The organism is Streptomyces sp. NPDC052721 (assembly GCF_040678315.1).
In the GTDB taxonomy this organism is placed as follows: domain Bacteria; phylum Actinomycetota; class Actinomycetes; order Streptomycetales; family Streptomycetaceae; genus Streptomyces.
In genome coordinates this window covers 42,564-99,286 of the sequence record NZ_JBFATL010000010.1, presented here as the reverse complement: position 1 = coordinate 99,286, position 56,723 = coordinate 42,564, and the positions used below count along the sequence as shown (strand labels likewise).

Genomic DNA, 56,723 nt, shown 5'->3' with positions numbered 1-56,723 from the left:
TGCAAGCAGAGTTCTCGCAATACAGACGTCGCACCGTCAGTTCGATCACGACTGGCCGATCACCGACTGGCGTGTCCTCAAGGCGCCTTGCGTACACGCTGTGGACTCGATCACCGTGGCGAAACCTTGTAGATCGGTCTCAGGGAATGTGTGCCAGAGCCTTCAGGCGAGAGCACTTGTTGGTGGGTTTCGACAGCACGCGTTGACTGATGAGACGCTGTTCGCGGCCGTCATCTACGCACTGGTCAGCGGGTGCGCCTGGTGGGCTCTGCCGCCCTGCTTCGGTATGCCGAAGTCGACCTGGAGATCGCTGAGCTGCGCGGACGGTGTCCGAGGTCCGCGCCTCTACGATTGGGTGGCCGAGCCCATTCGGCCCCTGCGCTGTTCCGCCTGGGATCACTGGCTGCTGGCTCGCCGTAGCCGGTCGAAGCCCTCGGAGATCGCTTACTACATCTGTTTCGCCCCCGAGGGCACCGCCTTCGAGGATTTCATCCGCGTCGCCGGCTCCCGCTGGTCGGTGGAGGGATGTCCAGACCGCGAAGAACGAGACCGGGCTGGACCATTACCAGGTCCGCGGCTATGAAGCTTGGTACCGACACATCACCCTGTCCATGACCGCCGCTGCTTTCCTCGTCATCCTCCGCCGCGCTTCCCGAAAGGGGGCTCCGAATCCGGCGAAAGACCGGGGAGTCCGGAAGATCTGGAACCGTATCGTCCAGGTGCCGAAGACTTCCCCGAAACGGGCAGAGAACTGGTCGGCCTGGCGACGAAGGAGGAGCCTGAGGGCCCGCATCAGCCTCCCCCGAAGACGCGGCCATCACGAAGTGTCGTTGTCGTGTTATCAATTCGCCCACAGGCAGCCCTCCTGCCTCGGGAGAACACCAAGGTGCTGCTTGAGGATTGCCTCGACAGGCGTGAGACGTCGGTCGCATGCGTGACCCATCACGGTGAGACCACCGTGTGGCTGTCACCCGCAAGACTGTCAGCGACCCGGGCTCTTCGCGGAACTCGCCCACTCGGTCGGCATCGCCGATCTCCTGCTCGACCAAGGGAGTGTCTTTCCGATCACCCGATCGCTGAACTGGTCGTAGGGATGGAGAGATGTTCGACACCACATGGGCGGCGGTCGAGCCGCTGCTGGCCGCCGATAAGCCGTGCCCTGCAAGCCCTGACCGGGGGCATGCGAGCGCTTCATGCTTCGTGAACCCTCATCGCTCGACGACTGCCTACCACGAAGTCGACGTGTCGTCAGGACTCGTTACCGAGCAACTGTGCGCACGCAGCCGACTTTTCAGATGGGCTTCGGAGTGCTGGGGCAGCCGCTCATGGTCGCGTGCGTTGCGTCGAGGCTCGTTGACGTGACGTACACCGAGGCTCAGTTCCAAGACGCTCCGACGGACGCTCTGCACGTCGCGCTGACCCGGGCGGTGACAGATCTGATCGTGATCCATCCGATGCCTGGCCCCGAGCAGTTGTCCCGACCGGTGGCGGCCCGGGACCGGGCCAGTTCTCCGCCGAGCGCACAGGAAACCGACTGATTAAAGTGGGTCGAGGGGGGGGCCGCACCTGAGTACAGGTCAGCGCGGCTGGTGGCAGGTCGGAGAAGACCGGCCGGTCGTGCCCCGCAGCGGTGATACACCGCTGTTCAACAGTTGAAGTCAGCATCAGCACTAACTCCGACACTCGAAGGAGGCGGAGTCATGGTGAGCAGTATCAAGCGCCGCAGCGCCTCAACCGTCGCAACGGCTCTGCTGGCTGCAGGAGCCATCATTGCGCCGACCGCGGCGGAGGCGGCGCCCGCGCCGTCCTCCGGCACCGCAGCCCTCGCACCCGGGAGTCCCGCCGTCCTACCGACGCAGGTCCACATGGGCAAGAACGTGACCTTCGGCGGCGGTGTCCCGGTGGGCGGCTGGTACTCGCTGAGCGTCTACCCCAGCGGGTCCTACAGCTACTCCGGCCACATGCACGACTCCGGCGCGCCCAGCTACAACTTCGCGGGTGTGTGCGTCGTGCGCTTCTCCGACGGCACGGCCTTCGTGTTCCAGACGTCAGGCCGGATGCACGGGACTTTCGAGTCGGGATCCCGTGACTACAACTGGAGCAGAAGCGCCTCACGGAAGTCCATCCGTGACGCCTGGCGAGCCTCGGGCGGCGGCTGGAGTGCGCGCTGCACCAACAAGGTGAACGCAGACATCGGCGCTCTGGTCGACTCGACGATCCAGGCGGTCGGATACGCCGCGAAGGTCATCGCGATCGTGGCCTGAACTGAGCGAACGGGTCACACCACTGTCACCGGTCAACTCCCCGGGCCGGCCCGGCGATCCTCGCGGGGCCGGTCCGGCCGACCGCCACCCGGCAGACCTTACAGCGGCTAACAGAATGCCTTGAGTTGCCGGTGGTGACCAGACAGCAGGCGAGTCCGAGGAACGCTTCGTGCATGTCTGCTCGTCGTCCCCAGCGCACGCGCAGTCGACGGAAACCATGGAGCCAGGCAAAGGTCCGCTCGACCACCCACCGCTAGGCGCCGAGGCCGGAGCCGTGCAAGGTGCCGCGCCGTACGATGGCGGGCAGCCGCGGGCGCGGAGGTGGCTGCGGTAGCAGTCGTGGTCGTAGCCGCGGTCCGCGTAGACCGTCACCGCTCCGAGCGTCACCGCTCTACGGCGCGGTCGGCCGACCCGACCGCGGACGGGCGGGACGGCGAACAGCTTCCCGATGCCGCCCTTGACCGTGACCTTGATCGCGGACAGGTGTGCCGCTCCGTCGCCGCCAGGAGGCCGGGCCCGTCGGCGTGAACGGCGAGGGCAGGCGCGGGTCCAGCTCCACATGGGAAAGGTCTGCCAGCCAGGAGCATGTCCGGCTACAGCGGCGACGCCGTCGACGTGTCGCGCGTTGGCAAGGACCTGAACGTTGTCCTGTTCGACAAGAGCGACGTGCGGTACGCCGCCAGCGTCGGCTTCGTCGCAGGGCTCCAGTTCAAGCTTCGGGAGAGCGTGAAAGTCTTTGGTAGCCGCCCTTGTACCTCTGATACAAGGTCGAAGCCGTTGGCGTTGAGGTTGTGGATCACGTCCCGGACCCGGTCCGCGCTGGTGAACGTCACCTTGGCAATCTCGCCACGGACATGCCTGCGCGGATGACAGCACTGTCTGCGCCCGCCGCCGGGTCACCACCGACCCCGTACCTCTGCGGACGGTCCGCAGCAGGCGCCGCATGCGGGCATCCCGTGCGGCGCGATGCGGTCTCGATCCTCTGACTCCCGGATTGTGGCGCCCGCCGACGGGAGGCAGGGTGGTCTTGAGACCGTTGAGGCGAAGGCAGAAGGCACACGCCTGTCACGGCTGCGGGCTGTGGCTTTCCTCATCGCGAGCGAGTTGTGTGAGCCGGGAACCGACGACCTTGGTCACCGCCGAACGAGTGGTCGTACACCGTCCGGAATACGGTGACCGACGCAAGATCGTCCATTCCGGGCAGGCTTACGGAGGTGTGGTACATGTCAGAGAAGAACCCGGAGCACGGGACCGCCCGCGAGGGCTCCTTGCCGTCCGAAGTCAAGTTGCTGCAGGAAGTCACTCCGCCGTTCTTTCCCGAAGGTGGTTCGGGAATGACCATCCTCGTCGAGTGGCCTCCCGGTCACCCCGGGCTCCCTCCGCATCGCCACTCGGGCCCGTCGTTCGGCTACGTGATGGAGGGCGCGCTCCGGTTCGAACTCGAGGGTGAGCCGGAGCGTGTGATCGAGGCCGGTGGGACCTTCTGGGAGCCGGGCGGTGACGTGATCCACTACCAGGACGGCAACGCCCTGTCTGATGCACCGACCAAGTTCGTGGTGACCATGGTGTGCGCGCCGGGTCAGCCGATGCTCACGTTGGTCGACGAGAAGGAGCTGAAGGAACGGGCGCACCTGCGTGCCCAGCGTCCCTCCGAAGGCTGACCCGCGAGATCGACAATCGACAAGGGTGCGGAGTCCGGAACACCGATCACGGTGCCGGGCTTTGCAGCACGCAGCACCCTCTGGCCTCCATCGTCATCGATTTCACGAACCCGCACACGTTCTGCCACCCGGACCGACTGATGGTGACGCCTGTGCCGGCACCCGAGCGGCGCGCCACATTACAACAGGGCCACCTTTTCCTGATGAGACATCTCAGGGGGCTAACAACGGTTAACACAAGATTCCGCACAGCACCTGCCGGTCCGGCAACGGCTTACGGCCCGGGCGGAACCTGACCGAGGCCGAAAAGGAGGCAGGTGTCCGCCACCACGTGGTGCTCTCCATCGTCGGTGTCGACCAGGTGCCCGACCACGGCTACCGCCGGGCCAAGGTCGCCCAGGAGGAAGCTGTGCGGAACAGCGGCGTTCCCTACAGCATCGTGCGCGCCACCCAGTTCTTCGAGTTCATCGCCCCGGTGATGGACATGACCACCGAGGGCACCGACGTGCACCTGCCGTCCCTGCGGCTGCGCCCGGTGGCCTCCGCCGACGTCGCCGCCGCCGTCGCCGTCGCCGACGCGGCGGTGGGCGAGCCGTCGTACGGCGTCCGCGACATCGCGGGCCCCGAGGTCGAGCGGGCTCGACCGGCTCGGTGAGATCACCCTGGCGGCGAGGCCGGACGGCCGCTCCATCGTCACCGACGAGGCCGCGAGCCCGTTCGCGGGCATGCCCGACGGGGTTCTCGTCGGCGACGACACGGCCCGCCTCGCGTGCACCCGCTACGAGGACTGGCTGAAGAGCTGACCGGTCCCCCCGTCGTCAGAGCGACTACGGGCGCCCCCTGGATCTGCGAGCCGACCGGTCGTAGGCCCGCAGCTTGTCGGGCGCCAGGAGCCAGTACAGCCCGTCGATGCCGTCCGGTCCCACGGTGACGCTCACCAGAGCGACCGTGACCCCATCCTGAACGAGCAGCAGGCTGGGCAGGCCGTTCACCTCGGCCATGCCGTACTCGGCCCCGGGGAAGAACTTCTTGGCGAAGGCGCTGACCCTGGCCACGCGCTCGGCTCCCACGATCGCCACCCGTGCCACGCCGCGCATGCCGTTCCCGTCCGCGTAGGCGACGACGTCCGCCGACAGCACGCTCTCGAGCGCTGCGACGTCACCGTGCTGCGCGGCGGCGACGAAGGCCTCGACCAGCCGTCGGTGCTGGTCCGCCTCGACGGGTCTCCGGCACTCGGCGGACAGGCGCTTGCGGGCCCTGCTGAGGATCTGCCGCGTATTGGCCTGGCTCAGCTGGAGCATGCCCGCGATCTCCTCGTACGCGTAGCCGAACGCCTCCCGCAGCACGTAGGCAGCCCGCTCCACGGGGTTCAGCTTCTGAAGGACCAGCAGTACGGCCAACTCCAGCGCCTCGCCTCGCTCCGCACCGACCTGCGGATCCACACTGGTGTCCACGGGCTCCGGCAGCCACGGCCCCACGTACGCCTCACGGCGAACCCGAGCCGACTGAGCCACGTTGATCGCCAGACGCGTGGTGATCTGCGCAAGGAACGCCCCGGGATCCCGCACCGCGCTCCGGTCGGCGCCCTGCCAGCGCGGCCACACGTCCTGCACCACATCCTCAGCCTCGGACACGCTGCCCAGAATGCGGTAGGCAATACCGAACAGCCGTGGACGCAGTCGCTCGAACGCGTTCACCGCCTCGTCAAGGGACTCTTCGGTGAGCTGCTGTCGCTCGTCCATGGTGCCGATGCCTCCGCAGCGAACTTCGACTTCTGAGCGTGGTCATCAGGGCCGGGTAACCCGTAGGTGTCGTCGTTCGGCCAGTTCCTCCGCGCCGACCACGGTCAGAACCGGCGTACCCGGCGGCGCGAACATGGTCACCACCAGCTGTGACTGCGCGTCCGGAAGGTTGTTGGCGCCCTGGTAGTGGATCACGTCGCCCCCAGGCTCGAACAGGGCCTCACCGGCTTTGAGCACCCGGGGCGGCTGCCCCTCCAGTTCGAAGAGGATCTCGCCCTGGGTCACGTAGCCGAAGACCGGCCCGGGGTGCCGGTGCGGCGGCGCGCCGGGGTCACCGGGTGCCAGGGTGACCCGGATGGTCCTGGCCTCGGCGCCGGCCGGGATCCGGGCCGCCGCTTCCGGCAGGGCCGCGATCACCTCAACGCCGGGGGGCAGGTGTGCGTGCTCAGGGCTCATGTTCTCCTCCAAACAGGGACTGTCCTCAGGAAGGACAAGACGGCCTCCCCGTTTGTGACAGCCCGACCCGGCGAACGCGGAGATGCAACCGCCGTAGGATCGCAGCGGGCGGGCCGTCCTCGCTCCGGAGGTACGCCAGCCCGGGGGCACGACCTGGAGGCGCGGCGCTCGCGCAGCTGTCCGCGACACCGGGCCGGACGGCGAGCTGGTTGTGTGGGAGCGGGGCCGGCCGGCGTTCGAGCGGCTTCAGCGGCGTCTCGCCCGGCGCGGGGCCGGTGCGGCCGGGGCGGCGCGCCGATGGCCTGCGCGCTCTGTGGCCTTCGACCTGGTTCGCGCGGGCGCGGATCTGGCCGACTGGTCGTACGAGCGGCGGCGTGCCGCCTCGGAGGCGCTGTTCCGACCACAAAGGCGCCGCTGACGCTGTGCCCGTCGACCACCGCCCGGCTGTGGCAAGGGGGTGGCTGGAGTGGGCGGCGGCCGGGGTGGAGGGCTGTGCTTCAAGCGGCTGGGCGGCTCCTGGACGACGCCTACCACGAAGCCGCCCACGGCACAGCCTTACTGCCGATCGCCAGCCCTGTAACCGCGACCGCAAGCCTAGAAATCCGCATCACCTCCCCGCCCGCCGGCCACACCGGCCCCGACACCGCCATGACGACCTTCAGCAAGGTGCTCACCGAGGACCGCACCATCGAAGACAGCCGCGCTCGCCTCCTGCACGAACCCGCCGAACAGAACCCACAGACAGGCCGGGAACGGTGCCGGCCGACGGCCGCGATCACCGCCGCCCTGCGACAGCGCAAACTCCCCCAGGCATACATCCCAGCCCTCGGAGGAACGTGACCCATGCGGGCTGCCACTGGGCTCCACTCGGTGTAGTGGATGCCGGGCATCGTCGGCGTGCATCGGATGCACTCAGTGAGCTTCCGCCAACCTGAAGCCGCTGGTCAAAGGGCTGGCGTGACGGGCCTCCGGGTGCTCACGCTGGTCATGGGCGGCAGTCTGAGGAGTAGATCGTTTGTCAGCGGTTGACTTCGAGCCAGGATGCGGTCGTGGCGGGCGGCCGTGTTGTCGTGGGTGCGGCCGGGCCGCGCGGCGGATCTTTAGATCAGGCGGCCTCCCTCGTCGGTCAGGGCGAGGAAGTGCAGGCCGTGATGGTGATGTTTGCAGAGTAGTTGCGCCAGTCGGCTTTTCCGGTGCGGCGCTGGGTGGCGATGAGGGTGCCGTCGATCAGGACCACCTCCTTGCCCTGGTTGGCGATCTTCTTCAGGGCGCGGTCCAGGCGCGGTGCCTGCGCGGCGAGCAGGGTGATCAGCTCGTCGCGCCAGCGGCGGACTGTGGACTCGGACACGTTGTTGCCGCCGGCCATGTCGGCCAGGCGCTGGTCGTGGCGCAGAACGGCCAGGACGATCACCGCAATCTTCCCGGGCGGCAGGATCCGCCACCTGGAACGGATCGCCTTCAGGTGACGCCGTAACGGGTCGGCGAGGTGGTTGACGGTCCGCGTAGACAGTGGCAGGCGGCACTGGTAGACAAGCGGGCAGGTGCCCACGGCGTGCTTTTTGGTTTTCGTCACACAATTCCAACGGCCGCCGGGGGACCCCGGTTACGTCTCCATCGCGCTGCCGCAGGCGGCGGGGCAAGTCACAGGCGGGTGGTGACCCGGCCGTCGGGCAGTTTGCGCAGCCAGCCGCGATCAGCGAGTCTGACCAGCTTGCCGCGCAGCGGTTCCAGCTTCGACCGAACGCTGACATCGATTCCCAGCGAGTCACAGACCTGCCGGGCCATGACAGGCCCTGCTGCCTGCCGCACGGCGGCGAGAATGCGCTGGTAGTCCGGCGGGAGCATGGCCTCGTTCACGTCCTGCGTACGCGGCGGGATCAGCATCACCGCACGCCCGCCCACCTGTCCGGGCGCCGGCGCGGCAGAGGCGCGTTCGTCCGCGAGCTGCCCGCTCACCCTCTCAAGGACCCGCTCGGCGACGGCGAGCTCGTCCCGCTCGGCCCGCACCTCCGCCAACTTCTTGGCCAGCCGTTCTTCGGCTTCGTCCAGCTCCGCGCGCCGCGCGGTAATCCGTTCCAGCAGCTCGGGATCCGAGCATGCACGGGATCGTAGAAGCCGACCCGGCCGCAGTGGACGGGAATGGTGAACCGACCTGCACGCGCGGCGGGCAGCGTGCTACGCCCAACGAGTCAGGTCGTAGACCGTGTCACAGTTCGGGTCGTATGCGTCCGGCACCTGGTGCGCGGCGAGAGTGGTTGGCTCGTCAGGAGTGAGGATGGCGTTGAGCTTGGCCGAGGCCCACCACCCTGTCGAACGCGGCTCGCCCGCTTCGTCATCGACAACAGCCAAGTCCACGCCGATCGTGCGCCCGGAGTAGGGAATTTCCAGGTACACCCGGATGCGGTCTTCCGTCATAAGGTCGAACCCGATGAGCTGGTACAGCTCGGGAGCGGGACTGTGCTTACTGTGCCAGGCAGGGTCAGCGAGGAGATCTCCGATTACGTAGTCCAGACTGTCGTCCGCGGTCGTTTCGGTTGCAGCGGGAATCACTCCTTCTGCGATCAGAGTTTCGCCGTCGAATACCTGCGCCTCATGCCCTTCGGGGGACAGCCGGCCGGTGGTCTCGGCCCATCGCGCGGCATGGCGGAGGGCGCCTACATACCACCAAGTAGGCATCGGCACTGCCTCATTGGGCTGGAGCACGGGCAGGGTGAGCACCAGCTGGCGGCGTTCTGGGTCTGCCAGACGCAATCGCAGAATGTCGCCTGACCTGACGAATCCACGCAGGCGTAGACGGGTGTCCGGAACAGGGACGCCGATGAAGCGCCGCAGCGCCAGCAGAACGTCGGTGGTGTGAATGTCCTTCACAGCTACTCCTACCCTCGAATGCTGGCGCTGCGGGCTTGGGTCAGATCGCCCGCCGCAGCGTTGCCCGCCCGCAGGAGATCTCCTGCTACATCGCCTACTGCCCAGCCAGACCACGTTGGATGACCTGATCCGCGTCGGCGGGCAGCCGGTGGGGCTTCGAGGAATGCTTCCAGAGCGCCAAGCAGGAAGGCGGCCTGGACGACTACCAGGTCCGCCGCTACCCCGGCTGGAACCGCCACATGATCCTGGCCATGGCCGCCCACGCCTGCCTGACCGTCCCGCGAGCCCGGGAACTGGACGCCGGGAAAGAAGAAACGGATCCTCCCAGCTCATCCACCTCAGCCTCGCCGAGAGACGACGGCTGATCACTCGCCTCACCGACCGCCGACCCACACCCGTCGAGCGCATCCTGCACTGGTCGACCTGGCGCCTAACGTCGACAACGCCGGGCCCGCACCAGACACTACAGACGACGCGGACACAGTCCCTGACCTGGCCATCAGTCACGGCAAACACCGTTGCAGTACTAAAGTGCCCTAGGCATGCAGCTTCGGCTCATGCCCGTGGAGGGGAAGCGGTGGGCAAGGATCGTCACTTCTCGTCCGGCCGACTGGGCAGGCCGGCCGTCGGTCTCCCCCCGCTCGGCAAGGTTGGCAGAGGTCGGCTCCAGGCCGGGGCGTGGAGAGTCAGGCGAAGTCTCTCGGTCGGTGCCCCGGCCCGTCTCTCCAGGGGTTACTTGGGCCCGGTGAACGAGTAGGTGGCAGTGCCCTTGAACCGTGTTCCGTCATCGAGTTTGCCAAGCTCGAACTCGTACGTTCCGGCCGGGTTCCTGCCTACGTCGAAGGTCGCCCTCTGATTGGCACGGCACTTGATGGTCTCCGTACCCACGTCATAGTTGAAGCCGTCGGTGCGCCGCAGCAGCACCGTCATGTCTTTCGTGGGCCGGTCGCACGCCTTGACGGTGAAGTGAATAGGGCCACCTGCCGTTTCGAACTCGGGCGTCAACCATAGGTGCGTGTAGTCGAAGTGCACCGTCCGGCTTGCCGCGTACGCAGGTGTTGCCTGCGTGGCAGCGAGAGCAGCGGCACAGCAGACGGTCAGAGCGAGACGTGTCCGGAGAAGGCTGGCCATATAGTCCTCTCTCTTTTCGGGGACCCATCGTTTCGAACCGGAGCCGAGCAGGGCTATCGCGCATGCAGGTGACGACGCCATTTCCGCGTTGACTGCGATGCTGGCGCGCCGCGCGAGCACCTGTGGGACCGTCCCGAGCATTGATGGCAGATTGAGGTTGCGCCATCAGCTCCCCGGTCAGGCGCCGCCCCGAGCCCAGTTGCCGTCCTGCGGGACAGCGAAGGAGCAGCTGAAGACGGTGCCACGGGTCGAGCGGGCGCCGAAGAGGCTGGCCGCCGCGTTCCAGATCATGTCGACACCATCAGCAAGCGGGCCGACACCGACTGAGGGGCACGACGTTTACGTATCTGGCCGGTGCGTGGCGCGCGACCAGTCGATGTCGACCGCTGGGCCGCCGGTGGTGACGGCGGCATCGTGCCCCGTGTACCAGGTGTGAGTAGTTGAGGTGGAGAAATCCCGGTGAGATTGACCGTGCTGGGATTCCCTGTGCGCGGGCTGGATCTGATTCGGGCCTGGGCCGGCGTTCCCCTCGTCGGTCTCCGCGGCTTCGGACTGGCGGCTGAATGGTCCGGCACTCCCGGAGCCGTGGCCCCGATGCCGCCTGCCCCTTTCGTGCGGTGCGGCGACATGGGGAACGGCTAGTCAGAGGCGGATGCGGTAGACGCGCCGGGTGTCCGGGTGTTCAGCGAGGCCCCACAGGGACCCTCCCCTGGCCTGCGGCTGGTAGCTGAGGTCTTCCGGCCCCAGGCTGAGCTTGCCTCGGGGCGCGTTCATCTTTTCACCCCGGGGCCACTGCAGCCACAGATTTCCCTGCTTCGGCTCGTCGGTGATGGCCTCCACGGCGGGGTTGGCCGAGTAGTAGGTCTGGTCACCGACGCAGACCGCGCCCTGCACCCTGGGGATCTGCAGAGGCCAGGCGGAGGTAGCCCGCTCGGCGGCGATGAAGCCGGCTCTGTTCAGGCTCCAACGCACGGCCACGCCGTCGGAGCTCTTCTCGAAGTACTCGCTGACGACGAGCGAGTGCGTGGCCCCCTGGGTACGGTCCACGGACACCTGGGAGTACTCCAGCTTCGCCGACCAGCTGGCCGGCCGGTACACATGATGAAGGGGCATGACGTACCGGTAGCCGTGCGCGTAGTACTTGTTGTCTCCGCCGTGATAGCCGCACCAGTTCCTGGCGCGCTCCCGGGTTTCCTCCGTCGACCCGCGTGACACCTTGAGCGTCCTGGTGGTGTCAAAGACATACAGGCCATGGATCCTGTCCGCCACGTACAGCCACTTCCCCACCCATGCGATACCGCCCGCGTGGAGTTCGGTGACGTTGAAGTCGTAGGGCTCACCCGACTCCTTGGTAGGCACGACCAGGAGGACATGGTCGTACCGAGGGCGGCTGGACGAGCCAGTGCGGGTGACGTCGATGACGGACACCCTGGCGCCCTGGTTTCCGCCCGCCCGCTTGTCGTACCAGGAGACGAGGGCGACCTTCCTGCCTCCACTCCTTGGCACGGGGCCGCCGTAGGCGTCGTAGCTCGTGGTGATGCCCTGGGGATACCACCGCTTGCCGCTGGCGTCCTCGCTGTATTTGGGCCTCGCGTCCCATCCGAAAGCGAAGTCGAATCGGTCGGGCTTAGGGGCCGTACCCGGACCGTCCCGCCAGTCACCGGGCGCTGAAGCGCGCCGCTCGGCCCTGCTGAGCACGTCGTCGACGAGGTCGGCCACGGCAAGCCTCTGCCTCGAGATCAGCCCCTGGGTGGCGGCTTCCCACGTCGTGCCTGTCGGTGAGCCGTCACGGTCATACATCCTCAGGCCGTACTCCGGCTCTGCCGCCCGTGCCACGGACGCTACGGGCAACCCGCCGGCGGTCAACGCGAGGGGAACAGCCGCGGCGCCCTTCAGTAACGCTCTGCGTGTGGTGTCCATGCTGAGCGAGGGTAAGGGCGAACCAGCCGTTCCAACCGGCCTTTGCCGGCCATGTCGGGGACACGTTCCGGACATGGAAACCCGGATAGCGGTACCTGGACGGTCGACGGAATCCAACTCGGCGTTCTTCTTGACCCTGACCGCGGAGCGGGCCAGATTCCGAACCGACTTCTGGTTGGCAAACCCCTCCAGCAGCACGTCGAGGAACTGCTCCATCCGTCGCGCAAGCCACCAGCCCTGGACACAACAGCGCGACTTCGCCCACAGATGAAGCCGGGACTTCACGACTGCCACGGCACGGGCGACCCGCAGACCCACACTGCCGCGCGCATCATGCTCACCGACACGCGGTCGGCCACCTGCTCGTCGTCGTGGTCCACTCGACGCTCTCTCAGCCCTCGGCGTACCGCAGCACGTTGGACAGCGTCTCGTGGTCGGCGACGCCGCGCGGGTCCTCGAAGAAAGCTCCTCGATCGCCCAGCGGGCTCCGGCGGCGCGGACGAGTTCCGGCAGTGGGGTGCCAGCGGGCGCGTGGGTGAGGTAGTAGGTGCGCTCACCGTCGGTCAGGGATCGGCGGATGAGCACGCAGTCTGCGAAGCCGTCATCACCGCTGCCGGGCAGCGCAATCAGCGCCCAGGCGTATGCGCGCAGGCCGTGAGCGCCGTCGGCGGCCGAGCGGATCTCCTAGGACCTGTCCGGCCGATCATGGCCGCCACCTCGAAACACGTTAACGAGACAGCTTTCTGCGTGCCATGATCAGCGCATGAGCGAGCACTCCTGGCCTTTGGAGAACGGCAGGTGTCAAGCAGCCGGTGCCGCCGCGGCCTGGCCTGAGACGGTTCGCTCGCTGCCTTTCGGTACCTCGATCACCGGTGAGGTCATCGGTAGACAGCCCTTCGGGTGTCTTCCTCTCCATTGACGGCCAGCCTGAAGCCGTAGGCCTGACCGGAGTCGACAGGATGCCCAGATGCATGGAACTGCCGAGCGTAGGACAGCTCGTCACCGGCGAGGTGGTCCGGCATGCCGAGCACAATCACCAGGTAGGCATCGTGCTCCTGAGTGGGTGGAGCACGAGGACTTGCTGCCTCGGTTCGTGGAGTGTGCCGGTCATGCTGTCACCGGACGTGTCACGAAGATCGCGCCGATCGGATTCTTCGTGCGCATCGCCGACTGCGTAGAAGGTCTCGTTCCGGTCGCCGAGCCGGTCGCGGACATGGCGAAGAGTGTCCGCGAGGGCCAGGAAATATCGGTGCGGATAGTCGCCGTCGACCTGGAACGGTCCCGTGTCGTCCTGGCAGCCGAAGGCTTCGCCTAGAACCTTCCCCAACCCATCAGGGTGCGGAGCCAGATGGTCAGGGCCGAGACCATGGCGGTGCCGAGGTAGACGTAGCGGCGTTTGCGTCGTAGCGAGTGGCCACGGTCCGGGCCTGCCTGAGCTTGTTGATCGCCAGTTGGCGGTGTTGCGTTTCTTGTACCGCACCTCATGAAGCCCGCGGGCCGTCCGCCGTGTGAACCCTTGCGCCGGCGGGCGGCCTGGCTGTCGGCCTTCTCCGGGATGGTGTGCCGGATGCCCCGACAGCGCAGGTAGCGGCGGCACGAGCCGTTGCTGTACGCCTTGTCCGCGGCCAGACTGTCCGGCTTGCTGCGCGGTCGGCCCGGCCCTGGGCGAGGCACGCGAACCTTCTAGAGAACCGGCTCGAACTGGGTGCAGGCCGCCCGCTGCCGACCGGTGACGACCAGGGACAGCGGGCGCCAGCGCCCGTCGGCGCTCAGGTGGAGCTTGCTGGTGAACCCGCCGCGCGAGCGGCCCAGGCCTTCGCCTCCCGCACCACCTCCACCAGCCGGTCCACGAGGCTCTGCCACGGTGTTCCGGCCCGGTGTGCCGCTGCTTCGGCCCCCATTGACGCCGGGCGCGGCGGTGGATCGGTGCGGGCGCCGGCCGCGTGCTGATGCGCGCGCACAATCGTGGATGCGACGATGTCCTCACCTACGTCACGACACTGCACGGTCACCAGCGGCGTGACCAACTCGTCGCCCTACGCTCGCTGTTCACCTGGGCCAAACGGCACGGGCTGATCTTCCTCGACCCCACCAGCCGCATCAAGGTCGGGCAGAACGAGTACAACGTGCTCCAACCGCTCCTTCCGGAGCCGGTCGAGAGCTCGGAAGTGGCGGCCACCACCCCGGCGGCACGGCTCGTCCTCGCGCTCGCGGCGGTTCACGCCGCCCGGGTCGCCCAGATCGCCACCCTCACGCTCGACGACGTCGACCTCGGAAACCGCCGGCTGACCATCGCCGGGCGCCCGGCCTCTCGACGACCTCACCCTGAAGCTCGTGACAGACTGGCTGGGCCACCGGCGGCGCCGGTGGCCCAGCACGGCCAATCTCCACCTGCTGATCAACAACCAGACCGCCAACACCACCAGCCGGGCCAGCAACCACTGGATCAGCGCGCCGATGCGCGGACAGGACGCCACCCTGGAGCGGCTCCGCGTCGACCGGCAGCTTGAAGAGGCCTTGGTCCACGGCCCTGACCCACTCCACCTTGCCGAGGTCTTCGGCCTCGACGAGAAGGCCGCGATGCGCTACGCGGACTCCGCACGGGCTCTCCTGGAACAGGCAGCCGAGCACTCGACAGGGCCCTCGGCAAAAGAACTTGGCCCGGGGCGGAGAGCCTTGGAGAATGATGGCCATGCGGATTCGACAGGCAGGGCCTGATGACGCCTCGGCGGTCGCTGGTGTCTACGTGAGCTCCTGGCAGGCGGCCTTTGCCGGTCTTGTTCCGCAGCACTACCTCGACGCCATGGACCCAAGCCACGAAGAGTCCAACTGGAAGTCACGTATCGCAGAGACACGGTGGCCATCGTCGGGAGTGCTGGTAGCCGAAACCGAGGCGGGGATCGTCGGGTTCGCAAGTTTCAGCCCGTCTGAGGACAGCTCTGCCACCGCGGAAATCGGCACGCTCTACGCGATGCCCGAGGTCTGGGGCACCGGGATCGGAAAGCAGTTGATGGCGGCAGCCTTGGCGACTCTCGGACAGGCTGACTACGCACAGGCCGTCTTGTGGGTACTCGAAGACAACGAACGGGCCCGGCGCTTCTACGAGGCCGCCGGTTGGCGTCCCGACGGCACGGCCGTGGTGGACACCACCGGCGGGGCCGCTCTCAACAAGTTGCGTTACGGCCACCCCCTCGGTTAACCCGCTTACCCTCTCGGCCGCCCAGCGAGCCAGGAAGCGGCATGGTCGTGAGTTGGAGTCGAACTCGTGGAACCAGCACCGTGAAGCACGGCGCCCGGACCCTTGGGTTCCCACCAAGAACCCTTCAGTTTGCGTGAACCCGCGGGACTCACGCGTCGGTAGGGACATCGGTACAGCGGCTGTCGGTGAGAACGATCAGGGTAGTCCAGCATTGTGATCCACTTCGCCGCTGGGGTCGTTGTGGCGCAGCTCGTTCAGCCGGCGGGGTAGTGGACGCAACGCCAAGCAGATGTGGACTCTCTGCTAGCGACACGCCGTAGTCCGTCCGACAGGCTGAGTTCAACGCCGATACGGGAATACCGGCGTCGAAGTGAGTGGCGACTACCGCTGCGGCGGAAAGCCGTTCACCGGCCGACATTCCCGTGCTCATGGCGCGTGCCCGCGTCCGTTCGGCAGTCACCGCACGATCCACACGTCAAGGAGTTGTGTCATTAAGCGCGCTCTTACCGCACTTGGCCTCGTCGTCGGCACGGTCTCGTTGGTCCCCGCCCTGGCCTCTGGAGCCTCGGCCAACTCATCGTCCGCCGGCGTTTCGACGCCCTCGGCCATCACGGCCCCCCGGCCGGCCACGGGGCCCGCGGCGAGTCCCGCCGCCGACCAGGTCTGCGCCACAGCAAGCGGCGCGGAGGGGTGTTTCGTTAAGTACGGTGACAAGTTCACCGTTGCGGACACGAAGTCGGACGGTTACTCAGCCGCCGTGTCGTGGGACAACTACCTCTGGGACGGCTCACGTTGGCGGCTTTACCGTTCGGGAGGGTGCTACAACAGTGCCGGCGCGGGCACCACGGGCTTCTGCAATTACGACTTCTACGAGAACACCAGCACGAACGCCTACGGCGCCAAGGGAAGTAAGCTGGTCTTCCAGGCGTGCACCTACAACTCCCCCACGGATACCGTCATAAGTTGCGGAGCCGAGACTACAGCGGTCAACGACGGCTGATCCGCACCCGGCCCAGCTTGTTCTCAGGGCAGTCGGTCCGGTGGTGGTCGGCGCCGTCGGGAAAGGTGCACCGGTGCGGCACGTTTCTGCCGTACTCCGGCCGACCTCCCACAGCGGCGGCCACTCATCGGCCCGGCTCCGCAGTCAGTGGGGGCTCGTAGGTCATCACGGCAAGGCCCCGAACCGCGATCTACCCAAGCGGCCGACGTGTCCAACGAACCCGTGCTATCCGGGGTCCGTGGCGGCATGAATCCATCGGATCCGTTGGTGATCGATGACCGGGTTCGACGACAGGTAGGGTCCGATCCCCCGCAGGGAAGGGGCCCTGTGGGGGCCCGCCTGGTCTACGAGCGGGTCTCGACCGACCAGCAGTCACCGCCCGGCAGAACCTTGTGCCGGACGAGTCCTGGATCGGGAACTCGTCCCGGACGAGGCCTGGATCGGGGACCCGGTCGCCTCCGAGGAGAAACCGGGCACCTCCAGCCGCCTCCACCCGCTCCAGCGGGCCGGAGTTCCTCGCTCTCCTCGACTACGCGCGGCCGGGCGACACCGTGCACCTCTTCGGAATGTCCCGCCTCGCGCGCGGCACCGGGCACGTCCTCGGTGTCCTCGACATCCTTCACCGTGACCAAGTGGCGCTGCGTATCCACGACGGCGCGTTCTCCGCGATGGACCTCACCGCCAGGCGCCCGCGCACCGGGAGATGGTGTCCACCAGCAGGCCAGCACGTCGTGCGTGGGGGCGTGGCGGAGATGCACGAGCGTGGCGAGGAGCCGGTCGACGAACATCAGGCGTTGCTTTGCGCCGGCGCCCACTGCCCCCGCTGCCCCCGCTGCCGCGACCTGGACACGAGTTCGGCGTGGTGTCGGGCGTGCCACAACGGGCCCGCCTCGGCGACGAGTTCAGCGATCACCTCCGCCGGCAGGCCCGTGTCCGTGTCGGCGACACCCCCGCCTGGCACCAAACGGGCAGGGCCCCGGCATGGGCCGGACGGCCCCCGGGCAGCGCGCGGACGCAGTAGGTGACGGAAGCAACCGAGGGTCCGCGCAACTGGCGCTGGCCCTCGGTGTGCGCGAGACGGGGTCGGCTGCCGGTCGATGAAGTCCCTCCTCGTCGCCGTCAAGCGTACGCAAGGTCCGGTCGGAGGGGCGGATCAGCGCAGTCCGGCAAAGAGATCGTTCTCGGGTATGGCCGCGCCGGTGGCGTCCTGGACACGTACGAAGGTCTCCATGCCCATCAACTCGCCGAACCGCTCCTTTCCCATCTTGAGAAAGAAGATGTTCTCGCCCTGACTGGCGTGCGCGGCCAACGCGTCAAACTTCTGACCGCTGAACCGGGTTGTGTCCACCCACGTGGTGATCTCATCGTCGGGAAGGCCGATCTCGGCCATCGCGGCAGCTTCGGCAGGATCCGGCTCCGGCATGTCCTCATGAAACTCGCGCATGATTTCGCCGAACCGCTGCATCATCGAACGAGGCATCGTGGTCCAGTACACCTTCGGTGCCAGCGCGGTCATCTCCAGCGCCGCCATCGTGATGCGGTGGGCCTGGATGTGGTCGGGGTGGCCGTAGAAGCCGTTCTCGTCGTAGGTGACGACCACATCAGGTCGGTAGTGCCGCATGAGTTCCGCGAGCCGGGCCGCGCCTTCCTGCACGGGGGTCCGCCAGAAGGATCCGGGGGCGTCGTTGCTCGGCCAGCCCATCATCCCGGAGTCGGCATAGTCCAACATCTCCAGATCGCTGACCCCAAGGACGGCACAGCTCGCTGCGAGTTCTTGACGGCGCATCAAGGCGACCGCCGCCGGATCGTGCCCGGGATCGCCCGGCTTGACACCTCCTGGTCCGTCACCGCAACCGCCGTCGGTACACGTCACGAGAACCGTGCGGATGCCTTCTGCCGCGTACCGCGCGAGGACCCCTCCGGTTCCGGTGGCCTCGTCGTCGGGGTGGGCGTGCACTGCCATGAGCGTCAAGGGCCGGTCAGTCATGAAGCGATCCTCCTACGGAAATACGTCTTGGTCTGAGTGTGCGGCGGGTGTCACCGCAATCTTGGGGCCCGGATCCTGGTACGGCGCCGGTCTCTCAGTCGATGCAACCGTGCCGGCCGGCCCGGCTGTTCCCGGAGCGGCGCTTTGGCCTTCAGATCCCGGTGGGACCATCCCCGCCGCTGCAGGGATGGTCCCACCGGCTCATCGGCCAGCAGTCCCCGCCACGACCGCTCCCCCGCGTGTGGGGATGGTGCCGGCTCGGCCACCCGGGCGGGTGCCGGCACCCGCTGCTCCGCGCGTCCGCGGGGATGGCCCCCTCTTCGCCTCGCGCACCGAAAATCACCCAGGTCTGGGCCGACCGCGGACACGCCGGTGACCTCGTGGACCGGGCACGCGACCGCCTCTGGCTCAGCCTGCGCATCGTCTCCCGACCCAAGTCCACCAAGGGCTTCGTCGTCCTGCCCTGCCGCTGGAAAGTAGAGCGGACGATCGGCTGGCGCATGAACGCCCGCCGCAACGCACGCGGCTACGAACGCCTGCCCCAGCACTCCGAAGCCCACCTGAACTGGGCACTGACCACGATGCCGGATCATGAAACATGCACACGGATGACTGGCAACTCACCGACGACGTAGAGGACTTCCTCGCCCGAGCATGAGACTTCCTGCGCTCCCGGCCCGCTCTGCACAACATGCCGTTGACAGCCATCGAAAAACTGCGAACACGTGGGGCGAATGCACACAGTGCCGAACCCACCATCTTCGGCCGGCTGGAGTCACGAGGCGAGGTCCGCGCCATCTTTCATCGCACTCCGCGCGGATACCTGTGGGTCACCCCCCTCTCTGCCGAGCAGGCTGGCACCCTCGCCGCTCACCTAGCCGACCTCGGCCGCTCCCACTCCGGTGTCCTCGCGGACCACGACACCGCCACCGCTTTCGCGGATGCCTCGCAGCGTCACACGGACGCAGCGCCGACACCCTTCTGGCGGACTCATCTTTACCAACGAGCAAGTCGTTCGCTGGTGCCGCGAGTTCTGCGTCGATGTCGGGGAGCAACCCTCCATCGACTTGATCGACGCCGTCTCCTGGGCCCACTCGCGCTTCGGCGACAGGCACTTCACACTCTGGGAGACCCCGGACGGCACACCGGTCTCGATGGCGGCTGCGACCTCGATCGACGGCGGCATGGTCCGGGTGGACCCTGTCTACACCCCAGCTCACCTCCGGGGCAGCGGCTACGCGGGCGCCGTGACGGTCGAGGTGAGCCGTGCCGCGCTGGCCGTAGGCGCGAGGGATGTTCTCCTGTCACGGACCCGGCCAACCGCGCCAGCAACGCTCTCTACCAGCGGGTCGGATACGTCCACGTCGCCGACTTCACCGGGTACGAGTTCTCCCACAGCGTCACCAGAAGCCGGTGAGAAACATGATCGGCGCAAACCGCACCTGCCATCAGGAAGTTGATCCGTCGACTCCGTCCTACTGGTCGTAGCAGGGAGGGAGAAGAACACCCTCTCAGAGGGCGGTTCGTGAGTTTTTGAATGGCTCTGTCGTCGCCTGATGGTGTGGGCACGGGCGGAATCTGCCGGTCCGCGGCCGGTGGTCTGCTGGTGTGGCGGGGTGAGTGAACGCAAGCCCTACCCGAGCGACTTATCGGACGAGCAGTGGGCTCTGATCGAGCCGGTGATCACCGCATGGAAGGACCGGCACCGCTCGGTCAGCGGCCATCAGGGCGCCTACGAGATGCGGGAGATCGTCAACGCGATCCTCTACCAGGGCCGGACCGGCTGCCAGTGGGCCTACCTCTCACACGATCTGCCACCGAAGAGCGCGACGTACTACTACTTCGCCGCCTGGCGGGACGACGGGACCGACCAGGTTATTCACGAGCTCCTGCGCTGCCAGGTCCGGGAGCGGGCCCGGCGATTAGAGGACCCGACCCTGGTGGTGCTGGACACCCAGAGTGTCCATGTGGCCGCCGGGGTCCCCGCCTCCACGACCGGCCGGGATCCGGCGAAGCGGGTGCCGGGGCGCAAGCGGGGACTGGCCGTGGACGTGCTCGGGCTGGTCATCGCCGTCATCGTGCTGGCTGCGAACAGTCACGACAACGCCGCGGGCATCGCCCTGCTAGACGAGGTCGTCGAGCACGCAGGCGGTACCGTCCGCAAAGCCCTGGTCGACCAGGGCTTCAAGAACCAGGTCGTCGCGCATGGAGCCGGCCTCGGAATTGACATCGAGATCGTCGAACGCAACCCGCAGGACACGGGGTTCGTTCCGCAGCCGAAGCGGTGGAGGGTCGAGCAGACCTACGGGATCCTAATACTGCACCGGCGTCTGGTCCGCGACTACGAGCACCGCCCGTCCTCCTCGGCCTCCCGCGTCTACTGGGCGATGACGCATGTCATGGTCCGACGCCTCACCGGCGCGAACACTCCCACCTGGCGCGAGGCTCAGGCGGTGGCAGCGTGAACATCGAGCCCCTGCTCGACGCGCTCGGCCTCCAGGAGAACGCCGCCCGGTCCCTGGCCGACGACCTCCGCGCACAGATCGCCGAATTGCAGGGCCGGCTGCGGGAGACCGAGACCAATCTCGAGCACCTGGTGATCACCAGGAAGACCGTCACCGCCCTCGCCGACCGGCTTCCCGCCCAGGCCGCCGCACCCGAACTGCCCGACCACCCGGACTACCCCCGCATCCTCGCCGTCTTCAACGACGCCACAGGCCCGCTGCGGGCCCGTGATGTCTGCGAAACCCTCGGCCACGAACTGCTGCCGAAGAACATCGAAGGCACCCGCGCCAAGCTGAAACGCCTGCTCAAACTCGGCATCCTCACCGAGATCGACACCGGCAGCTTCACCAAGAAGCAATAGTCGACGTGAACGAGCCGATTGACCACGCTCCGAGATCGCCCGAGGGTCATATGGCATTGCGCCGAGCGGGTCGTCGGGCTGGATCGGCGACTGCTGGTGACGTTTCCACGAGCGACAGCACGTCGGCCAGCGTGGGCAGAGCCGGACCGGGCCAGTCGTCCTCGCGCGCGTGTGCGTCGTTGTCGGCCCAGTCCGCGGCCCGGAGCATGAACGCCTGCATGCCGCAGTTGGATGCGCCGGTGAGTTCGTCTCCTCCGCCGTCGCCGATGTAGAGACAGTCCTGTGGGGCGGCATCCAGGTGACGCGCAATCAGGTGGAAGAGTTCCGGATCGGGCTTGCGGCGACCCTCCTCACAGGAGAGCACCCGTGCATCGACCAGTTCGGCCACCGGCAGCTGTGCCCAGGTCTGGGCAAGTTCAGCGGTGCAGTCACTCAGAACACCCACGCGCAGTCCCCAGGCCCGTAGTGCGGTCAACGTTGTGGCCGCGTCGTCACGCAGGACGAACAGCTCTCGCTGCGCCGCCATCCGCGCGGTGCAAGCGGCTGCGAGGGCTTCGTCGCTCGGGTCGACTCCGCTGCGGAGTGCAAGCGTGTGGAAGGTCGCCGCCAAGTCGCCCAGGTCTCCAGTCGCCCGTTCGGGAAACGATGCGTCCAAGGCCGCGCGCCACGTGCGAGCGGGAATGCCGAGGGGAGCCGCGCTCCGCGCGGCGTGGTCGTCCCAGACGTGCGCCGGCGTGCTGGGGGTGAGAGTCCCGAAGAAGTCGAAGATGACAGCGGTGATGGGCATGCCAGGACCCTAGCGGCCCGCGCAGGCGACGGATCGGTGGTCAGGCGCCTGCGGCAGCCTGCTGCCTGGCTAGAACTCGTTCAACTGGGAAGCCAGAGGAAGTTGTTCGCGTCCAGCCTGGCCCCAATCCCTAACCGGTGAAACGGACATCACCTCACGAACCGCCCTCTCAGATGACGGGCAGCTGTGCCGTGGGCGGCGTGGGCCCGGGCCAGCTTGCCTTGGCCGCGTTCCACTCCCTGCGGAACTGCGCAGGCAGTACAGCGCGCTTGATGATGTCGAGCGCCAGCTCATTGAGGGACACGTAAGTGCCGTCCACCCGCTCCACCAAACCGCGGGCGATGAGCCGTCGACCGCCTCACACACTTCGTCGACGGTGATGAACTCCAGCGGCATGAGGAACAGCGCCAACGCGAAGCTGTCCAACGTCCTTGCCTCCGCTCCGCGACCGATACCGCGCCCCAGGGACCGGGGCCGGGCTGCCGCGGGTCCCCGCCCCGGAGATCCCGATCGAGGCGGGCGGATCGGGCCGTTCGGTGATCAAGCGGGTCTTTGCTCCTTTGTGGCCGGGATCCACGGTTCCGACCCGTCTTGGCCCTCCCCCGGCTGTCGCCCGCTGCAAGGACCGGTGGCCGGGCGCAACCAGCCGGGGTGACGGTGCGAGTCACCGGACTGGGATGATGGCGCGGTCGACGGTGACCGCGCGGTGTACCGGGGTCGAAGCCGTCCCCGGCAGAGTGGGAGGCGGCCGAGGTCCCGGCGGCGCACACCGGGCGGAGATCGGTCATCAGCGGGGCCGCAGCGGCGCGCAGCCGTCGATTGTCGCTCCTGGAGCCGGGTTCACCTGCTTGTCCGCAGGGAGCCGGCCGGTGTCGCGGCACCGCGTCTCTTCACTCCAGGAGCCGCAAAACCGCGATCCCAGGTTTGTATGAGCGCGGACGGTACAGACGAGGAGCTAACACAGTCTTTATACAGCGAGACGGAGACACATCATGGGCATCATCGCGTGGATCATCATCGGCCTGCTCGCCGGCGCCATCGCCAAGGCCCTCATGCCGGGCAAGGACCCCGGCGGCATCATCGTCACCATGCTCATCGGCATCGCCGGTGGGCTGCTCGGCGGATGGCTCGGCAAGGTGATCTTCGGCGTCGACTCCGTCGACGGGTTCTTCGAACTCTCCACCTGGATCGCCGCGATCGTCGGCTCCCTCATCCTGCTCGCTCTGTACCGCCTCATCGCCGGCAACCGCCACACGCACCGGCACGCGTGACCCACTGACGCCGCACGCGGTCGAGCATCTCTGGACGGCTCCCCCCGATCCGCAGGGGGAGCCGTCGCCGTGTACGAGCCGGCCGGGCGGCAGGACGTCCGGGGGGACGCAGCACTACGGCCGACCCACGGGCGTGGGCAGGGCTGCCGCTTCCCGCACACGGGCCCTTCAGCTCGGTCCGGACTCGCGACGGTTCCGACGACCACGCTGTTCCACGGACCCAGGACGGTGAGCCGTCCGCATCTTGCCCGGCGTGCAGGAGTTGCCTCGCTGCCCATCGGTGGAACGCTGATCGTATGAGCAAGACTGCGCTGATCGTCATCGACATGATCAACACCTACGACCACAAGGACGCCGACCAGCTGATCCGCTCGGCAGAACCGGTCGTACCGGTCTTGACCGATCTCCTGCGGCGCGCACGTGGTCGCGGGGTACCGGTCATCTACGTCAATGACAACTTCGGCGAGTGGCGTTCACACCACGGCGAGTTGCTCGAGCGGGCTCTGGCCACTCCTCATGCCCATCTCGTCGAGCCTGTGAAGCCCGATGCGGACTCGCTCTTCGTGCTCAAGGCCCGCCACTCCATCTTCTTCGAGACACCGCTGCATTACCTGTTGCAGCAGCAGGGTGTCGACCGGCTGGTGCTCGCCGGGCAGGTGACCGAACAGTGCGTGCTGTACTCAGCCCTGGATGCTCACATCCGGCACTTCGAAGTCATCGTTCCGCAGGACGCCGTCGCGCACATTCACGAGGACCTCGCTCAGGCGGCACTGCGGATGATGGAGCGCAACATGGGTGCGCACGTGTGCGGAAGCCAAGAACTCTGGGTGTGAAGCCGGGTGCCAGGACTGATTGCCTGGTCCTCACCGCCCTGGACGCCGCCGCAGAGTACGCCCCGATGCCCAGCGTGGAGCGACTGCCCGGTCACTGAGGGCATGTCTTCGACCTCGCGCACACCCGCGCGTCCCCGGGGCCGGGCCCGCGAGGGGCCACGAGGTCGACACCGGTGATCACGTCTGCCAGGTGTGGGATCGCACCGCCGACGCCATCGACCGCAGCCGGGCCTTCGTCGCGGACGGGGCGTTGCACGCTGACAAGGCGGTGATCGTCGGGCCCGCGTCGCCCCTGCCGAGCCGCTGACCCGGACCCGGCTCCCACCGCGTCCAGGGCGGCACGGGCCGGCCGCCGCGAGGCCGGCCCGGCCAGGAATCCGACAACAGCCGCGGTCCGGCACGAGCCACCAGCCACGCCCGTCGCCGTACGGGGAGGCGGGCATCACGAGGGCGCAGGCGGGACGCCGTGGTCTCCCGCTGCGCCCCCAGTCCGCGGAGCCGCTCCGCTCGGTGCCGGTTACGGACGGATGCCGAAGGGGTCGAGGAGGCCAGCGCCGTTGCGCTGGGACTCCAGCAGCGCGTAGGCGTTGTCGACGGTGAAGACGTCGGCAGCGGCCAGGGCGCCGGTGCACGGCGAGGTCACCTGGTCGGCGGCCCGGCGGGCGACGCCGCCGCCGAAGTCTCTGCTGACCGCTTGCCCGAGCACCGTCGGCTGCCCCAAGCCCGCCCGTACGCGCGGGCCGGCCGGACCCGCCCCGGTCGCGCAGGACCGCCCCACGGACCGGCCCTGCGCGACCGGGGCGCACGAAGGGCCACCTGCTCCCCTGGGTCGGTGGCACATGGGCGCGGCACTTCACGGGCCGCCGCCGCCTTCGTCGGCGACATCCTCGTCGGGACCTTCCGCCGCGGCCTCCGCATGAAGGTGTCCGGCGCGCGCCCGGCGTCTTCGAGCTCATCTGGGACAGGCATGGTCCCGCTACCTGGTCGTACGGGCCGCGGATAGTCCCGGGCGAGCAGCACATCGCCTGGTGCCGGGCCAGCAAACAGGACATCCTAGGCATCTATGGCGCATCATCCACTTGGTTCATAACCGGCCCTGCGTGGGACTCCTGCCAGAAGCAGACAAACCCCGCAGAGAGGACAAGTATGAATGACGATGCAGCACGATGGCCCCGGGGAGAGCCGCAACCGGGAGATCAACCCGGTGCCCAGCCGTGAGCCTGTACGAGTGCCCAAGTATGAGCCCGGGCGGTGCCGTCGAGCATCAGCTCGTCGTGCATGACCTGATAGGCGGAGTCCGGTGAACCTGGCGACGTTCGCCGGACCCAAATCCCGGCGGCTGATGGCCGAGTGCGCCGAGAAGGACATGATCAGAAGGACGAGTATCCGCAGACCTCGGAACTCGGCACCCGGTGCGTACACATCCCTCACCGGGATCACGAGGATGGTGGCTATGGCGCGGAGTCCAAGAAGCCCCACGCCCCGGCCGCCACTGACGACAGAGCACGACTGCCGGCCCGGCACGAGCCAGGGAGGGCCGGCCCACCCCTCTGGAGGAATGCCGTGTGCCGTCTTTTCGGCCTCAGCAGCGCCCCGCGCCGTACCCACGCCACCTTCTGGCTCCTGGACGCCCCGGACAGCCTCAGCCGGCAGAGCCAGCGAGACCCCGACGGCACCGGTCTCGGCCACTTCACCGCCGACGGCACCCCGCGCATCGACAAGGCCCCCATCGCCGCCTACCGCGACCGCGCCTTCGCCGAGGAAGCCCGCGAGGTTGAGTCGGCAACCTTCATCGCCCACGTGCGCTTCGCCTCCACCGGAAGCCTGGACGTCCGCAACACCCATCCCTTCGAGCAGGACGGGCGCCTCTTCGCCCACAACGGGGTCATCGAGGGCCTGGACAAGCTCGAGGACCACCTGGGCGAGGATCGGTCACTTGTGAAGGGTGACACCGACTCCGAGCGGTTCTTCGCCCTGATCACCCGGGAGACCCGGCGGCACGGCGGTGACGTCACCGAGGGCATCCGGCACGCCGCCCACTGGATCGCCGGCAACCTGCCCGTCTATGCCCTCAACCTGATCCTCATCACCGCTGAGGAGCTGTGGGCGCTGCGCTACCCGAACACCCACGACCTCTACGTCCTCGAACGTCGGGCAGGCGGCCAGCATGGCAACCGGCATCTCGACCACAGCGGCACCCACGGTCGCATGCGCATCCACTCATCGCCCCTTGCCGAGCACCCCGCCGTCGTCGTCGCCAGCGAGCGTATGGACGACAACCCGCACTGGCGCGAGGTGGAGCCCGGCGAACTGCTCCACGTCGGCCCCGACCTCCGCCTCACCCGTCAGGTCGTCCTTCCCGATCCTCCGGCGCACCAGCTCACCCTCGACGACCTGCACCCCGACGCAGCCGCCTCCCAGAAGGCTGCCTGAGGGTGCCCGCACCGCAGCCACCAGGGACCTGGCCGGCCACCGGCCTGCGGCTGCGGGAGTCACGCGTGCGACTCCGAACGGACGCGGGCGGCTTCGAGCCCCCGGGGGTCGGGCTCGCCACCTTGCTGAGCTGCTGGTCCGCGGTTGCCCCTGCCCCGGGGAAGGGGGCATGCTGAAGCGCCCGAGCGCAACACACGTGTGCAGGAGGGGTGTTCGCTTGCCCCAGCTGGCATCAGGCGAACAGAGGTGGAGCAAGTACTTCGAGCTGGTACGGCGTCAGCCCCTGCCCAAGCGGAAGACGCTGAGGGAGCTCTCGTCGGTTTTCTCCGCGGTGCTGACCGGCCTGATAGGCGGTCCACCCAGTACAACTGGGCAACAGCAGGTCGCAACCAAGGTCATGAGTAGAGGTGTCAGCTACGCCGCACTCACCGTTGGATCACGAGACGGCCACAGGCACCGCTCAGGGCCGCCGCCAGCCGCATGATGCCCTCTCAGCATCAGCAACCTACGGGGGATCATGAAGATCCGCACTGCCGCCTGCGCCGGCCTGCTCGCCCTCGCCGCGGCTCTCACGGCCTGCAGCAGCGGCGGCGACACCCAGGCCAAAGAGGCAGCCTGCAAGGCCGCCATGAAGAAGTCACTCAAGGACGCCATGCGCAATCAGCTCGACCACGCCACCCGGGTCTACGAGAAAAACGCCTGCAAGGGCCTGAACGACGAGAGGCTGATGAAACTCGGCGACGAGGTCGCGAAGGAGGCCTACGAAGAGGACAGCCGCAACGGCCTCATGGGTGCCCAGCCGTAACGCGCGCGGACCGGGCCCGGCCCGGCCGGCAAGCGGAGCCCGGGGACTCCCCACAGAGGCCGGGCGGCACGGACCGGACAGCACGAGGCCCGAAAGACCGGCCAGACACCAGGCTACTTCGAGCATGGCAACGGGAGTTGACGCTCCCCACCGCGCCGGGCTGGGCGCGATGTCGGACGGCGTGGGGAGACAGCCTCGCCCGGGTCCGCGTCACGTGGTGTGGCGACCGGCTCGGAGTACGGGACCGCGGCGAGCAGCGTGCGGCCGTACAGCCGTCCGGGGCGAGACGGGGTGGGCGATCAACAGGGTGGTCAGCAGCAGCGCGTTCTCACCGCCCGGCGGCCGGCGGCACAGCAACGGGGTGGTCGGCCACCCTCCGCCGGCCGCCCCGTCCGGCATCTGCCACCGTGCCGGGCGCGGCGTGGGCGGTTGCCCGCCGGGTTGTGTCGATGTCGCTGGCGTCGGCCAGCCCTGTCCTCGGCTCCCGCAGCCTGGCCTGTCATGTGGGTGCCGGCGGCATGGTGTGGGTCGATGCGGCGTGGTCGTCGGCTGCCTTGACGTCTTCGGGGGCGGCCCAGCCGTCGTAGCGGGTGCCCACAGCGGTGGTGCGCGATCTAGGGACGAGGCGTCCGCGCAGGACATCGGCGACGAACTCCCGTCAGGGCCTGTTCCTCTGCGTTGTCCAGCCGGCGTGGGCGGGACTGTGCCAAGAAGGGGCTTGGGTCACAGACTTCCGCGCAGGCCACGACGCTGAAGCGGCGCACGGCGGCCCGGCGCGGTGCGGCTGCGGGCGATGCGGACGGCCCTCGGGGGGGCAGACCACCCGCGAGGACGCGATGCAGCGGATCGAGGCCGGCCACGCCGGCGCCGTGGCAGTGGGCCGGGCTCTCATCGCCAACCCCGACCTGGTCGAGCGCTGGCAGGGCGGGCACCCCGAGAACGAGCCGCGGCCGGAACTGTTCTACACGCCGCGCCGAGGGCTACACCGACTACCCCGCGGCACCGCCGGGCGTTGTGCTGGCGCCGCGCTTTGGCGGCTTCGTCTTCGGAAGCCGGGCGTGCGCTCACGCCTGAACTGCCCGGCCTCGTGCAGCGGTCGCTTCCGGGCGCGGGTCGGTGCGGCGCGGATGGACGTACCGCTCGCGCGAGACGGTGACCTGACCCCCGTTTCTCTGGGGGAGCGCCCGCCGCATGCATTCAGAGGGCGCCGACGCAGGCGTCGTACCTGTCGTGCCCCCGGTCAGACGCGACCCGCGAGGTGCACCCCTCCCTCCGGGCTTTACCTGGGTGTCGAGACCTGATCCCGCGGCGAGCGGACCGCTGTGGAGGGAGACTCCAGTGCGCCCTGTCCCGAGCTGAGCCCGTCCAGCAGAAGTTCCCCGAGCTCGGAGAAGGCGTCGCCGGCGGTCAGGCCGGGTCTCTCCAGGAGGAGCCCCGACTGGACGGCGCCGATGGTGACTGCCACGCCCTGGGCGGCGAAATGCCCGTTGAGCGCGCGGAAAACGCCGGACCGTACGCCCTCCTCGATCAGTTCGTGAACCCGGCGCGCCGCAGCGGCGGAGTTCTTGCGGTAGATCTGTGCGGTCGGTTCATAACGGACCATGTCGTCGTAGAAGGCGTGGGAGTGCCGGCGCATGGCCGTGCCGACGCCGGTGAGGTAGACGCGGATCCGCTGCCGGGGGTCGGGCTCGGCCTGGACTGCCTGCTCGATCTCGGCCGTCGCATCCCGGAAGAAGGCACGGGTGACCACCAGCACCAGCTGTTCCGCGCAACAGAGCCTTGCCTGCCGCCCTCGCTGCGGCGCGGGTGCCGGGGTACGGGGGTGGCCGCGGGGTACGCGACAGCCAGTCCTCAACACGATCTATGCCGTACGGCGGTACGGGCACGACCGGCAGCAGCAGGCAAGCGACGATGACCACGGTCTCGGGCTCTCTCACGGCGGGCAACCGTGACGGGGGCCCGCGCGCCGCACCCGGCCGACGCCTGACAGCGCCCCGGACCTGGGCCATGGGGGCGCCTTCGGTCAAGTGGCGATGGTGGCCAGTCCGACGATGCCGATGAGATAGATCACCACCGCGGCGATGCTGTCGACGCCCATACGGGCGTACTGGCGGCGCGGACGAAAGATCAGCCCCGCCATGTAGACCACGGTCAGGATGATCCCGAGCGCGGTGAGGTAGATGTCGGTGTCGTGCGCGGCCGGCAGTACCGGCTTGCCGGAGATGACGGTGGCGAGCAGGAACAGCACGGGCAGGAAGGCGTTGCCGCCGAAGATGTCGCTCATGGCGAGCTGGTAGTCGCCCAGCTTGGTGGAGGTCAGGCCGGTGCTCACCTCTGGAAGGGAGGTGGCCGCCGCCAGCACGGTGGCGCCGAACAGCACACCACTGAGTCCCTGACGGGCGAAGAACTCCTCACCACTGCGCTCGATCACGACACCGGCCACGAGGGTGGCCAGCGCGGATACGCCGAACACCAACCCGGCGCGCACGGTGCTCACGCCCTTGTCGCTGGCGGCCTTCTCTTTCTTGCCCTTGGAATGGCCGCGCGGTTCGGGCTGGCTGTCCGGGGCGTCCCCGCCCTCCCGCCACGGCAGACCCCGGCCGGCCCGGTTGAGAAGGATCAGACCGACCACCCACAGGATCGCGATCGCCACCGAAGCAGGTGCCAGGCGGGCGGCGTACAGGCCAGGGGAGAGCTGGGTGCCCATCACCACCACGGCCAGGACGACCACCACCATGGCCCCCTCCAGGACCAGCTGCAGACTGGCCGCGAGCCGGGTCAGCGGGGCACGCGGGCGGACCCCGGCCGCGTCCAGCACCGCCAGGACGATGGTCTGGATGGCGATGCCGCCCAGGATGTTGCCGACCGCGACGTCGAGCTGGCCGGCCATCGCCGCACTCGCCGTGATCGCGATCTCGGGAAGATTCGTCGCGATCGCCAGCAGAATCAGACCGCCCAGCGCGCTGCCCAAGTGAAGCCGTTCGGCAAGCACATCAGTGGTGTCCGACAGCTTGATACCCGCAAACCAGATGACAGCCGCACTGGCCACGAACAACACCAGCAGCACCGGCGAACCCAAAGATCCCATGCCGCTGCAAGTACCCGCCGGTCCAGGGCAGAACCAACGCACGCCGAACATCACCCCTCACGGCCCATCCCGGCTCCCGAGCCGCCGCCCGCTGCAACGCGTCAAGGACGTCACCCCCGCGGACGCGGACACAGACGAGGGGCCCGAACCGTGCCCGGCTTCGGGTCTCTCACTCTGCCCGTGCTCCGGTCGTCGCATCCTCGCTCGTGCCCTGCACAGGCGGGGATCTACGAGTGCGGCTGCGGGCAACGCCACGAGTACAGCACCGATGTGAAAGGCCACCGGTTCCCACCTCCGCACGACAGCTGCCGCGGCAGCGGCTGGACGCTCGGAGCCGCCTCCCACCCCAAAACTGAGTGCCGCGGCCGTCAGTGCCAACGCCCTGACAGCTCGCACAGGTGATTGCCACCGGCGCCCTGTGAGTGCATCGTCTGGCCGTGTGTGGAGCCATTCGGTGAAGTACGTGTCGGAGCCGGGGCTGATCGTCTGCTACGTCGACCTGCGCCAGACAGTCGACACCCGGGCACCCGGAACCGCTTAGCCCACTGCCGGCCTTCCGGGGCTGGCGCGTCGCCGGCACATGGCCGGGTCAGGTCACCGGCTTGGTCCATGGTCCGTGTGGAAGGCATGGGCGGTGACGTGGATGCTGCCGGAGCCGATGCCGAGTACTCCCGTGCCCAGCCCTGATCCACCACGGGCTGGGCGGGGGAACCGGAGTGGGACGGATTCCGCGCGCTGGTCTCCGTAGAGGCTGGGACGTCTTGATCGCCGGACCCGCAGGTTCGTGCGCTCCTGGGGTGCGCGGGTCAGACGTCGGCGCAGCATGAGCCAGCCGAGGCTTCCTCCACAACCCAGCGCCCTTTGACGACGTGGAAGCCTTGAGTTGCGGATTTCCGGGACACTCATTCCTACGGCGTTCTCCGAGAGGCTCGCGGCGATGACGGTGACGGCAAGGGATGGCGGTCTCGGGCGCCAACCTGACGGGCCACCCGTCCCCGCAGGACTGCGGCGCCGCTCAGGACGCCGAGGCGACGGGAGCTGGGCCCTGTTCGAACCGTCCCGGTGGTGTTCCCCCGTGCCATCGGGACGGCTTCGCACGTCCGGTGCCCGGCTCACTCGGTGCCGTCGACTGTGTCGGCCGGGTCGGCTTCCGCGAGGATGCGGTAGACGCTGGCGACGGAGGGGCGCTTGCCCTGGTTCTTGCCACACGACGAGCTTGCGGGCGATCTCGGCGACGGGGACGGCGCTGGCCCGCAGGCTGTGGGCGTAGGCGGCCAAGTGTCGTCGGCTGGGCCAGGCCATGGCGGCCGTGCCGTCGGTGCCGCCGCCGAGATTGGTGCGCAGCATCGTCTCCAAGGGGTCGTGCACCCACAGTGCAACGTCCAGCGCCTGGGTGTCGTGGGCGATCAGGTGCACCTCGACCCTGGGGGGGCGGCGAAGATCGATCTACGTCCCTGACGCCACACTCCGTGAGAGGCCCCGCAGTTCTCGGAAAAGAGTTCGGGAAAGTTCCCCCTCTGCGCGACGGACGCTCCAGCCGTCCCCGTAGAAGGGGCGAAGGCACCACCCGCACCGCCATTCTTCGTCCGACCCACGAACTCACGAGGTACCTGTGGCTCTACTCTCCGTACTCCGCCTTCGCGGCCACGGCCACCCACGGTCGCGGGGACGCATAGCCGTAGGTCTGCTGACCCTGGTCGCCGGCAGCCTGACGACCGTGTCGGCCGACGCCGCCACCCCGGCCTCCGGCTCGGTCAGCGACACGGCACCCACCACCACGTGGAGCGCCGGCCCCTTCACCGTACCGAATGTCTCCGGCACCACGGGAGGTGACGTCACCTGCGGCAACCCCCAACTCTGCGACGACTTCGCCCTGCGTGTCAGCGTCCCGTCGGGCTATGACGCCGGTCACAGCCTGCGGATCGACATCAAGTGGCCCGATGCCGCAGCCGACTTCGACCTCTACGTCCTCGACGCGGACGGCAGGGAGATCGCCGCCTCGGCATCCTCCAGTGACCCCGAGACCGTCCTGCTGCCGGCGGTCAACGCCTCCTACACCGTGCGGGTGGTGCCGTACGCGCCGCTCGGCGACAGCTTCACCGGTACCGCGAGCCTCGTCACCAATCCCGCCGACCCGCCGCCCAGCACGGCGACTCCGCCGACGTACGCGTCCTCCTCCGCCCCCGACGGCATCGCGGACGCGCACAACGCCGGCGAGCCTTCCATCGGCGTCGACCGTGCCACCGGCGCCGTGATGTTCCAGGCGTACACCTCGACGCTCAAGGTCACCTACGACACGACCGGCACCGCCACCTGGCAGGACAAGAGCGCGAGCTTGGCCAATGGCTGTCCGCAGGGCAGCCTCACCAGCCTCGACCCGATCCTCTTCACCGACCCGGCGACACACCGCACCTTCGAGTCGCAGCTCGCCGGCAAGACCGCGCTGACCTGCTACACCGACGACGACGGGGAGACCTGGACGCCGACGTCCGGCTCGGGCATCAACTCCGGCGTGGACCACCAGACCATCGGCGGCGGCCCCTTCGCCTCCGGCGGACCGGGTGCCCTGACGTCGTACCCGAACGCCGTCTACTACTGTTCCCAGGACATCGCCGACGCCTCCTGTTCGGTCAGCCGCGACGGGGGTCTGACCTACGGCCCGGCCGTTCCGATGTACTCCCTGCTGGACTGCGGCGGGCTGCACGGGCACGTCAAGGTTGCGCCCGACGGCACCGTGTACGTGCCGAACAAGGGCTGTGGCGGCAACCAGGCCGTGGCGGTCTCCGAGGACAACGGTCTGACCTGGACCGTCCGCAAGAACCCGTCCAGCACTCCCGGTGACTCGGACCCCAGCGTGGGCATCGGCGCCGGCGGCACCGTCTACATGGGCTACCAGAACAGCGACGGCACCGCCCGGATCGCCGTCAGCCACGACAAGGGAAAGACCTGGCTGTACGACCAGAAGGTCGGCGGGTCCCTCGGCATCAAGAACATCGTCTTCCCCGTGGTGACCGCGGGCGACGACAACCGCGCCGCCTTCGCCTTCCTGGGCACCACGACCGACGGCAACTACCAGGAGACGGACAACTTCAAGGGCGTGTGGCACCTGTACGTGGCCACCACCTACGACGGCGGACAGTCGTGGGTCACCGTCGACGCCACCCCCACCGACCCGGTCCAGAAGGGATCGATCTGCACAGGCGGCACTACCTGCGGCGAGGACCGCAATCTGCTGGACTTCAACGACATCACCATCGACGCGCAGGGCAGGGTGCTCGTGGCCTACGCCGACGGCTGCACCGGCGCCTGCGCCACCGGCGGCCCGCAGAACTACGACGCGCTGGCCACCGTCAGCCGCCAGTCCTCCGGGAACACGCTCTACGGCGCGTACGACGCCGTGGTCGGCGGCAAGCACAAGAAGCCCAAGCCCAAGACCGAGGGAGGCCAGTAGGTGAAGCCCCTCCTCCCGGGCGTGGTGCTGGCCGCCCTGACCGTGACAGCGCTCGCCGGGTGCACCGCGGGCACTGCGGATGCCGGGTCCCCCGCCCCGTCCCCGAGCGCGGCGAGGGACGCGGACACCGACGGCACGATGCCGAGCGGCTGCCCCACCGGATCCCCACCGCCGCTGCCGAAGGACTTCCCGGCGGACCTGCCGGTGCCGGACGGCGCGGTCGTGACCTCGGTGGAGCACCGCAGCGGCGGTCGGCTGGTCGTCGCGACCGTGGTCCGGGGCGGCTTCGACGTCGCCTTGGCCTTCATGCAACAGCGGCTGCCCAAGGCCGGATACACCCTGAAGGAGGGCGAGGTGGAGGAGGACGACGCCGAGTCCGACTTCTCCTCGCCGACCGTCGAGGGCCGCTGGACCCTGCGCAAGATGCCCGACTGCGAAGGCGGGGTGTACCTGACCTACCTGACGGCGGCCACATCCTGACCCGTAGGCCAAGAAGGTGGATCCTGGGGCACCTGCCGGGCCACGAACCGGCGGTGCCCCAGCAGGTGCACCACCCGCCCGTTCGTATCCGGTACGAGAAAGCACCGTGTGCCCCACTCCTCGTCCCCCAGTTCCCGCGGAACCCCGACGTCCGCGGGCCCGCCCTGACCAACGACGAGCCATCCCTGTCTAGTTGGAGCTGCGGGCATGAGCATCGGGCATGGCCATCGGCGTGCAGGCGATGCATCATGGAACGATGAAGTTCCGTCGGTGGCGCGCCAAGGAACGCGGCCAGGACGTGCTGGCCGCCGCTCTCTACGAGGGCAACAGCCGGGCCCGTGAGCGGATCGACCGGTGGTGGGCGGCCGGCGGAGCCCACCGCGACGAGGTCTGGCGCGGCGCGTGGTTCCTGCTGACGGCGGCGCACTTCAGGTTCGGCAACCACGAGCGGACGGAGCGGGTCGTTCCGGTGCTGGAGTTCCTGCTCGAGGCCGACCCCACGTCCCCGTACCGGCCGCAGGTCCGGCTGACCGCCTGTCTCCCGCAGACCGCCGCCGACCCGCCGAACGGCGTGTACATGGGCGATCCGGAGGTTCCGCGGCTGGTCGAAGCCGCGCTGAGGTTCCCCGATCCCAGCTTGCGGCAACGGTTGGCCGACCTGTTGTCCGTCACCGACCAGCCCGGCCTGCTGGACGCCCTGGAAACCGGCTTCCGGCCGCGTGCGCGGCTGGGCCCGACCTACATCGGCGCGGCACCGCCCGGCCAGGAAACCCGGTGCGCCCTGTGGAGTGAGGGCGAGCCGAATGCGTTCCTGAAGGTCGTCTGCGCCAACCCGAACCTGCCTCGGCCGCCCGCCCAGCCCGAGGACATCGACCTGTCTTTGCTCGCGCTTCTGAAGGACCGGCCCGATCTGCTGCCGGCATTTGAACAGGGCGCCCTGGCCGTGCGGCTGCTGGAGTATCTCGGCACCTGGCTGCCGGAACAGGTCCACGAACGGTGCCGCCGCGCGTTGCGTGACCTGTCGGCCCGAGAGGGTGTCACGGCAGTGTGTGACCAGGCCATACTCGGTGACGCCGAGGCGATTGCCGCGGCCCGCGACGCCGGGTACCGGCCGGACAGCCCCGCCTGGACACCCGTCTTCCTGCTGCTCACCCGGCAGTTCTCGGCCTATCGCGAGGCCGATCCGGACGGGCGGGTCCTGCAGCTGGCGTGCTCCGTCGGCGGGGTGAGGATCGGCGAAGACGTCCTCATCGACCGGATCCTGGCCATCCTGGACACGGACCTGCCGGACGACGTGGCAGCAGCCGTACGGCGGTCTCTGCGCGACCTCGGTCCCTTGGACAAGCCCTCGGTCGAGGACCTCCGACGCCGGAGTATGCGAAGGGCCGTCCTGACCCGCGCGATCAAGCTGGAGCGGGAGGCGGTCGCGGCCGTGGTCGACGCGGGTTACCTGCCCGAAGACGACGACCACGAACTGCTCCCGCTGCTCTTCCTCACCGAGCAGTTCGAGCGGTACGACCGCGAAGACCCGAACGGCACAAAGCTACGCGCCGTCCTCGCCGAGAAGCATTACTGGTACGAGCGCAAGCATTTCCGGACTGTCGCGAAGCGGGCGGGACGCCCAGATCCCTGGCCGCCCAAGCAGCCATCGCCGCCGGGTGACCGGACGTCGACCCCGCACGTCACCACTTGGCCGAGCAGCTACGGCGTCGGCGGCCACTTCTGAGCCAGAAATTCCGGCATGGCACATCGTGCCGATCGGCCCGATGGCCTCGCCGCGGTGGGAGCCGGAACCGTCGTCCCCCATCGTGCCCTGCTGTACCGATCGGAGGGATACAGTCCGAACTGGACAATTCCTGGGCACGGCTGAGGGCACTGTCGCATTGTCGCAGCAGGCATGCGCGCGGGCTCGGACCGCTCGACGACATCGCCTGGGCCACCAGTAGCAGGGTGTTTCCGGCAGACTTCGCCGGCCCCGCTTGAGCAACGGGATTCGGCTGCCACTCACCGATTCGGCGGACGGGAACGCACACCTCTCAACGGGAGGTGCGAAAGGGCTCAGCCTTCCGGACGTCGTCCGCCGCCGAGCGGCGCGTCGGCACCGTACGGCCCGCCACATCGCGGTACCCGCACCCGATCCGCCCCCGCCGTTCCGCGCGCGCCGCGCTGCCGCGCCTGCCCCACACGCCCTGCCTGCGGTGCGAGCCGCTGGTGATCATTACGGTGCTAGTTCAGGGGCACGCCGCTGCTGGACAGAACTGCCCGATTCGCAGCTTGCGATGGCCGAGATCATCCTGCGATGTGCTCAAGGGGTTCGAGCATGGCTTCGGCGGTTCGGAAAACGGTAGTAGGGAACCGTCGTGATCGTCACACTGGCGGGATGAGCTTGTTCCACACCGACGCTTACGATCCTGACGACATGATGATGCACCCTCGCCATCAGGGGATGCAGCCGGTCTTGGCTCAGCTCATTCAGCGTCTTCGTGGCTGCGAGACGGTGGAGGCCGGCGTCGATTTCCAAAGAGACCTTCTCCATCGCCTGCTGGAGGTGCAGAAGGACCGCGCGGGGCTTGAGCGTGCCGCCAAGCGGATGCGCAGCGGCAAGGGGCCGCAGACGGAGGCGCCGGAGCCCCAGTCGGGCCGTGACCTTGCCGACGTGGCGACCTGGCGATTCGAGCTGGACGTGTGCGACCGGCCGGCCCGCCAGCTGCGCCCGGTGGGTGATGCACTGGCCTGGCGCGTCTCCGGTTTCCACCGCCCGTTCATCCTCGTTCTGCATGCCGAGGGCCTTCAAGGAGGATGGTGCTTTCACGCTCCTGCACGACCTGACCAACTGCCTGGGCATCGGCGACATCACGGTCTGGGACGGCGTGCGCCGCCCCGCACGAAAGAGATCAAGACCAACCCGAACAACACCGAGAGCGCTCAACCACCCCGGATCAACCAGGCCCGCGCGGCGGTGCTGGACGGCGGCCCGCTGCCAGGAGACAACGCCTCAGCGCTCCTCCACGAGCCGGCGTCAGTGAGCGCGCCGGTCACAGTGACCACCGGACGCCGACCCTGGGACCGGGCCGCTGTCACCACGATGGTCCACCGCCACCCACATAGGCATGATTCAACGCAAGTTATCCCCAAGGCCCCGGTTCACGCCATTGCTGCGCTCAACAAGACCAAGGCGCGCCATGAACATTCCCCCGCCGCTCCGATAGCATGTTCGAACTCGCGCCGACCGCCCCTCCGTCCGACACCAGAATCCATGCCACCCAGCGCGAAAAGTGACCCTGGTTAATCACACAACAAATCGGCTAGACAGTTGACATCTAGGACATCGCGGATGTTTTCGCGAATAAACGGGAGAACGACCCCCGCCGTGTGGCGTCAACCACGCGCGATGCTGTGGGCCACGGCTGGTGTGGCGGCACTCGGCTTCCTCATCACCCTGGAGATCGTCGCGCGTCGCTGCGCCGGCATACCGGGGCCGTTGACCGAACAGGCGAAAGAGACGATATTCGCCCCCAAGCCGGGGCCGCTGTACGCCGGTCTGGCTTTGACGATGGTGGTGCTCACCTGGCGGCAACGGTTCGTCGCGGCCGGCGTCGCGATCGGCATCGACGTCGTCTTCGTACTGGTGCGATGGGCGATCGACGCCAAGGTGGCCGACGGTCATTTCTTCGGCAACGGCGCGTTGTGGGTGATGTTGGGCTATGCGGTCATCGCCGTCACGCGCCGCAGCGGCCGGGAACGCGTCCTGCTGCTGAAGGGCGTCGGGCTGGGCCTGCTGCTGGCGGCCGGCCGCAAGACGGGTGACATCTGGCTGCTCATCACTGCGAAATCCCGCCCGACCGTGCTCGATCAGTACGTGGCAACCGCCGATCAAGCGCTGGGCAATCCCTCGTGGCTGCTAGGCCGGATACTCGAGGCCACCGGCCCGGTCGGCACGCATCTTCTCGGCCTGGTCTACGCGCAGCTCGCGGTGGCCGCGGTCGTCGTCGCGCTGTACCAGCTGCGCAACGTCAGGGTCGAAGGCCGCTTCCCGCGCCATCATCTCGTGCGCACCTTTCTGGTGATCGGCCTCCTCGGACCGGGCATCTACATGCTCTTCCCGGTGGTCGGACCGGTCTTCGCCTACGGCCCGGGCGCCTCCGGCACTGGCGGCGTGCAGTGGGCGGTGGCCAACGTGTGGCCGCACACGCCGCCGCCCATCAGTGCCCCGCACCCGATGCCCTACGACGGGATCACCCCTCGTAACTGCATGCCCAGCTTGCACACGGCGTGGGCCACCGCGATCTTCATCCATACTCGCAGGGGCCCACGGATCCTGCGGTACTCGGGCACGTTCTGGCTGATCGCCACGCTCGGCGCGACGCTGGGCTTCGGCTACCACTACGGCACGGATCTCGTCGCCGGCGTGGTGTTCGCACTCACGATCGAGGTAGCTCTGCGCTCGTTCGACCACGGCTGGGATCGGTCAAGCGTCCAGCTTGTCGCTTACGGGACGACGGTCTTCGCCGCGCTCTTGGTGTCCTACCGCTATCTGCCGACGGAGATGGCCGAACATCCTTGGCTGTTCGGACCACTTCTCATTCTGGCGATGGCGTCAGTGATCCGCGGTTACGTACGCATCACCGAACTCTGGGAACCGAAAGCCGCTCCGGCCCGACAGCCGGACCCGCAACCCGAGCTGGTCTGAACTGTCGCATCAGCTGCCCCCGTGGTGGTCCAGCACCACCCCCTCTGCGGCTATGCAGGTGATGCGCTCTTACCGGGTGGGTGTGCCGCGGAAACACCAGGGTGAGGCAACGGACGCAACGGTGCGCGCCCTGAGCAGCGCTTCCTGGGTGCCGAGTCCGTAGGCCGGCCCGTACACCGGGGACGTCGCTGCCAGGCACAGCCCGATGGGCCAGGAACACGATCGCCGCCAGGGCACCACCCGCCTGAACATGATCCAAAGCTCGTCGGACGTGGCCGACTTCTTCGCTGGGCTCTTCTCGGCCGGCCGTTCCTTCACGGTGGACATCTTCGGCTGCGGCAGCTCGTGCACCTCTGCCGGGCCGGCCTACTCACCCCGGGATACCTTTGCTGAATCCCAAGGCCCTCCAGCCCGTCCACCGTCCTGGTGTCCCTGAGGGCGAGCGCACCGTCGATCTCCGTCTCGGACACCGTCTGCCGCGCCGGTCACCAGGATGGGCCCGCACGCCTGCTCGCGAAGTGAGGTCCATGGCGGCGGCCTGTGGTCGGCACGACCGGGAGCAACCGAAGGAATCCCGGCAACCGGCCGGCGGCAGGAGCCGGGGGCGCCGATGGCGTCACAGCACGTGCCCGTGGACGATGAACAGGGCGTTCGTATCGCCTCTTCCGTGGGACGGAAGCCGTATTGCGCCCCGGTGGAGGCTCTCCCGACGATGGCGCCACCACGAGAGACGGGAGCCGACCCCCATGCCTCATATGACCGCCTTCGCCAGGAACCAGTGGTACGTCGCCGCCTACAGCCATGAGGTCGGGCGCGAGTTGCTCGGCCGTACGATCCTCGGTGAGCCGCTCGTCTTCTACCGCACCGGGGACGACGGCACCCCGGTCGCGCTGGCCGACCGCTGCGTCCACCGCCGCTTCCCCCTCTCGGAGAGCCGGCTCGACGGGGACCGCATCGTGTGCGGGTACCACGGGTTCACCTACGACACGACGGGCGCCTGCGTGTACGTGCCGGGGCAGAAGCGCATCCCGCGCACGGCCCGGGTCGCCTCGTACCCGGTCGTCGAGCAGGACTCCCTGGTGTGGGTGTGGATCGGCGACCCGGCGCTCGCCGACGCGGGGACCATTCCGCGGGCCCGGCACCTGGACTCCCCGGACTGGGTCACGGTGCGCGGCATGGAGCCGATCGACGCCGACTACGGCCTGCTGGTGGACAACCTCCTCGACCTCTCCCACGAGACGTATCTGCACGGCGGCTACATCGGCACCCCGGAGGTCGCCGAGACGCCGATCACCACCGAGGTCGACGAGGGCGCCGGCATCGTGCGGGTCAGCCGGCACATGGACGACGCCGAGTGCCCGCCCTTCTACGCCCGCTCCACCGGTATCGAGGGCCGTATCACCCGCTGGCAGGACATCGAGTACCACGCGCCCTGCCTCTACCTGCTGCACAGCCGGATCGCACCGGTCGGTGTCCTGCCCGAGCCGGACGGCAGCGACCCGAACGGCTTCCACACCGAGATCACCTATGCGATCACCCCGTCCACCGATGGCAAGGTGTACGACTTCTGGGCCGTCTCCCGGGACTTCGCGAAGGACGACGAGGAAGTCACCACGTTCCTGCACGACTTCAACCACACGGTCGTCATGCAGGACGTCGACGCGCTCAACCTGCTGCAGAAGACGCTCGGCACCGAGCGGGCCGGCTACCAGGAGCTGAGCATCAACATCGACACCGGTGGTCTCGCCGCCCGCCGTATCCTCGCCCGTCTGGTCGACGAGGGCGACAAACCGGTGGAGAAGGTCCGGTGAGCACGCCGTCCGCCGCTGTGAGCCGCGAGGTCTACCGCATCGACTGGCTCCCTGGCACCGACGTCCTGCACGGCACCTGCCACTGCGGCGCCGAGCACACCGCCGAGGACCCGGTGCAGATGTGGGAGTGGATGCTCGCGCACCCCGAAGGACACCAGCCCCGGGGAACCACCTCATGACCCTGTACGAAGCCGAACTCGTCGTCGACCGCCGCGTGCCGGCGGCCGAGGGCGTGCTCGCCCTCGTCCTGCGCCATCCGCTGGGCGAGGAACTGCCGGCCTGGGAGCCGGGCGCCCATGTCGACGTCCTGCTCGGGCAGGACCTTGAGCGCCAGTACTCGCTGTGCGGCGATCCCGCGGACCGGCACCTGTGGCGGATCGCCGTGCTCCGCGAGGCCGACGGGCGGGGAGGCTCGGCGTACGTCCACGAGCAGGTGCGCGAGGGCGACAAGGTACGGGTGCGGGGGCCGCGCAACCACTTTCCCCTGCAGCCCTCCCCGCGCTACCGCTTCATCGCGGGCGGCATCGGCATCACGCCCGTCCTGCCGATGCTCGCCGCGGCGGAAGCGGCGGGCGCCGAGTGGACCCTGCTGTACGGCGGCCGCACCCGCCGCTCCATGGCGTTCATCGCGGAGTTGGAGCGGTACGGGGACCGGGTCACTGTCGCCCCGCAGGACGAGAGCGGGCTGCTGGACCTGGCCTCGGTGCTGGACGACGTGCCCGACGGCACGCTCGTCTACTGCTGTGGCCCCGGCCCGCTGCTGGACGCGGTGGAGGGGCGCTGCCCGGCCGGGACGCTGCGCGTCGAGCGGTTCCGTCCCAAGGGGCAACCGGCCGCAGACGACGGCGCGTTCGAGGTCGTCCTGGAGCGGAGCGGCCGTACGCTCACCGTCCCGCCGCGGGTGTCGATCCTCGACACCGTGCGTGCCGCGGGTGTCGAGGTGCTCTACTCCTGCACCGAGGGCACCTGCGGTACCTGCGAGACCGACGTCCTGGAGGGCACCCCGGAGCACCGGGACTCGGTCCTGACGGACGAGGAACGGGAGTCCGGCGAGACGATGATGATCTGCGTGTCCCGGTGCCGGGGCGGGCGGTTGGTGCTCGATCTGTGATGGACCCCTCAGGTCACGAGAAGTACGCCTCCGCCTCGCTGAACCGGGCTGCGGGCCGGCCGGTGTTGTCGGTCACGACCGTGACCGTGCTGCCGGTCGCCGGGCCGAAGCGGTGGTCCTTCTAGGATGCGCGCCTGGCAGACCCGACAGCGGCGGCAGCTTCTGTTCACGTCCCCGTCGACCGCCTTGCCCGGGGTGTAGACGCCCTGTGAACCGGTCGAGGTGCCGGACGCCCCTTGGTGAGATTGGCGACCAGGTCCGGGGTCGGGTTGCCCTCGCCGGGCTGCGGCCGGGTCGAGCAGTCACCGGAGCCGAAAGGATAGGGGGCAGTTGTGCACGCCTGCCGCGCCCAGGCCCGTGGCGGTCACGTTGCGGAAGGTGGCGGCGCCCTGGGCCTCGGCCTGCACGAAGACCGTGCCTGTACTGCGCACCGTGGCGCCGTCCACGGTGACGTTCCAAACCGGGTATCCTGCCCGCCGCCGGAGACGAACTCCAAGGCGTTGTAGGGGCTGTCAGCCGTTACACCATCGAGGCGTTCTACCGTCTCCCCGCCGACTGGGACCCCGACCACAACGCCTGGTCCGGCATCGTCAGCCGTACGGGCACGGGCCGGCCCGGCCGGGAAGACCGCCGACGATCCCGACGAGCCGCTGGCCACGCTCGTGCTGTCCGACGACCGCGAGCCGCAGTGGGCGATGCGACCGTTCAACCACCACCCTGTACGTCGAGGGCTGCCCGGTCGTCCGCAATCCGAAGGCCGCCGAGATCGGCATCACCTCGGTCGGGCTGTCCTGGCTGCTCGGCGGTGTTCACCCCGAGCCGCAGGATGTAGGGGCGGATCTCGTAGGGCGGGGTGATCATCGCGACCCGGCCTGGGTCGAGGACGACTCTGGGATGGGGCTTCGGTGCGTCGCCGGGCGTGGAGGCGTCCGTCCCTGCCGACCCTTTCCACACCCGGTAAGCCGTGCAGGGAGCAGGTGGCGGAGCCGGAGTCGGTGAGCCTGGACGGGGATGTCCGAGTACGGACCCTTGCCGTACGCGTCGCCCTTCGCGAAAGGCATGTGCGCGGTTCCGCCCATGGGAGCGTTCCTCGCGGTGCTCCGGGGTCCCGCGGACGCCGTGGCGGAACGGGAGGCCGTGGCCGTGCCGGACGCCGTGGCCGATCCGGGCGCGCTCCTCGTGGCAGCGGTCTGGGTGCCGGAGGGGGCCGTCGGCGAGGTGCCGCTGCCCGTCGAACCGCTGCCCCGAGCCCTGGGTGCCCGGCGAGGACGCCGAGGCGGGCGGAGCGGAGCTACCTCCGTTGTGCTTGCCGATGTCGTCTCCGTTGCAGGCGGTGAGCGCGCGACGTCCGCCGCGAGCACCGCGGCGGCGGGCCGAAACCCCGCGGAACTGCTGGACACGCATGAGCTTCCCCCTGGTCTGGACGCGTGACCCGGCGCGCGGGCCCTGCATGCCAGCTAGACGGAGGATCGCCGGCGAGGTGCGCCCCAGGCCCCGGGCAGAGCCTGCCTGCTCAGACGTAGAACCGTGACAGGCTCTGCAGGACGGCCGCGGGCTTTCCGCCGCCGTCGATCTCTATCGTGCCGTCGACGGCGATCTGCACCCCGCCCGGCACGTCCTCCACAGAGGCGAGTTTCGCGACCAGCCGGATACGGGAGCCGACCTTCACCGGTGCCGGGAAACGCACCTTGTTCAGACCGTAGTTGACCTTCGTCGACACGCCCTCGACCTCCAGCAGCTCGGTGAAGAGCGGGATGAAGAGGGACAGGGTCAGATAGCCGTGCGCGATGGGCGCGCCGAACGGGCCCTCCTCGGCCTTCTCCGGGTCGACGTGGATCCACTGGTGGTCGCCCGTCGCGTCGGCGAAGGTGTTGATCCGCTCCTGGGTGACCTCGGTCCACTCGCTGGTGCCGAGGTCGCTGCCGGCGAGCTTCTTGAGTTCGTCGAGGCCGTTGACGGTGATGCTCATCTTCGTCCTTGTCTAGGAGGTGGTGCCGTACCGGGAGCGGACACGGGATTTCAGGAGCTTTCCGGAGGCGGTGCGCGGGAGGGCGTCCGCGATCACCACCGACTTGGGGATCTTGTACTTGGCCAGCCGACCGGAGAGTGAGGCGATCACCTCGTCCGGGTCGAGCGTGGCGCCCTCGCGGGGGACGACGACCGCGCGCGGCACCTCGCCCCACTTCTCGTCGGGCGCGCCGATGACGGCGCACTCGACGATGTCGGGGTGTGCGAGGAGCTGGTCCTCGATCTCGGCGGGGTAGATGTTCTCGCCGCCCGAGATAATCATGTCCTTGATGCGGTCGACGATGTAGACGTACCCGTCCTCGTCCACGCGGGCCGCGTCCCCGCTGCGGAACCAGCCGTCGGCGAAGACGGCCGCGGTCTCCTCCGGCAGCCCCCAGTAGCCGGACATGACGTGCGGGCCGCGCACCAGGACCTCGCCCGTCTCGCCGACGTCGACCGGTGCGAGGTCGGGCCGCACCACCCGTACGTCGCTGAAGAAGTGCGGCACACCGGCCGAACCCGCCTTTCCGACCGCGTGCTCGGCGTCCAGGAAGAGCGTGCCGGGCGCGGCCTCCGTCATGCCGTAGCCCTGGAGGAAGGTGAGCCCGCGCTCCTGGTACTTGGCGATCAGCGGGGTCGGAACCGGTGAGCCGCCGCAGGTGAGGATGCGCAGGCTGGACAGGTCGGCCCCGTCCCAGCGCGCGTGCCGGGCCACCTGGTCGAACATGGTCGGCACCCCGAACATGAAGGTGATGCGGTGGCGTTCGATCAGGTCGAAGGTGGCGTCCGGGTCGAAGGCCTCGACCAGGACGCAGGTGCCGCCCTTGAGCAGGACCGGCAGGGTGAGCATGTTCAGCCCGGCCGTGTGGAACAACGGGGCGGAGACCAGGGCGCGTTCGTCGGCGATCAGGTCGTGGTCGACGAGGACGTTGAACGCGTTCCACACCAGGTTGCCGTGCGTGAGCATGGCGCCCTTGGGCCGGCCCGTGGTCCCCGAGGTGTACATGATCATGCAGGTGTCGTCGAGGGGGACGGGCTGGTCGATCGGTTCGTCGCTCGCGGCGGCGAGCAACTCCTCGTACTCGGCGCCCACTTCGACGTACGCGCGGACATCGGTGCTGCCCGGCAGCCCGGTGACGAGGGCGGCCAGCGAGGGCGCGTGGACGAGGGCCTTGGCGCCCGAGTCGGCGAGCTGGTAGGCGATCTCGGGGCCGGCGAGGCGGATGTTGAGCGGGACGAAGACCGCGCCGAGGGTGCCCGCGGCGAACAGCGTCTCCAGGTAGGCGGGGTGGTTGGGGCCGAGGTAGGCGATCCGGTCGCCGCGGCGGACTCCCCGGGCGCGCAGGGCGTGCGCGAGGCGGGTGGTGCGTTCGTTCAGCTCGGCGTAGGTGACGCTCCGGTCGCCGTGGATCAGGGCGGTGCGGTGCGGGGTCTTGCGGGCCCGGCGTGCGGGCCACGACCCCAGTCCCTCGTTGCGCATCTCACGGCCCCTTCACGCTTGCGTCAGCCCGAGCAGGCGGGCGGCGTTCTCCTTGAGGATCTTCGACCGGACCTCGTCCTTGACCGACAGCTTCTCGAAGTCGGCGAGCCAGCGGTCGGGCGTGAGGACGGGGAAGTCGGAGCCGAAGAGCACCTTGTCCTTGAGCAAGGTGTTGGCGTACTGCACGAGCTGCGGCGGGAAGTACTTCGGCGACCAGCCGGACAGGTCGATGTGCACGCCGGGTTTGTGCGTGGCGACCGCGAGGGCCTCGTCCTGCCAGGGGAACGACGGGTGCGCCAGGATGATCTTCAAGTGGGGGAAGTCGGCGGCTACGTCGTCCACGTGCAGCGGGTTGGAGTACTTCAGCCGGATGCCGCCCCCGCCGGGAACGCCGGCGCCGATGCCGGTCTGGCCCGTGTGGAACAGGGCGATGGCGCCGGTCTCCTCGATGACCTCGTACAGGTCGTACGCCACCGAGCGGTCGTTGGGGAAGAAGCCCTGGATACTGGGGTGGAACTTGAAGCCCTTGACCCCGTACTCCTCGACCAGACGGCGGGCCTGCCTGACGCCGGCCTTGCCGCGGAAGGGGTCGATGGAGGCGAAGGGGATCAGCACGTCCGGGTTGGCGGCGGCTGCCCCGGCGACCTCCTCGTTGGGGACGGGCTCGGTGCCGGTCGCGGACTCGGCGTCGACCGTGAAGATGACGGCGGCCATCTTCCGCTCACGGTAATAGGCGGCGGTCTCCTCCAGGGTCGGCTTCCGCTTGCCCTCCACCCTGAAGTAGGCGGAGGAGGCTGCGTGCAGGTCGTCGTCCAGCGAGAGGTGGCCCGTGGAGGACACCTCGCAGTGCGTGTGGACGTCGATCGCGACGAGTCCGTCGAGGTCCATCACGCCTCCGGGAACTTCGGCGCGGGGATGCCGACGGTCTGCGGTCGGGCGCCGACGGAGGTGGCCCAGACGTCGGCGAGGGTGTCCGGGGACCAGCCGCCGTCGGTGTACGCCGCCGTGATCTCCTGCGGATGCGACCAGAGTGCCACCTTGTCGCCGCCGATGCCGATGGCTTGGCCGGTCACACCGCGTGCGGCCTCGGAGGCGAGGAAGGGTACGAGAGCGGCGCAGTCCTCGGGGGTGCCGAAACCCTCGCCTTTGCGGAGGAATTCGGGCAGCGGCTCGCCGTTCTTCATGGCCTCGATGTAGGGGGCGAAGGCCGGGATGGTCTCCGTCATGGCGGTGGCGGCGACCGGCACGATCGCGTTGACGGTGATGTGCGCGCGGGCCAGCTCCATCGACCAGGTGCGGGCCATGGCGGCGATGCCGGCCTTGGCGGCGGCGTAGTTGGTCTGTCCGAAGTTGCCGCGCTGTCCGGCCGGGGAGCCGACCAGGATCATCGTGCCGCCCTCGCCCTGCTCACGCATGCGGACGGCGGCGGCGCGGGCGCAGGTGAAGGTGCCGCGCAGATGAGTGGTGATCACCGCGTCGAAGTCGTCGTCGGTCATCTTCCACAGCACCTTGTCGCGCAGGATGCCGGCGTTGGTGACCAGGACGTCGAGCCGGCCGAACTCCTCGACCGCACGGCCCACCAGACGGTCGGCGGCCTCGCTCGTGCCGACCGCGACGACCTCGGCCACGGCCTTGCCGCCCGCCTTGGCGATGGACTTCACGGCCTGCTCTGCGACGGCCTCGTCGACGTCGTTCACGACCACGGAGGCGCCGTGGGCGGCAAGGGCGTGGGCGTAGGCCAGGCCGAGGCCACGGCCGCTTCCGGTGACGACGGCCACCTTGCCGGTGAGATCGATGCTGGGCACGAGCGGGTCCCTTCCACAGGGGTCGGCCACCGGGCGCGCTGCAGCAGGGGCGCCTGCGGCTCCGGCGGCGTGCGGCTTCGAGATCGAAGCTATGGACAATCATTGTTATCGTCAATAGTTGTTGCCGACCGGTCCGTGCGGCATGCTGTGGGGAGCACGTAGTACGTCCCGCCTCCGTCCGGAGGCCCGGCCCAGGGAGCCCGCCATCACCGGCCAGCACGCCCCAGAACACGCCGTGGGCTCTGCCCCGATCGACGCCCGGGAGCCGTGGATGCGCGGGCTGCACGCGGACACCGGCTATCTGCTGTACCGGCTCGGGCTGCGCTCGGGCCAGCTGTTCAACGCCTTCCTCCAGGAGTCCGGCCTGCGGCTGCGCCACTATGCGCTGCTGCGTTTCCTCGCCACCTCCGAGGGCGCCCTGCAGCGGGAGTTGAGCACCTCCCTCGGCTACGACCCGAGCGCGATCGTCGGCCTGGTCGACGACCTGGAGAGACTGGGGTTCGCCGAGCGCCGCCCTTCCCCGGACGACCGGCGCAGCCGTATCGTCGTGCTCACCGAGGCCGGCCGCGTCTTCCTGCGCGACACCGACGAGGCGGGTTCGCGGGTCACGGGCGAACTGCTCCGGCCGCTCGACGCCGAGGAGCGGGACGTCCTGCACACGCTACTGCTGAGGGTCGCCGAGAGCGGGCTCGGGTGACGCCGTCCCGATGACCGCCGACGCGCTGCCCCCGCAGACGGTGCGCTCCGCACCGGACCGGCTGCTCGCCGTGCTCGCGGCCTTCGACCACGCGCATCCGGCGCTCTGTCTGACCGACATCAGCCGCCGGGCCGGGCTCCCCCTCACCACCACGCACCGGCTGGTGGGGGCGCTGACCGAGTGGGGCGCCCTGGAGCGGGACGCGGAGGGTGTCTACCACGTGGGCCTCAGGCTCTGGGAGGTCGCGGCGCTCGCCCCGCGCGGGCTCGCGCTGCGGCAGGTGGCGCTGCCGTACCTGGAGGACCTGTACGAGGCGACGCACGAGAACGTGCAGCTGGCGGTGCGCGACGGCAGGGAGGTCGTGTACATCGAGTGGCTCTCGGGGCGCTCCGCCGTCGGCGTCCATATCCGGGTCGGCGCCCGCTGGCCGCTGCACGCCACCGGGGTCGGGCTCGCGCTGCTGGCCAACAGCGGGCAACCGTTCCAAGAGGCCTACTGCGAGGGGCCGCTGGCCGCGTTCACTCCGTACACCATCGCGGATCCTGCGCGACTGCGCCGCGAACTGGCCGAAGTGCGGCGGTCCGGCGTGGCGGTGAGCAGCCGGCAGATCACCGAAGACGCCCTGTCGGTGGCGGCCCCCATACCCGGCCGCGACGGCGGAGTGATCGCGGCCGTGTCGATCGTGGTCCCGCACGCGACGGCCCAGGTACCCGCGCTGATCCCGGCGGTACGGCTCGCGGCGCGGGGAATATCACGGGCGCTGGGGTGGCAGCCGGAGGCACGCTGAGCCGAGGTCGCACGGTTCGGGCCTTGGGGCAGGAACCCGAAGTGTCGGAGCCCGGCGGCAGCCGGCGGCGGCAGGAGCGGGCGCTCTGCGACGGTCGGCGGGCGGTCGAAGGCCCGGCAGAGCCCTCTGCACCAGACGTCCGGGTCGGGCGGGAGCGTCAGTGCGCCGTAAGTCGTCGCACCCACGGCTGCGTTGCCTCGCAGGAGCCGTCGCGCGCAGGTCAACTGCACGGGGAGCTTCAGGCGTTCCAGGGGCAGACGGAGCAGGAGCAGACGGCGAACCGGTCCCCGACCCGGGCGACCAAGTGACGGCGCCGGACGTGATGGCGTCCCGGCCCAGGGCTGGGCTGTGTACGTCGGCAGAATGTGCTGACGCGCCGCCGTCCCGGCCTCTTCCGGACGGCAGGTTCCGCATCCTGGAGGACTTCAACGGTGACGACGAGACACGCCGGTCCTCGACACCCGAACCGACAGGAGGTTTAGGTGGGCGGCAGCGTTTCCGGCCGGTATCGGCGGTCCCCGGACATCCAGGCACCGCCGTGGCTCCAGACGACCACAGCGGGACGAACGGTGCCGGCGGGCACGTGGAGGTTCGTCTGCGGAGGTCGGCACCCGGCGGGAGTCGCATGGCTCAGGCCCGTGCACCGGAGGGAACCGTCGTGTTCTCGGCATCCCGCTCTCCTGGTGGTGCACGCGTCGGGAAGGCGACCGTGCACCAGAGGGAAAAGCCTGCGCGGCGCGTCGTCAGGCCGCGCCGCGCAGGCGGTCAGGATGTCAGCTCGACTACGCGCGACCGCTCCGGCGAGGGGCGCAGGACGCCGGCCGCCGCGGCAGCCGTCGCGCAGAACAGGGCGAGGAGCAGGAAGGCGTGGTTGAGAGCCATGAGATGGGTCATCCAGCCGATGACAGCGGGGCCCGCGAGCATGCCGATGTAGCCGAGTCCGGCGACCCGGGACACGTTGGTGCCCGCAGCCGCGGGGTCGGCGTGTCCCGCGGCGCTGAACAGTTGCGGGATACAGCCGGACAGACCCAGGCCGAACAGCGCCCAGCCGGTCAGTGCCGCCCAGACCCATGGCGAGAGGGCCACGATCGTGATGCCGACGCCGGCCAGGGCTGAGCCGTACCGCAGGACGGCGGCCGGCCCGAACCGCGCGGACATCCGGTCCGCCAGGAGCCTGCCGATGGTCATCGTCGCCGCATACGTCCCATAAGCGAAGGCGGCGGTGCTCTCCTGCGCGCCCAGAACGGTCTTGAGATGCAGGACGCTCCAGTCGTTGGCGGCTCCCTCACACAGCATGATCAGCAGAGCCAGAACGGCCAGGAGCCAGATCCGGGTGGGAACGGAGCGGTTCCTCACCTCGGGCTCCCCCTGCGTATCAGTCACGGGGGCGGCCGGCTCCGCGGGCAGTAGACCACCAGCCGCTACCAGGGCGGTGATGACGCCGACGCCTGCGGCGGCGCCCAGCGTCGTGGCCGCGTCCCATCCGATGTCGATGGCCACGGCGCCGGCGAGCGCGGCCAGGACGCCGCCGACGGAGAACGTGGCATGGAAAGCCGACATGACGGGCCGCTCGTACGCCTTCTCCACCTGCACGGCGTGCGCGTTCATGCTCACGTCGAGGGTGCCGTTCCCGAAACCGAAGACCAGCAGGGCCGCTCCGAGGGCCCAGGGCTCCTGGGCGAGACCCGGCAGCACCAGGGTCACGCTGCACAGCACTCCGGCCGCCGGAACGACGGTGCGCGTACCGAGCCGGTCGGACAGACGCCCGCCGACCTGCATGCCGGCGAACGCCCCGGCCCCCAGCAACACGAGGAACCCGCCCAGGGCCGCGTGACTGATGCCCACGCGTTCCTCGACGGCCGGGATCTGTACCACCCACATGCCCAGCAACACGCCATTGAGGACGAAATAGACAAACGTCACGACGCGAGAGACGCGCAGCGCTCTTTTCATGCGGCCACCATAACGAACACGATGACTGTTTGGAACACGCCCTTTCGAACGTCTTACATGTTCGCAGACGGTGGTGTTGAATCACGGTATGAGCACCGTGGAGCGTCATCGACTGATCACCCAGGCCGTCCAGGAGGCAGGAACGGCCACGGTCGCCGAACTGGCCGGCCTGACGGGTGCCTCGGAAATGACCGTCCGTCGCGATCTGGACCACCTGGCCGCGCAAGGCGTCCTCGAACGGTTCCGCGGCGGGGCTCGCACCCTCCTCCTGCGAGGGGACGAACCGCCCTTCGCGCTGCGCACCCATGAAGCCGTCGACGCCAAACGTCGGATCGCGGCAGAGGTGGCCTCGCTCATCACCGACGGTGAGACCGTCCTGCTGGACAGCGGCACGACCTGTCTGGAAGTCGCGCGCCTGCTGCGCGGGCGGCAGATCACCGTGATGCCCCTGTCACTGCAGGCGATCGACGTCCTCAGCGGCGCCCCCGAACCGACCGCACTCCTCGTCCCCGGGGGCCGGCCCCGCGCCGGCGAAGGAGCCCTCACCGGGCCCCTTACCCTCGCCTCCCTGTCGGCGTTGCGCTTCGACACCGCCGTCCTGGGCTGCTGCGGCCTGACCGCCGGCGACGGCATGACCGCCTACGACCTCGACGAAGCGGCGGTGAAGAAGGCGGTCATCACATCCGCACGTCGCATCATCGCCGCCGCCGACGGCAGCAAACTCGGCCGCATCACACACGCCTACGTCGGGCCCTCCACCTTGGTCGACATCCTCGTCACCGACACCACCGCGCCCGCCGACGAGACCACCGCACTCGAGAACAGCGGCACCACTCTCAAGATCGTCTGAATCCGGCCCCCGCATCCCGGCCCCAAGACAGACACGCGCATTGCGCCCGGCCGTGGTAGCCGCTGGTTCCGCGGTGGAGGAGGGCATGTCCGCGGCCTGCGGCCTCATCCCACGGCCTGGACGAACCAACCGGGCGGTCAGGAGCGGACGTTCACCCGGACCGCCTCTTCGATGGGTGTCGATCCCGTGTTGAGTTCGAGGATCTGCCTGCCGATCCGGGGCTCGTGAAGCAGTTCAGCGAGCGTGGCGGCCACGTCCTCGCGAGCGATCTGGCCATGGAGCTCCGCCGGTCCGAGGGATACGGTGCCGATTCCCGGGTCGTCGACAAGCAGGGACGGACGGAGGATCAGCCAGTTCAGGTCGCTGCGGCTGACGGCGACATCCGCACCCTTCTTGACGGCGAAGTAGTACTCGACCTCGTCGCCGAGATCGCGTTCCCGCCATGATTCCGGAAGCACCGACACCAGCACGAAGCGCTCCACACCGGCGAGGCGTGCCGCATTGAGCGCCTTGACGACCCCGTCGCCGTCGATGGCTTTCGTGACCTCCCTGCTGCCGCCATTCGAGCCGGCGCTGAAGACGATCACGTCAACGTCACCGAATGCTGCCGCCAGTTCTTCCACGGTCATGCCGGCAAGGTCGCCGACGGTTGCCTGCACCCCTTGTGCGGCGAGGGCGGCCTGCTGGTCGTCCCGGCGAACGAGCCCGTGCACGGTGTCTCCCCGAGAGCGCAGCTTCCGCGCCAGCACATCACCGATGCCGCCGGTGATGCCGATGATGAAGACGTCCACCTCGGATGCTCCGTTTCTCTCGATGCGACTCTTCGGCTCCCTCACGAGACCGATCCCAGGGCCATCAACGGCGCCTGTCCGCACGGGGATTCCGACCACGCACCGGCCGTCGGCCCCGTGCGCTCGATGACACATCATCTGCCGAACACAGCTACCCCCCTTCGCCTGCGGTCGGCCGCCGAGCGCGAGGGCTGCCATCGTGTCGTGACTGCCGCCCAGCGCACCGAGCACAGTTCGCAGGAGCGGAGCGACCTTCGCCCCGGTCTCGTCCGGAGCGTCCGCGGAGTCCAGGGCCGGGGAGGCGGCACGCAGGTCGTGGACCTCGCGCAGAAGGGCCAGGCAGCCCCTGCGGCACCAGGCCGGGTCCACCGTGGTGGTGGCACCGGCCACCCGCAGGCGGGCAAACACCAGGCGCAGGCACGCCTTCCCCGAACTGGGCCAGGTGATCGAGTCAACGCCCTGTCATACGATCATCCGTCCACGAGTCAGACGCGGTCTGGTCCGGTCGACGATGTCGGGCCGGGCAGCGGTCGGCCCGAACGGCCGTATCCGGACGCGTCCCGCAATCTCCCCGCACGGGCGAACAGAGCGGCGTAGGCTGGGTGTTGCCGTCCCGGTGGTTCTCCCCCGTACCACCGGGACGCTGCATTTCAGCGCTGTCCCGGATCTGGCGGTCTCCCAGGCGGCCCCCGCCGGGCTGACGGCCGTCCGGGCGGGCCGTGGCCTCGCGGCGGCCCGGACGGTCGTCGTGCGGCGCGTACCGCCGGGCGTCACTGCGCACGGGAGGCCGCGCCGCGCAGGAAGACGGCGCTGGTGAGCGTGCCCAGGAGCACGATGGCGGCGTTCACCGCGATCGCCACCTTCAGGCCGCCGAGGACGGCAGAGGCGCCGGTGCCGGTGCCGGTCATCGCGGCGGTGGCGATGGCGCTCATGATCGGCGTGCCCATGGTGATGCCGATCTGCTGCGTCATCGTGGCGAGCCCGGTGGCCAGGCCCTGTTCGTGGTCGGCCAGCCCGGAGGTGGCGGTGACCATGAAGCCGACGATGACGAGCATGTTCCCGACGCCGCCGGCGAAGGTGGCGGCCAGCAGCAGCCACATCCACCCGCGGTCGTCGCCGAGGCCGAGCAGGGCGGCCGTGAACACCGTCTGCAGCAGCCCGCCGACGATCAGCGTGCTCTTGCTGCCGATCTTCCCGATGACTTTCGGGGCGATGGATCCGCCGACGACCGTGCCGATGCCCAGCACGCCGAAGGACAGACCCGCGGCCAGCGCCGAGAAGCCCAGGACCTCCTGGAGGTAGAGGGTGAGCAGGAAGACCAGGGAGGTCTCGGTGAGGAAGGCGATCAGACCGGCGAGGTTGCCCCAGGCCACCGACCGCTTGCCGAGCACGCCGAGTGGCACCAGGGGCGCCGCCACGTTGCGCTCGACGGCGTAGAAGACCAGGAGCAGCAGGACACCGGTGGCCAGGGGCAGCAGCGCCGAGGACGAGCCCCAGCCGTGTTCGCCGGCCTGCGTGAGGCCGAAGACGATGGCGAGCAGACCGAGCGTGACGCTGACGGAACCGGGCACGTCCAGCTTCGGGCGCTCGTCGGGACGGGACTCCTTGATGACGGTCGGTGCGACGAGGACAACGGCGAGGGCGACGGGCACGTTGATGAAGAACGCCCATCGCCACGACAGCAGGTCGGTCAGCAGGCCGCCGAGGATGGCGCCGGTGGTGAACCCGGCGGACATCAGCGCGCCGTTCAGGCCGAGGGCCTTCTCACGCAGCGGCCCCTCGGGGAACGACGTGGTCAGCAGGGACAGGCCGGCCGGGGTCACCGCCGCGGTGGCCAGGCCCTGGAAGACCCGTGCCGCGAGCAGCACCTCGGGGCTCTGCGCCAGGCCGCCCGCCAGCGAGGCCACACCCAGCACCGCGAGGCCGCCGAGGAAGAGCCGCCGGCGCCCGAACAGGTCGGCGACACGTCCGAACAGCAGGGTGAAGCCGGCCGCGCACAGGGCGAACGCGGTCCCGATCCACTGGAGGTGCGCCAGGGAGAAGCCGAGGCCCTCGCCGATCACCGGCAGGGCGACGTTCAGGATGGAGAAGTCCACGGCCAGCATGAACTGGGCCGCGAGCAGCAGCACCAGCACCAGCCGCAGCCGGGGGGTGAGGACGGCCGGGGCCGTACCGGCGCCCGCACCGGGGGCACCCGCAGTACCGGTCGTACCGGTGGTTTCCGCATCGGTGATGGACATGAGGTCGATGTCCCTTTCTCTCAAGCGCGGGCGTCTTGCGCGCCGCTCGGGAAAGAGACTCGTCCGCGTCGGCGAGGTCAGCCAGAACCCTGTCCTGCACAGCCGGCGCAAGGGTGGTCACGTCATGACCACCCTTACCGCTCCCGACTGCCGTGACCTGCGGGCATCATGGACGAAGAGCCGCTCACCACCGCGAGCAGCGTTGCCCGGCGGCCGTGCGGCCGGGCACGTACGACACGGGAGGCATCGATGGACGCGCCGTCCGAGCTGGGAGACTTCCTCAAGTCCCGCCGTGCCGCACTCCGGCCCGAGGACGTCGGCATCACGCCGCATCCGACCCGCCGCCGCGTCACCGGGCTGCGCAGGGAGGAGCTGGCCATGCTCGCCGGCGTCAGCATCACCCACTACACCCGCCTCGAACAGGGCCGTTTCACGAGCGCGTCGGACGCCGTGCTGGACGCGATCGCCCGCACCCTGCGGCTCACCGAGGACGAGACCGCGCACCTGAAGGACCTGGCCCGCCCCTCCGGCGTGTCCCGCCCGGCACCGCTGCGGGTGGAACACGCCAGCGCCTCCGCACGCCAGCTGCTGGCCGCGATGACGGACGTGCCGGCGCTCGTCCTGGACCGCCGCAACGATGTCCTCGCCTGGAACGTGCTGGGCCACGCCCTGCTCGCCGGACACCTGCCGTCCGACAGCCCCGACGCCCCGGGCAACCGCCCCAACCTGACGCGCATGCTCTTCCTGGACGAGCAGTACCGCGAGCTGTACACCGACTGGAACGAGGAGGCGCAGCTCGCCGTCGCCTCCCTGCGCCAGGTGGCCGGCCGCCACCCCGACGACCGCGGGTTGGCCGAGCTCGTCGGCCAGCTCACCGTCCAGTGCGACGAGTTCGCCTCCCGCTGGGCAAGGCACCCGGTGCGCACCTGCACCTCGGGCGTGAAGCGGCTGCACCATCCGCTCGTCGGCGCGATGGACCTCAGCTTCGAGAACCTCGTCATCCCCGGTACGTCCGGACAGCGGCTGATCGCATACACCGCCGAGCCCGGCTCGCCCTCCGAGGCGGCGCTGCGCCTGCTGGGCAGCGTGGCCGCCTCCGAGGGCTCGATCGACGAGGACGTCTCCGCGACCGCGCGGCGCTGACGGCGCGCGCCTGCGCGGCCAGATCCTCGCCGTCGTCGGAGCGAACGGCTCGGGGAAGTCCACGCTCAGCCGGCTGCTCACCGGGATCTACCTGCCCACCAGGGCAGAGCCACCTGGAACGGCACCGACCTCGCCGAGGTCAGCTCCGCGACCGTCTGGCGCTGCACCGGTCTGATGCCGCAGATCTTCGCCCAGTGGCCGCTGCGGGTCCGCGAGAACGTCACCCTCGGCCGGCCCCGCACCCACGACGACGTCCCGGTGGGTCTTCGGCGGCTCGGAGCTGTCCGGCGGCCAGTGGCAGCGCGTCGCCTGTTCCACGGGCCTTGTACCGGCCGCCCGAGCTGCTGATCCTGGACGAGCCCACCTCCCAGACGGACCCGCGCGGCGCGCGCCGGATCTGCGAGAAGATCAAAGCGATCGCCGCCGATCGCCGACCACATCATCGTGAGGGAGCACGGCCGGATCACCGAACAGCGCCGGTACGACGACCTCGTCCACGCCGGCAGAACCTTCGCCGAACTCCTGGAGCCTTCCCAGGACCACTGATGACCTCATGGTGACGGTGGCCCGCCGCACCAGCGGCGCCATGGTTCGAGCCCGGCATCTGGGAGGCAGTGTGGGCATGGCGCGGCCACAGGCAGGTGCTGGCGGATGGGGTACAGAAAATCTGCCACGGTGACAGTAGACATTGCCCTTCCGAAGGGTTACTGTTTCTGTCGTACCCAGAAGTCGAAGTGGGCACGGCAGAGACGCACTGCCGTGCAAGCAGGTCAAGCAGGACGCGACCCGAAAGGTCGTGAGCAGTACCCGCGGTATCCAGCAGTACAACCGAGTAACCGAAGGTAAGGAGCAGAACGCCATCAGGATCGCCCGGGCGAGGAAGCAGTCCGCCCGGGTACCGCAGGCCCCGGATTGGAAGGTGGTCCCCGGTCACGCATCCGCGATCCCCGCAGCCCCGCCCTCCCAGGCGGAACCTGCGGACAAAGAAGGCCGGCGCAGTCGGCCGGTAGATGGTGTTGAAAGCTCGGGGCCCGGGTGGCGGATGGCGCCCCCGCCCCCCCCCCCGAGCCCCCCCACGAGGGGCGGTTTGCCCCACGCAGTAGCGCGGCCCAGGAA

50 protein-coding genes and 10 pseudogenes are annotated in these 56,723 nt (G+C 69.1%); 34 read left to right on the top strand and 26 right to left on the bottom strand.

Annotated features, from left to right (window positions below; all coding sequences use genetic code 11):
• Positions 1–208: 208 nt before the first annotated feature.
• The 4 genes and pseudogenes from AB0L21_RS12715 to AB0L21_RS12700 all read left to right on the top strand — a co-directional run.
• Positions 209–301: pseudogene (locus tag AB0L21_RS12715) on the top strand (IS5/IS1182 family transposase); the annotation flags it as partial.
• A pseudogene (locus AB0L21_RS12710) lies at positions 287–662 on the top strand (IS701 family transposase); the annotation flags it as partial. The pseudogenes AB0L21_RS12715 and AB0L21_RS12710, both read left to right, overlap by 15 nt.
• 696 nt (positions 663–1,358) lie before the next feature.
• Positions 1,359–1,538 (top strand): hypothetical protein, encoded by a 180-nt coding sequence (locus AB0L21_RS12705; RefSeq protein WP_365783841.1) that lies wholly within the window; start codon positions 1,359–1,361, stop codon positions 1,536–1,538.
• A 327-nt stretch (positions 1,539–1,865) separates the two neighbouring features.
• A complete protein-coding gene (locus AB0L21_RS12700) occupies positions 1,866–2,264 on the top strand; it encodes a hypothetical protein (protein ID WP_365783839.1) in 399 nt (132 codons plus the stop codon).
• A 136-nt stretch (positions 2,265–2,400) separates the two neighbouring features.
• Here AB0L21_RS12700 and AB0L21_RS12695 read toward each other — a convergent pair.
• A pseudogene (locus AB0L21_RS12695) lies at positions 2,401–2,705 on the bottom strand (transposase); the annotation flags it as partial.
• A 281-nt stretch (positions 2,706–2,986) separates the two neighbouring features.
• Positions 2,987–3,209, bottom strand: a pseudogene (locus tag AB0L21_RS12690) (IS630 family transposase); the annotation flags it as partial.
• A 278-nt stretch (positions 3,210–3,487) separates the two neighbouring features.
• Between AB0L21_RS12690 and AB0L21_RS12685 the strand changes: the two are divergent.
• The gene (locus tag AB0L21_RS12685; RefSeq protein WP_365783838.1) at positions 3,488–3,925 is read left to right on the top strand and encodes a cupin domain-containing protein; all 438 of its coding nucleotides are present in this window, start codon (positions 3,488–3,490) and stop codon (positions 3,923–3,925) included.
• Between the two features lie 241 nt (positions 3,926–4,166).
• On the top strand, positions 4,167–4,580 hold the full coding sequence (locus AB0L21_RS12680; RefSeq protein ID WP_365783945.1) for an NAD(P)H-binding protein: 414 nt from the start codon (positions 4,167–4,169) through the stop codon (positions 4,578–4,580).
• 172 nt (positions 4,581–4,752) lie between these two features.
• On the opposite strand, the gene sigJ is transcribed toward AB0L21_RS12680, so the two are convergent.
• From sigJ to AB0L21_RS12655, 5 genes are all read right to left on the bottom strand, one after another.
• Positions 4,753–5,667, bottom strand: a complete 915-nt coding sequence (gene sigJ, locus AB0L21_RS12675; protein ID WP_365783836.1) for an RNA polymerase sigma factor SigJ — start codon at positions 5,665–5,667, stop codon at positions 4,753–4,755.
• Between the two features lie 45 nt (positions 5,668–5,712).
• Positions 5,713–6,123: a cupin domain-containing protein gene (locus AB0L21_RS12670; RefSeq protein WP_365709918.1), complete on the bottom strand. Its 411-nt coding sequence runs from the start codon at positions 6,121–6,123 to the stop codon at positions 5,713–5,715.
• A gap of 1,126 nt (positions 6,124–7,249) precedes the next feature.
• A complete protein-coding gene (locus tag AB0L21_RS12665; protein WP_365783834.1) occupies positions 7,250–7,696 on the bottom strand; it encodes a hypothetical protein in 447 nt (148 codons plus the stop codon).
• Positions 7,697–7,764: 68 nt separating this feature from the next.
• Positions 7,765–8,130: a hypothetical protein gene (locus tag AB0L21_RS12660; RefSeq protein ID WP_365783832.1), complete on the bottom strand. Its 366-nt coding sequence runs from the start codon at positions 8,128–8,130 to the stop codon at positions 7,765–7,767.
• Between the two features lie 168 nt (positions 8,131–8,298).
• On the bottom strand, positions 8,299–8,991 hold the full coding sequence (locus tag AB0L21_RS12655) for a hypothetical protein (RefSeq protein WP_365783830.1): 693 nt from the start codon (positions 8,989–8,991) through the stop codon (positions 8,299–8,301).
• 44 nt (positions 8,992–9,035) lie between these two features.
• On the opposite strand from AB0L21_RS12655, the pseudogene AB0L21_RS12650 reads away from it, so the two are divergent.
• Positions 9,036–9,356: pseudogene (locus tag AB0L21_RS12650) on the top strand (IS701 family transposase); the annotation flags it as partial.
• Positions 9,357–9,723: 367 nt separating this feature from the next.
• Here the strand turns inward: AB0L21_RS12650 and AB0L21_RS12645 are convergent.
• Positions 9,724–10,263 carry a hypothetical protein gene (locus AB0L21_RS12645; protein WP_365783828.1) on the bottom strand — a complete coding sequence of 180 codons (540 nt, stop codon included), beginning with the start codon at positions 10,261–10,263 and terminating at the stop codon, positions 9,724–9,726.
• Between the two features lie 501 nt (positions 10,264–10,764).
• Positions 10,765–12,042: a hypothetical protein gene (locus tag AB0L21_RS12640; protein ID WP_365783826.1), complete on the bottom strand. Its 1,278-nt coding sequence runs from the start codon at positions 12,040–12,042 to the stop codon at positions 10,765–10,767.
• Between the two features lie 1,063 nt (positions 12,043–13,105).
• Here AB0L21_RS12640 and AB0L21_RS12635 point away from each other — a divergent pair.
• Positions 13,106–13,357 (top strand): S1 RNA-binding domain-containing protein, encoded by a 252-nt coding sequence (locus AB0L21_RS12635; protein WP_365783824.1) that lies wholly within the window; start codon positions 13,106–13,108, stop codon positions 13,355–13,357.
• 446 nt (positions 13,358–13,803) lie between these two features.
• On the opposite strand, the pseudogene AB0L21_RS12630 reads toward AB0L21_RS12635, so the two are convergent.
• Positions 13,804–14,021 (bottom strand): annotated as a pseudogene (locus AB0L21_RS12630) (hypothetical protein); the annotation flags it as partial.
• Positions 14,022–14,376: 355 nt separating this feature from the next.
• On the opposite strand from AB0L21_RS12630, the gene AB0L21_RS12625 reads away from it, so the two are divergent.
• The 3 genes from AB0L21_RS12625 to AB0L21_RS12615 all read left to right on the top strand — a co-directional run bounded on the left by AB0L21_RS12625 (position 14,377) and on the right by AB0L21_RS12615 (position 16,241).
• The gene (locus AB0L21_RS12625; protein WP_365783822.1) at positions 14,377–14,760 is read left to right on the top strand and encodes a hypothetical protein; all 384 of its coding nucleotides are present in this window, start codon (positions 14,377–14,379) and stop codon (positions 14,758–14,760) included.
• A complete protein-coding gene (locus AB0L21_RS12620) occupies positions 14,735–15,241 on the top strand; it encodes a GNAT family N-acetyltransferase (protein ID WP_365707485.1) in 507 nt (168 codons plus the stop codon). The genes AB0L21_RS12625 and AB0L21_RS12620 overlap by 26 nt, the downstream gene beginning before the upstream one ends.
• 370 nt (positions 15,242–15,611) lie before the next feature.
• Entirely contained in the window at positions 15,612–16,241 is a 630-nt protein-coding gene (locus AB0L21_RS12615; protein ID WP_365783820.1) for a hypothetical protein, read from the top strand.
• A 344-nt stretch (positions 16,242–16,585) separates the two neighbouring features.
• Here AB0L21_RS12615 and AB0L21_RS12610 read toward each other — a convergent pair whose 3' ends face one another.
• Positions 16,586–17,029, bottom strand: coding sequence for a hypothetical protein (locus AB0L21_RS12610; RefSeq protein ID WP_365783818.1), 444 nt, complete (start codon positions 17,027–17,029; stop codon positions 16,586–16,588).
• Between the two features lie 365 nt (positions 17,030–17,394).
• The gene (locus tag AB0L21_RS12605; RefSeq protein WP_365783816.1) at positions 17,395–18,228 is read right to left on the bottom strand and encodes a PIG-L family deacetylase; all 834 of its coding nucleotides are present in this window, start codon (positions 18,226–18,228) and stop codon (positions 17,395–17,397) included.
• A gap of 380 nt (positions 18,229–18,608) precedes the next feature.
• On the opposite strand from AB0L21_RS12605, the gene AB0L21_RS12600 reads away from it, so the two are divergent.
• The 4 genes and pseudogenes from AB0L21_RS12600 (at position 18,609) to AB0L21_RS12585 (ending at position 21,094) form a co-directional block, all read left to right on the top strand.
• Positions 18,609–18,863: a hypothetical protein gene (locus AB0L21_RS12600; RefSeq protein WP_365783814.1), complete on the top strand. Its 255-nt coding sequence runs from the start codon at positions 18,609–18,611 to the stop codon at positions 18,861–18,863.
• Positions 18,827–19,645, top strand: a pseudogene (locus tag AB0L21_RS12595) (GNAT family N-acetyltransferase). Before AB0L21_RS12600 ends, AB0L21_RS12595 begins: the two are co-directional and overlap by 37 nt.
• Positions 19,646–19,844: 199 nt before the next feature.
• Positions 19,845–20,693, top strand: a complete 849-nt coding sequence (locus AB0L21_RS12590) for an IS5 family transposase (protein WP_365783812.1) — start codon at positions 19,845–19,847, stop codon at positions 20,691–20,693.
• The gene (locus tag AB0L21_RS12585; protein WP_365783810.1) at positions 20,690–21,094 is read left to right on the top strand and encodes a hypothetical protein; all 405 of its coding nucleotides are present in this window, start codon (positions 20,690–20,692) and stop codon (positions 21,092–21,094) included. The genes AB0L21_RS12590 and AB0L21_RS12585 overlap by 4 nt, the downstream gene beginning before the upstream one ends.
• A 46-nt stretch (positions 21,095–21,140) precedes the next feature.
• Here AB0L21_RS12585 and AB0L21_RS12580 read toward each other — a convergent pair whose 3' ends face one another.
• A complete protein-coding gene (locus tag AB0L21_RS12580) occupies positions 21,141–21,881 on the bottom strand; it encodes an HAD family hydrolase (RefSeq protein WP_365783808.1) in 741 nt (246 codons plus the stop codon).
• A gap of 169 nt (positions 21,882–22,050) precedes the next feature.
• The gene (locus AB0L21_RS12575) at positions 22,051–22,185 is read right to left on the bottom strand and encodes a hypothetical protein (RefSeq protein WP_365783806.1); all 135 of its coding nucleotides are present in this window, start codon (positions 22,183–22,185) and stop codon (positions 22,051–22,053) included.
• 688 nt (positions 22,186–22,873) lie between these two features.
• Between AB0L21_RS12575 and AB0L21_RS12570 the strand changes: the two genes are divergently transcribed.
• Together AB0L21_RS12570 and AB0L21_RS12565 are read left to right on the top strand one after the other, a co-directional pair.
• Positions 22,874–23,152: a GlsB/YeaQ/YmgE family stress response membrane protein gene (locus AB0L21_RS12570; protein ID WP_365707475.1), complete on the top strand. Its 279-nt coding sequence runs from the start codon at positions 22,874–22,876 to the stop codon at positions 23,150–23,152.
• A 296-nt stretch (positions 23,153–23,448) separates the two neighbouring features.
• Positions 23,449–23,985, top strand: a complete 537-nt coding sequence (locus AB0L21_RS12565; RefSeq protein ID WP_365707473.1) for an isochorismatase family cysteine hydrolase — start codon at positions 23,449–23,451, stop codon at positions 23,983–23,985.
• A gap of 517 nt (positions 23,986–24,502) precedes the next feature.
• Here AB0L21_RS12565 and AB0L21_RS12560 read toward each other — a convergent pair.
• Positions 24,503–24,691 carry a hypothetical protein gene (locus AB0L21_RS12560; RefSeq protein ID WP_365783804.1) on the bottom strand — a complete coding sequence of 63 codons (189 nt, stop codon included), beginning with the start codon at positions 24,689–24,691 and terminating at the stop codon, positions 24,503–24,505.
• 857 nt (positions 24,692–25,548) lie between these two features.
• On the opposite strand from AB0L21_RS12560, the gene AB0L21_RS12555 reads away from it, so the two are divergent.
• Positions 25,549–26,418 (top strand): class II glutamine amidotransferase, encoded by an 870-nt coding sequence (locus AB0L21_RS12555; RefSeq protein WP_365783802.1) that lies wholly within the window; start codon positions 25,549–25,551, stop codon positions 26,416–26,418.
• A 517-nt stretch (positions 26,419–26,935) separates the two neighbouring features.
• On the top strand, positions 26,936–27,223 hold the full coding sequence (locus tag AB0L21_RS12550; RefSeq protein WP_365783800.1) for a hypothetical protein: 288 nt from the start codon (positions 26,936–26,938) through the stop codon (positions 27,221–27,223).
• Positions 27,224–28,502: 1,279 nt separating this feature from the next.
• Here the strand turns inward: AB0L21_RS12550 and AB0L21_RS12545 are convergent.
• The gene (locus AB0L21_RS12545; RefSeq protein ID WP_365783798.1) at positions 28,503–28,979 is read right to left on the bottom strand and encodes a hypothetical protein; all 477 of its coding nucleotides are present in this window, start codon (positions 28,977–28,979) and stop codon (positions 28,503–28,505) included.
• Between the two features lie 267 nt (positions 28,980–29,246).
• The gene (locus AB0L21_RS12540; protein ID WP_365783796.1) at positions 29,247–30,311 is read right to left on the bottom strand and encodes a hypothetical protein; all 1,065 of its coding nucleotides are present in this window, start codon (positions 30,309–30,311) and stop codon (positions 29,247–29,249) included.
• Positions 30,312–32,028: 1,717 nt separating this feature from the next.
• Here AB0L21_RS12540 and AB0L21_RS12535 point away from each other — a divergent pair.
• The 3 genes from AB0L21_RS12535 (at position 32,029) to AB0L21_RS12525 (ending at position 35,968) form a co-directional block, all read left to right on the top strand.
• Complete coding sequence (locus AB0L21_RS12535) at positions 32,029–33,762, top strand: sialidase family protein (protein ID WP_365707459.1); 1,734 nt, start codon at positions 32,029–32,031, stop codon at positions 33,760–33,762.
• A complete protein-coding gene (locus AB0L21_RS12530) occupies positions 33,763–34,242 on the top strand; it encodes a hypothetical protein (RefSeq protein ID WP_365707457.1) in 480 nt (159 codons plus the stop codon).
• A gap of 256 nt (positions 34,243–34,498) precedes the next feature.
• On the top strand, positions 34,499–35,968 hold the full coding sequence (locus tag AB0L21_RS12525) for a hypothetical protein (protein ID WP_365783794.1): 1,470 nt from the start codon (positions 34,499–34,501) through the stop codon (positions 35,966–35,968).
• Positions 35,969–36,547: 579 nt separating this feature from the next.
• Here AB0L21_RS12525 and AB0L21_RS12520 read toward each other — a convergent pair.
• Entirely contained in the window at positions 36,548–37,021 is a 474-nt protein-coding gene (locus AB0L21_RS12520; RefSeq protein WP_365783792.1) for a hypothetical protein, read from the bottom strand.
• A 555-nt stretch (positions 37,022–37,576) separates the two neighbouring features.
• Between AB0L21_RS12520 and AB0L21_RS12515 the strand changes: the two genes are divergently transcribed.
• From AB0L21_RS12515 to AB0L21_RS12495, 5 genes are all read left to right on the top strand, one after another.
• Positions 37,577–38,932 carry a phosphatase PAP2 family protein gene (locus AB0L21_RS12515; protein WP_365783790.1) on the top strand — a complete coding sequence of 452 codons (1,356 nt, stop codon included), beginning with the start codon at positions 37,577–37,579 and terminating at the stop codon, positions 38,930–38,932.
• A gap of 746 nt (positions 38,933–39,678) precedes the next feature.
• Positions 39,679–40,743: an aromatic ring-hydroxylating dioxygenase subunit alpha gene (locus AB0L21_RS12510; RefSeq protein WP_365783788.1), complete on the top strand. Its 1,065-nt coding sequence runs from the start codon at positions 39,679–39,681 to the stop codon at positions 40,741–40,743.
• Positions 40,740–40,922 (top strand): hypothetical protein, encoded by a 183-nt coding sequence (locus AB0L21_RS12505; RefSeq protein ID WP_365783786.1) that lies wholly within the window; start codon positions 40,740–40,742, stop codon positions 40,920–40,922. The genes AB0L21_RS12510 and AB0L21_RS12505 overlap by 4 nt, the downstream gene beginning before the upstream one ends.
• Complete coding sequence (locus tag AB0L21_RS12500) at positions 40,919–41,854, top strand: PDR/VanB family oxidoreductase (RefSeq protein ID WP_365783784.1); 936 nt, start codon at positions 40,919–40,921, stop codon at positions 41,852–41,854. Before AB0L21_RS12505 ends, AB0L21_RS12500 begins: the two co-directional genes overlap by 4 nt.
• A complete protein-coding gene (locus tag AB0L21_RS12495; protein ID WP_365783947.1) occupies positions 41,854–41,979 on the top strand; it encodes a hypothetical protein in 126 nt (41 codons plus the stop codon). Before AB0L21_RS12500 ends, AB0L21_RS12495 begins: the two co-directional genes overlap by 1 nt.
• Before the next feature lie 39 nt (positions 41,980–42,018).
• Here the strand turns inward: AB0L21_RS12495 and AB0L21_RS12490 are convergent.
• Positions 42,019–42,368 (bottom strand): annotated as a pseudogene (locus AB0L21_RS12490) (mycodextranase); the annotation flags it as partial.
• Between the two features lie 6 nt (positions 42,369–42,374).
• Between AB0L21_RS12490 and AB0L21_RS12485 the strand changes: the two are divergent.
• A pseudogene (locus tag AB0L21_RS12485) lies at positions 42,375–42,661 on the top strand (Tat pathway signal sequence domain protein); the annotation flags it as partial.
• Positions 42,662–42,865: 204 nt separating this feature from the next.
• Complete coding sequence (locus AB0L21_RS12480) at positions 42,866–43,285, top strand: hypothetical protein (protein ID WP_365783782.1); 420 nt, start codon at positions 42,866–42,868, stop codon at positions 43,283–43,285.
• Between the two features lie 82 nt (positions 43,286–43,367).
• Here the strand turns inward: AB0L21_RS12480 and AB0L21_RS12475 are convergent, their stop codons facing one another.
• Genes AB0L21_RS12475 through AB0L21_RS12460 form a run of 4 tightly spaced genes read right to left on the bottom strand, consistent with a single transcriptional unit; the run spans position 43,368 to position 47,146 of the window.
• Positions 43,368–43,823 (bottom strand): MaoC family dehydratase, encoded by a 456-nt coding sequence (locus AB0L21_RS12475; RefSeq protein ID WP_365783780.1) that lies wholly within the window; start codon positions 43,821–43,823, stop codon positions 43,368–43,370.
• A 12-nt stretch (positions 43,824–43,835) separates the two neighbouring features.
• Positions 43,836–45,341, bottom strand: coding sequence for an o-succinylbenzoate--CoA ligase (gene menE, locus AB0L21_RS12470; protein ID WP_365783778.1), 1,506 nt, complete (start codon positions 45,339–45,341; stop codon positions 43,836–43,838).
• A gap of 12 nt (positions 45,342–45,353) precedes the next feature.
• Positions 45,354–46,229 (bottom strand): amidohydrolase family protein, encoded by an 876-nt coding sequence (locus AB0L21_RS12465; RefSeq protein ID WP_365783777.1) that lies wholly within the window; start codon positions 46,227–46,229, stop codon positions 45,354–45,356.
• A complete protein-coding gene (locus AB0L21_RS12460) occupies positions 46,229–47,146 on the bottom strand; it encodes an SDR family oxidoreductase (protein ID WP_365783775.1) in 918 nt (305 codons plus the stop codon). Before AB0L21_RS12460 ends, AB0L21_RS12465 begins: the two co-directional genes overlap by 1 nt.
• A 235-nt stretch (positions 47,147–47,381) precedes the next feature.
• Between AB0L21_RS12460 and AB0L21_RS12455 the strand changes: the two genes are divergently transcribed.
• Positions 47,382–47,843 (top strand): MarR family transcriptional regulator, encoded by a 462-nt coding sequence (locus AB0L21_RS12455; protein WP_365707435.1) that lies wholly within the window; start codon positions 47,382–47,384, stop codon positions 47,841–47,843.
• A 10-nt stretch (positions 47,844–47,853) separates the two neighbouring features.
• Positions 47,854–48,630 (top strand): IclR family transcriptional regulator, encoded by a 777-nt coding sequence (locus tag AB0L21_RS12450; protein ID WP_365783773.1) that lies wholly within the window; start codon positions 47,854–47,856, stop codon positions 48,628–48,630.
• A 765-nt stretch (positions 48,631–49,395) separates the two neighbouring features.
• Here AB0L21_RS12450 and AB0L21_RS12445 read toward each other — a convergent pair.
• Entirely contained in the window at positions 49,396–50,583 is a 1,188-nt protein-coding gene (locus AB0L21_RS12445) for an MFS transporter (protein WP_365783771.1), read from the bottom strand.
• An 88-nt stretch (positions 50,584–50,671) separates the two neighbouring features.
• Here AB0L21_RS12445 and AB0L21_RS12440 point away from each other — a divergent pair, with 88 nt between their 5' ends.
• Positions 50,672–51,433: a DeoR/GlpR family DNA-binding transcription regulator gene (locus AB0L21_RS12440; protein WP_365707429.1), complete on the top strand. Its 762-nt coding sequence runs from the start codon at positions 50,672–50,674 to the stop codon at positions 51,431–51,433.
• Between the two features lie 137 nt (positions 51,434–51,570).
• Here the strand turns inward: AB0L21_RS12440 and AB0L21_RS12435 are convergent, their stop codons facing one another.
• Both AB0L21_RS12435 and AB0L21_RS12430 read right to left on the bottom strand, forming a co-directional pair.
• Positions 51,571–52,224, bottom strand: a complete 654-nt coding sequence (locus tag AB0L21_RS12435; RefSeq protein ID WP_365783768.1) for an NAD(P)H-binding protein — start codon at positions 52,222–52,224, stop codon at positions 51,571–51,573.
• Between the two features lie 770 nt (positions 52,225–52,994).
• Positions 52,995–54,464: an MFS transporter gene (locus AB0L21_RS12430; protein WP_365783766.1), complete on the bottom strand. Its 1,470-nt coding sequence runs from the start codon at positions 54,462–54,464 to the stop codon at positions 52,995–52,997.
• 249 nt (positions 54,465–54,713) lie between these two features.
• Between AB0L21_RS12430 and AB0L21_RS12425 the strand changes: the two genes are divergently transcribed.
• Both AB0L21_RS12425 and AB0L21_RS12420 read left to right on the top strand, forming a co-directional pair.
• On the top strand, positions 54,714–55,607 hold the full coding sequence (locus AB0L21_RS12425; RefSeq protein ID WP_365783764.1) for a helix-turn-helix transcriptional regulator: 894 nt from the start codon (positions 54,714–54,716) through the stop codon (positions 55,605–55,607).
• A 13-nt stretch (positions 55,608–55,620) separates the two neighbouring features.
• Positions 55,621–56,153, top strand: a pseudogene (locus AB0L21_RS12420) (ABC transporter ATP-binding protein); the annotation flags it as partial.
• Positions 56,154–56,723 lie beyond the last annotated feature (570 nt).

Coding starts and splice junctions, on each gene's coding strand:
- AB0L21_RS12700 (WP_365783839.1), top strand. CDS start 1,866: ATGGGCAAGAACGTGACCTTCGGCGGCGGTGTCCCGGTGGGCGGCTGG.
- AB0L21_RS12685 (WP_365783838.1), top strand. CDS start 3,488: ATGTCAGAGAAGAACCCGGAGCACGGGACCGCCCGCGAGGGCTCCTTG.
- sigJ (WP_365783836.1), bottom strand. CDS start 5,667: ATGGACGAGCGACAGCAGCTCACCGAAGAGTCCCTTGACGAGGCGGTG.
- AB0L21_RS12670 (WP_365709918.1), bottom strand. CDS start 6,123: ATGAGCCCTGAGCACGCACACCTGCCCCCCGGCGTTGAGGTGATCGCG.
- AB0L21_RS12645 (WP_365783828.1), bottom strand. CDS start 10,263: ATGCTCGGGACGGTCCCACAGGTGCTCGCGCGGCGCGCCAGCATCGCA.
- AB0L21_RS12640 (WP_365783826.1), bottom strand. CDS start 12,042: ATGGACACCACACGCAGAGCGTTACTGAAGGGCGCCGCGGCTGTTCCC.
- AB0L21_RS12620 (WP_365707485.1), top strand. CDS start 14,735: ATGCGGATTCGACAGGCAGGGCCTGATGACGCCTCGGCGGTCGCTGGT.
- AB0L21_RS12610 (WP_365783818.1), bottom strand. CDS start 17,029: ATGTTCGTCGACCGGCTCCTCGCCACGCTCGTGCATCTCCGCCACGCC.
- AB0L21_RS12605 (WP_365783816.1), bottom strand. CDS start 18,228: ATGACTGACCGGCCCTTGACGCTCATGGCAGTGCACGCCCACCCCGAC.
- AB0L21_RS12580 (WP_365783808.1), bottom strand. CDS start 21,881: ATGCCCATCACCGCTGTCATCTTCGACTTCTTCGGGACTCTCACCCCC.
- AB0L21_RS12570 (WP_365707475.1), top strand. CDS start 22,874: ATGGGCATCATCGCGTGGATCATCATCGGCCTGCTCGCCGGCGCCATC.
- AB0L21_RS12565 (WP_365707473.1), top strand. CDS start 23,449: ATGAGCAAGACTGCGCTGATCGTCATCGACATGATCAACACCTACGAC.
- AB0L21_RS12550 (WP_365783800.1), top strand. CDS start 26,936: ATGAAGATCCGCACTGCCGCCTGCGCCGGCCTGCTCGCCCTCGCCGCG.
- AB0L21_RS12540 (WP_365783796.1), bottom strand. CDS start 30,311: ATGGGATCTTTGGGTTCGCCGGTGCTGCTGGTGTTGTTCGTGGCCAGT.
- AB0L21_RS12525 (WP_365783794.1), top strand. CDS start 34,499: ATGAAGTTCCGTCGGTGGCGCGCCAAGGAACGCGGCCAGGACGTGCTG.
- AB0L21_RS12520 (WP_365783792.1), bottom strand. CDS start 37,021: ATGCAGAACGAGGATGAACGGGCGGTGGAAACCGGAGACGCGCCAGGC.
- AB0L21_RS12515 (WP_365783790.1), top strand. CDS start 37,577: ATGTTTTCGCGAATAAACGGGAGAACGACCCCCGCCGTGTGGCGTCAA.
- AB0L21_RS12510 (WP_365783788.1), top strand. CDS start 39,679: ATGCCTCATATGACCGCCTTCGCCAGGAACCAGTGGTACGTCGCCGCC.
- AB0L21_RS12500 (WP_365783784.1), top strand. CDS start 40,919: ATGACCCTGTACGAAGCCGAACTCGTCGTCGACCGCCGCGTGCCGGCG.
- AB0L21_RS12495 (WP_365783947.1), top strand. CDS start 41,854: ATGGACCCCTCAGGTCACGAGAAGTACGCCTCCGCCTCGCTGAACCGG.
- AB0L21_RS12480 (WP_365783782.1), top strand. CDS start 42,866: ATGTCCGAGTACGGACCCTTGCCGTACGCGTCGCCCTTCGCGAAAGGC.
- AB0L21_RS12475 (WP_365783780.1), bottom strand. CDS start 43,823: ATGAGCATCACCGTCAACGGCCTCGACGAACTCAAGAAGCTCGCCGGC.
- menE (WP_365783778.1), bottom strand. CDS start 45,341: ATGCGCAACGAGGGACTGGGGTCGTGGCCCGCACGCCGGGCCCGCAAG.
- AB0L21_RS12465 (WP_365783777.1), bottom strand. CDS start 46,229: ATGGACCTCGACGGACTCGTCGCGATCGACGTCCACACGCACTGCGAG.
- AB0L21_RS12450 (WP_365783773.1), top strand. CDS start 47,854: ATGACCGCCGACGCGCTGCCCCCGCAGACGGTGCGCTCCGCACCGGAC.
- AB0L21_RS12445 (WP_365783771.1), bottom strand. CDS start 50,583: ATGAAAAGAGCGCTGCGCGTCTCTCGCGTCGTGACGTTTGTCTATTTC.
- AB0L21_RS12440 (WP_365707429.1), top strand. CDS start 50,672: ATGAGCACCGTGGAGCGTCATCGACTGATCACCCAGGCCGTCCAGGAG.
- AB0L21_RS12430 (WP_365783766.1), bottom strand. CDS start 54,464: ATGTCCATCACCGATGCGGAAACCACCGGTACGACCGGTACTGCGGGT.
- AB0L21_RS12425 (WP_365783764.1), top strand. CDS start 54,714: ATGGACGCGCCGTCCGAGCTGGGAGACTTCCTCAAGTCCCGCCGTGCC.